Genomic DNA, 57671 nt, shown 5'->3' with positions numbered 1-57671 from the left:
TCCTATCAGAGACAAAAACAAACCTTTTATGATCCCATTTTCCGAGTGGGTAAAAAATTAAACCAATGGTTATTCAATTTTCGTTCCATGATTTCAGGCATGGTGGTTAAGGGCAAAAACCTGTTGTTGAACCCGCGTCGTTGGTTCAGTTGGGAAGGAGGGCTTGCTGTTTTTATTATTGCTGGTCTCTTATTTGGGCTGAAGTGGAGTTTACTGCTAATGATCAGATTCGTACGGTATTTATTCCACCCAAAGACAGGACAAAAGAAAGCGTTGAATTCGGTAGATATCGCCTTTTATGAAAAATTTCGATTGTTACTCGCCCAAAAAGGCCTGGTACGAAATCATTCGGAAACTCAGCAAGAGTTTTCAGATCATGTTCAAGTTGATTTGAACTCTGATCTGACGCAGGCCCAAATCATTGATTATCCGGACCGATTTACAAAACTGTTTTATCGGGTCAGATATGGCAACCACCCTCTCGCATCACAAGAATCTGATGAGGTTTCTCAAAAACTGAGCAAACTTGAGGCAGTCTTATCAGAAGAAAAAGATCTCCCACAAAAATAAGCTGTGATTCTCAATTGGCATCTCGTAATCGGGGATCAGATGCTTCCTGCAACCCTTCACCAATCAAATTATAAGCCAAGACAGCCAGAAAGATTGCCATTCCCGGAAAGAAAATCAACCACCACATCTGCAAATTTTGCCTTCCCAGGTTAAGTAGTGTTCCCCAACTCGGGTTTGGAGGCGGTGCCCCAAAACCCAGGAAACTGAGACCACTTTCAATCAAAATCGCTGCTGCGATTCCAAATGTAATGGGAACAAGTACCGGCGCGAGTGAGTTTGGCAAGATGTACCGAAATATAATGCGGAACTGTCCGACTCCCGTCGTTTTCGCTGCCAGGACAAAATCACTTTCACGAAGTTTCATAAACTCAGCACGTGCCAACCGTGCAATTCCAGTCCAGCCTGTACAACCAATGATCGCCATCATGTGCCAAATTGTGGGGGAATCAATAATCGCAATAATGGCGAGTATCAATATTAAAGTCGGGATGCACATCACGACTTCAATCAGGCGACTCAGGACCATATCGATCCATTTCCCATAAAAACCGGCTAAGGCCCCCACAATAATTCCAATAAAGCCGGCAATTCCCATAGATACAAAACCGACTAAAAGAGCGATTGTTGTCCCATGCACCATCTGAGTAAAGACATCGACGCCGCGCTGGTCAGTTCCAAACCAGTTTCTAAGGCTGGGAGCACCATTATCCTGGGTTGGATTACCAGGCAGACCTTTCCATTCATTGTCATATACGCGGCGATAAGGATCCTGATACACTAACGGCCAAATTGCCCAACTATTTGGATCTTTCTCAATGAGATTTTTCGGATAACGATTTCGAAATCGATCCTTTAGAAAAATCGGGTTCTCCCATTCACGTCGAAAATAACCCAATGCCGGAAAATAGATATGCCCTTTATATTTGCAAATAATCGGTTTTGTTCCTGCAATTGCAGGGGCAAATACGGCAACAAACCCTAAAAAACAGATATAAATTAAGGCCAGCATCGCCATTTTTCGGCCCTTGAAACGCTGCCAGGTCTCAGCCCAGAAACTGGGAGATTTTTTCACTGGCTTCGATTCTGAGGAAGCGTTTGTGTTATCTTCAGATTTCTCTTGCATAATGTTTTAATGATTCAAATCGTAAACATGACAAATATTAAAAAAAGATCGCGTCTTATCATTAATGGTCTGCAATTTTGACCCTTGGGTCTGCCAGTGCATAAAAGATGTCAGCCAGCAATTGACCTGCTAAAGTCAAAATCGAAAACATCAAAGTCAATCCCATGATAGTGGGATAGTCTCTTTCCAGGATCGACTCAAAATAAAGTTGTCCCATTCCAGGCCAGCTAAAAATGCGTTCAATGATCACAGAACCACCCAATAATGATGGCAGCGTTAAACCAATTAACGTGACTAACGGAATAAACGTATTACGGAAAGCATGTTTAACGAGCACATTGACAGGACCTAAGCCCTTCGCACGCGCGGTACGAATATAATCCTGCCTCAAAACTTCCTGCATATTTGCTCGAATGAAGCGACTATAATAAGCCAGACTGCCATACGTATAACAAATCACTGGCATCAAGGCATGCTTAAAGATATCCCACGCTTGTTGCGTCGATGTCATGGAAGAATATCCGTCACTCTTCATTCCATAGAGCGGTAGCCAACCTAATTTATTTGCCAGATAGATCTGTAAAAACAAAGCAGCGACAAAGCTGGGAAATGAATAGAGCATATAGAGAATTGTGCCCGTCGTTCTTTCATCCAGTCGTCCCTGGCGTGCGGAAGAATAGAGACCAATGGGAATCGCCAACAGATAGGTTAGCAGTAAAGAACTCACGGATAAAATCAATGTGGGGCCCATCCGCTCCATGATCAAGCGGGCAACGGGTTGCTTCCGGGAGATTGACCGTCCAAAATCAAACTGCACCACATTTTTTACCCATAACAGGTAAGCTTGTGGCCAGGGTTTATCCAGCCCATAAGCTTTTTTCATACGCTCAATATCTGCTGGGTTCAGTTCTTTTCCAGGATCAATCATTGCCATATTCACAGAAATAGGCGTACCTGGCATATTTCGAATCAAGCCGAAGATCATGAAGGTAATCAGGATGAGGGTAATGAACCCGATGAAGAGCCTTCGCACGAGATAGCTGAACATGCTTTTCAATCAATCCACAAACAGAATCACTACAAATAACAATACCACTCTGCGCTGTCTGTAAGCTCACTGCCATTCTTAGTGAACTCAGAATGACAGTGAAAATTAGAGACTATTTTGGGACGGGCTTCCAAAGGCTGCTGAAGCCAGGGCCATATCCATAGGGACCGCGTGGACTGAATACGTACCCTCGCAAATCCTTGTTAAATCCATAGAAAGAATTTCGAAAATAGAGCCATGTATAAGGCTGATCTTCGTAGAGGATTTTATGAATTTTTCCGTAAATCTTCGCTCGTTTGTCTTTATCAAACTCTCGACGCCCTTCTTCAAAGAGTTTGTCAATTTCTGGATTTGAGTATTCTCCGTAGTTTCTGCCTGCACCTGTTTTCCATAAGTTAATGGAAGTGTCGGGATCCGTGCCTGTTCCCCACCCGGCAAACATCGCCTGAAATTGATGTTTACGAGATTTTTCCTGCATCACAGTAAACTCAGTCGGTTTCACATCACAAATGATACCAATTTGCTCCAGGTTCTCTTTAAGCAGCGTACAGATCGAACGTGATAACGGTCTGTTGGACGTCATAATCGAAAACCGAAACGGAATTACTTTTCCATCAAATTCTTTGTCACGAATTCCATCACCGTCGTGATCGATCCAGCCCGCTTCATCGAGTAGATCCTCTGCTTTATCCAAATCTTGTTTGTACGGTTTTGTCATTGGCTTTGGCGACATCCAAGCCGTTTCGTGATAAATCCCGGTGCATGGTTGATAGAGGCCATAACAGAGTTCATTCAGCATTTCATCATGATCGAAGGCATAAGCCATTGCCTGTCGTACTTTTTTGTCTTGAAAGAATAACGTCTTTGTGTTCCAACCAAAGTAAAAATAGACCCACTCCAGACCATTTGCCTTTGTACAATTCTTATAAAAGTCCTCGCCTTTGGTTTGGGTTTTCCAGAGCTCGGGGTTCAATGCCATTTCATCAATTTCCCCTTTTTTCAAGGCCAATAGCGCCGTGTTCGGGTCTTGAATAATTCGCAAACGGACTCGCTCAAAATAAGGACGAGTGCGGACCTCTTTCCCATCATGCATATACCAGCTCTCACGACGTCGGAGCAATATTTCCTGGCCGCGCACTCTTTTCTCGTATTCATAAGGACCACCGGTAACAGGATTGTTTTCATATTTCACATGGTATTCACTATCCTGAAGAGTCGGATCGGTTTCTAATTCTTTCTCATAAATGTGCTTGGGAATAATGGGAAAATTAAGATTCCAGACGTTTGTTGGCAGGGATTCTTTGTGAAAGAAAACCAGAGTTTGATCATCGTAGGCTTGAATCCAACGAATCTGGTCCGTTCCAGACCGCACAGCAGGAACAGGGACTTTGGGGTTCATGATGGTCTTGAAGGTAAAGACAATATCATGCGCGGTAATCGGTACGCCATCTGACCAGGTGAGATCATCTCGCAGCACGACTTTGTCGTAAAGTTTATCTTCACTGGTATCCCACGAAACAACGGTGTCTGAGACAGCGAATGGAATGAAGTTCCAGTCGAAACTAAATAAGCCAAAACCGGTCAGAGAAGAGACTTCAAATTCAACCGAAGAGCTACCCATAATTGGATTGGTACTTTTGAGGTCCGCCAAGACATGACGATTGATAGTTGCCCCCCAATCGACGTCTTCCACACTTTCGGGAAGTCTGCCTAACGCGCTCAAGATTTTTTCATTGATTTCCTGATTGGTATTTTTGAGCTTAAGAGCCTCAGAAACACTAACCAGTGGTTTTTCTTTACTCTGACGTTCGCGTAACAGTTCCAAACTATCTAGTACAGGCTGTTTCTCCCATTTCGCTTTTGCGTCCAGCTCAGCAAGAGTAGGAGCATCGAATGGCTCCAATAACACTTCAGGAGGTTCTTCTGATTTTTTTTCATCAGAATTCGAATTTGAATCGGTATCCGATTTTGAAACCGCTTCTTCAGTCTTCTCCGTGGAAGGGCCGGGGCATCCTGTGAGAAATATTGTGAATGAGAGAGTCAACAGTAGCAGATTCAGGCGGGAAACTAGATACATGGACATTCCTTCAAATTACTCCGTTGCAAAGTCGGAAAAATCACTTAATAGCCAGGATTGAGGTCAACACGCAATCCAAGCCAAACTACATGAGTCACTAGAGCTAGATTGTGGCAGACTGGGTCAAATAGAACAAGGCTGATTTTGGTTTTAAACGCAAGAAGCGTTTAGACTTATCATCAACCAAAATCAGCCTTGTGATTATTAACTTAGTGGCAATTGCCTTCAGAGCATTTTTTCCTCGCTCTTATTGAAAGACCCCCACCCAGTAATATTGACCATTAATGACCATGTAGCCGAAACCAGCTTGCGTTCCGGTTAACATTATAGAGTGATGAGCCGGTGAAGCGATCCAACCATTGACGGCCGCTTCTGCTGTCGTAGGGCCTTGGAAGATGATTTCCGGCCAAGGTAGATTACTATGCTGATAGTAACCAGTTTCTGCCATCCAGGTGGCATGTTCTTGTGCTTTGAGGCACATCTTTGTGTTCAAAGTCAGTGCGGGCAACCCGTGCCGAGCCCGTTCTTTATTGTGCAGCTTTAAGAGTTTTTGAATTGTGGGGTGTTTGATCAACCAATCATGTTCCCCCTTCTTTTTCTTTGTTTCTTCTGCAGAAACAGGTTGAATGAGCAGCAGACACAACAGACTTGCTAAAACAACTCTCCATGATGATTTTATTGTCATGTTCTTTTCCTAATCTTTCCATACAGGATGTCAAAATGTTAAACCGGCATAAAGCTTGCCGGTTCCGCAGACTACGGGGAAAAGATTAGCAATGGCAATTCTGGTGGTCTACTGTACGGGAGGGAGAAATTGGAAATCTCAAAACATATCTACAAATTTACATATATATGATCATTCACGCTTCAATGCTCGATTTTTCCTATGTTCAACACGATCCTTGATTTGCATCAGATTATCCGTGGGAACCGAATCAATCAACTTTCTTGTATAGTCTTCATGAGGATTCTGATAAATCATTTCGGAAGGACCGATTTCGACCAGTTTTCCCGCATTCATGACTGCCATCATATCAGACATAAACTTGACGACACTCAAATCATGGCTGATGAAAATATAAGTCAGGTTGTGTTGTTCCTGTAAATCTTTGAGCAAATTCAGTACTTGTGCCTGTACGGAGACGTCCAGAGCTGAAACAGATTCATCACAAATAATGAATTCTGGTTCGACCGCCAAGGCACGTGCGATTGAGATTCTCTGACGCTGACCCCCAGAAAACTCATGAGGATAGCGATCCAGATAATCAGATTGTAATCCCACCTCCTCCAGTAGTGCAGCAGCTCGATCCCGACGATCCTGTTTTGACTTTCCCAGATTATGAGCGGTCATCGATTCAGTGATAATAGTCGAAATCATCATACGAGGATTCAATGAGCTATATGGATCCTGAAAGATAATTTGCACCTTACGACAAAATGGTTTTCTCCCTGCACGACTCATATGAGCAAGGTCGTTTCCTTCCAATAGAATTTTTCCATCAGTAACGGGGGCGAGGCCCACAATTGCCTTGCCTGTTGTTGTTTTTCCACAACCAGATTCCCCTACAAGACCCAATGTTTGTCCACGATAAATATTCAAGGAGATTCCATCGACCGCTTTGACATGATCAACGGTTCGTCTCAATATTCCACTTTTGATCGGGTAGTAAACCTGTAACTGATCCAGCCGCAAGATGGGTTCTTCACCATCGCTGACAAATTGAGTCTCAGGATGGTCTTTGACTTCATTCCATTCATACCCAACCTTTTCCAGTTCTGTGCGGGGATGTAATAATCGTTTACGCCCCAGCGAAGTCAGTTTTAAAAACTGACTCTCATCAAACTTCTTTTCACGGATTGTGCAATCTCCCGTATCAGATTCTTCAATATCCATGAAATCAGAAACCGTCGGGAGTCGCTTGTATGTTGTATCTAATGCAGGCCGACAAGCCAGCAAACCCTTTGTATAAGGATGCTCGGGATTTTCAAAAATATCGACAACTGGTTTATACTCAACTAATTTACCACGAAACATTACGGCGACATCATCGGCAATTTCAGCAATCACACCCAAATCGTGGGTGATAAATAAAACAGACATGCCACGCTCGTCGCGTAATTTTCGAATCAAATTGAGAATTTGCGCCTGGATTGTGACATCAAGCGCTGTGGTCGGTTCATCGGCAATCAAAAGTTCCGGATTACAGCTTAGCGCCATAGCGATCATCACACGCTGCTTCTGGCCTCCTGACATTTCATGAGGAAAACTTGAAAACCTGCGTTCGGGGTCTAAGATCCCCACCTCATGGAATAGGGCAATGGTTCTCTGTTTTGCTTCCACAGAACTGACCTGCTGATGTAGCATAATGGCCTCCATCACTTGCTTTCCCACGCGAAAAACAGGATTCAGAGAAGTGCCCGGTTCCTGAAAAATCATGCTGATTTCGCTGCCACGAATCCCGCGCATTTCTGGATCCGACAACTTGACAAGGTCTTTCCCCAGGAAGGAAATTGATCCGGCATCAATTTCTGCGGCGGCTTCGGGAAGCAGTTTCATAATGGAAAGCGAAGTGACTGATTTTCCAGAACCAGATTCACCGACCAAACCCAGGGTTTTTCCTTTTTCAATTTTGATCGTCAAATCTTCCACAGCCTTCACAATGCCACGGCTCGTGTGAAAGTAAGTTTTCAATCCCTGAATATCAAGTAATGCAGTTGTATCTGACATGGAATTACCTTTTGAAGTTTATTTCTAATACCCATAGCCTAAGGCGTATTGAAATTTCATTTGTTGTTCTTTGTATTTTTCAAAGTGACTTGCGTATAATAGCGAATCTCGTGCAAGATGGGAGAGGAAACTCTAGAAACCTGATGATTGGGAAAAAATGGCTAAGATTGTTCTGAAAGCATGTCCTGAGTTATTTCATCGTTGTTTGTTGCTACTCTCATTTATTTTGTGTGTAAGCAATACTGCTTCGGCTGAAGATCTTGTTTTTCCCAAAGTGCTCACCCATTTTGTTCCCTATCAAAACAATCCGATCTTCGAAGCAGAAGGCCCCGGACATTGGGACGTAAAAATACGTGAACGCGGTTGGATTCTCAAAGAGGGAAACTTCTATCATATGTGGTTCACAGGCTATGATGGCACCAGAGCAGGCTTGAAAATGCTAGGCTATGCCTATTCCTGTGACGGAATACACTGGACACGTTCTCCCTGCAATCCAATATACAAAGACCATTGGGTGGAAGATATGATGGTCGTCAAACAGGGAAACATTTATCACATGTTTGCAGAAGGCAAGCATGATATTGCACAACACCTCACCTCTACTGATGCGATCAACTGGAAACGAGTAGGCCCATTGGATGTCCGACTCGCAAACGGCTCACCTATACCAGCAGGTCCCTATGGAACCCCCACAGTCTGGTATGAAGACGGATATTGGTATCTCTTTTACGAAAGACGAGATGCAGGAATCTGGCTCGCTCGCTCACCTGATTTAAAAGTCTGGACGAATCTCAATGAAGATCGTCCGGTGCTGATCCCCGGACCCAATGCCTATGATCAGAAGATGATTGCCACAAATCAGATTCTGAAGTATCAGGGAGTTTATTATATGATTTACCATGGAACCGCTGCCGCTCAAAAGCCATCTTTATGGACCACAAATATAGCAGCATCAAAAGACCTCATTCACTGGGTCAAGTATTCAGGAAACCCGCTGACTCCCTCTTCAGCCAATCAATCAAGTGGGCTTCTGATTCCAGACGGGAAACGCTTTCGGCTTTATACCATGCATAATCAAGTCGATTTGCATTTACCTCAGAAACGCTAAGTCGAGAATGAGGTCATGGTATCCATTTCAAAACGCGAACCCTCTGCCCTCGATTCTGATCCTAAACTAATTTCGGACTTTGCTACGAAAGATTCAAGTCGCTCTCCTGCATTAAGCGTATTTGTTAGTTTTTCGCTGGGAATTCTGTTGGATTTCTATTTTCATCCAGACTTATTTGACTGGATGATTCTCGGTGGTCTAACCACGATTTCCTGGATTCTCAGTTACCGATTTCAGAGAAATTCTCTTTCTACAGTAATTCTTTTGCTACTGGTCGTCTGCCTGGGAGGAATGCGGCATCATGAGTTCTGGTTTTGTCATCCTCCACATCATATTACAGGCGTGCTGAAGAACGACACTCAACAAGACCCAAACTCAAAAATCATTCAAGTGATGGGAACGGTTTGTACAAAGCCACAAATCGAGATTCCGGCAGATGAAGAACAGTTTGACCCAGATCAGCCTACCCAACGAACTAATTTGATTCTCGATTGCAGAGAACTCATCGCCGATGCAGCAAAGGTTCCCGTAACTGGAAAAATTTATGTCACGATTTCTGATCCGGTTCATCAAGTAAAACAGGGACAACTTCCCCTTCTTTCTGTTGGTGATCTCATTGAACTGTCTGGCGAATTAAAACGGTTTTCCAGTCAGGAGAACCCACATGATTTCGACATTCAGACTTATTTTCGTCAACAGCAAATTGGTGCTGTGTTACGAGTCAAGTCGTCACATGCTGCCAATATTGTTTCGAAACGAGATTCGATTTCGTGGTTCTCTCTACGTCAATATTTTCGTAACAGATTTACACAACAAATCAAAAAACATACCAGCAAACAAACTCAAGCGATTGGACTCGCCCTTTTACTGGGAGATCGATCCGAACTCTCTGCGGCAACTCGAAAGAAATTCAGTCAAACAGGTTTGATTCACTTTTTAGCAATCTCAGGTCTACACATTGGTTTTTTTGCACTCTTTGTCTGGGGGATTTGCCATGTTCTGAATTTGCCGAGATCGATTTCTGTCAGCTTACTCATTTGCGCGATTCTGTTTTATCTTTCTATAATTGAAATTCGTCCGCCAATTCTGAGAGCTGCTTCATTTTGTGTCCTTGTTACTTTAGGACTCATAAACTGGAGAGCAATCACAACCTTAAATCTTGTCTGTCTTTCCGCACTCATCATTTTAGTCATCAACCCGACTGACTTATTTGATATCGGTGCACAACTATCGTTCCTTGCAGTCTCTGCGATCCTCTGGACGGTTCAGCAGGAATTTTATCAAAACCCTTTTCAGCAATCCTGGGTTCCCTTGCGATGGCGTTTTTTGGCCAGTAACCCCTCACTACAATCACCTCTGCAATGGTTTTCAATTCGATATTTCCGTTTACTGTATAGTATTTTTCTCGTGACCACTTTTATTTGGATCGTCACAGCCCCTTTAGTGCTCTATCACTTTAAGCTGATTGCGCCCATTGGGTTATTAATCAATGCTCTGATCTTCCCTTTTTTATTCCTTATTTTACTATTGGGCTACTTACTCATATTTGTGGGTTCACTCATTCCCTTTTCAGGCAATCTGTTTGGAGCCTGCTTTGACTACTGTGTGCAACTATTACTCTGGATTGTTGAGTATGCTTCTTCAATTCCTTTTTCCCACTTTGAATTACCGGCCCCCCCTCTATGGTGGCTGATAGTCTATTATTCATTGTTAGTGTTCATCATTTTGCCTATTCAAGCTAATCTGAAACTGGGTTGGAACTGGTTCTTCCATAAGCTTCGCGTGTCAATCATTCCTATCTGGATCATCGTTGGCTTACTTGTTTCTCTGTGTGTATCAGAATCAACTTCGTTTCGCTGTACTTTCATTGCTGTAAACCATGGAATTTCAATCCTGCTCGAACTACCAGATGGTAAGACGATACTCTACGATGCCGGCTCGATGTCCCCTGTTGAGCAAACGTATTCCAAAATCAAAAACACCTTACTGGCTCATCGAATTAAAAGAATCGATTTGCTCTTAATTTCACATGCTGATCGTGATCATTTTAATGCAGCCACAAAATTAATCTCGAATCAATACATCAGAGAATTAGCATTCCCGCAGGCATTTCTAAGCCAAAACCAAAAGGGTCCTCTTATCCTGTGTGATACGGCATTTCAGCATGATGTGCCTGTCAAGATTATCGGAAAAGGCGATCAGATTGCATTTGATTCTGGGGTTAAGCTTGAAGTGCTACATCCACGCTTCTCAGAAATATATGACGATGATAATCCAGCAAGCCTTACAATCCTGATTACCTTCAAGGGGCGTCAAATTCTGTTGACGGGAGATTTAGAAGGAGAAGGCTTAAATCAGTTACTGTCTGAACCAATCACGGCTCCTCTCGATGTCCTGCTTTCCCCACATCATGGCAGCCTATCAGCTAATACGACAGAATTAGCTCGCTGGGCAAATCCGAGATACCTGATAATCAGTGGTGGTAAAAATCAGACTGCGACTCACTTAGAAAAAGTTTATGCGTCGAATACGAACATCTTTTCCACTACATCTGAAGGTGCAATTACCTGCCTGATTGATAACGCAGGAAAGTTGAAGCTAACACCTTTTCGCTCAAGAGAATAATGAAACGAAATCGAGATACAGATTGAATAAGCATCTTTCATTAATCCACGTCAATGGCATTCACTATCTCTTCATGGGCACGCAGTTCAAGCATCTTGTGCTTAAGTAGTTTTCGGATGTTATGTAATGAATTTACATTTTTTTGGAACTGATCATTCGCCTCTTCCAGCTCTGAGTAGTGTTTTTCTCCCTGTGAGATACACCGATTTAAATTAAGTAGACTGGGAGTAAAACCTTTTTTTAAATCATCAACTACAGCATGCGCTGTATCTTGAATATCATTACATAGATCGTGAATTTCCTTCCGATCTTTCTCTCGTTCTTCTGGAGAAAGAGCTTTTGCCGCTGCAGAGATATTTTTTTTTCTCAGAGCAGATTCATCGACCAGCCTTCCGAAGGGATTAATTTTCTGCTTTTCTTTCGTTGTTTCAGTATCCAGATTTTTTAGAGCATTGGCTGCTTTTTTAAACTGGGGCGAAATTTCAAGTGTTCTCGTAAAACTTAAATGCGCCTGAGTATGATTTTTCATTTCCAGATAAACATTCCCCAGATTGAAATGTGCATCGACCATCTCAGGATCAAACACAATCGCCTGCTTGTAGGCAGTGACTGCCATGCTTAGCTGATTTAATCCTTTGTGGGCAATCCCCATGTTATAAAAGGCATCTGCAGATTTTTTATCTTTCTGGACTGCTTTACGCAGCACACTCAACGCCTGCTTATATTCCCCCATGCGATTATAAATTGCACCCATGTTAATATAAGAAGAGGCTTCAGCAGGTGCGAGTCGCGTTAGTTCTTCAAAATGTTTAATCGCATCTTCATACCGCTTTAACTGAAAATAAGCGGCTGCAATGCCTGAGTGTGCTTTTTTTTCAGCTGGTTTGAGACTGATGATTCTCTGATACGCCTCGATTGCATCGTCGATTTGCTGTTTTTTTAAATGCTGACGTGCTTGCTGAAACAGTTCTGTGACATTTGAGTCGGCTACCACCGAATTTCTCCCTCCAGGGCAATTCACAGACAAGTTAACCTAACTCTTTATTAGCAGAGAGGTGCCCGGCTCTCTGAAATGAAAGATCGGCTTTGACTTAAACTAATTCTATTCATTCACAAGCGATATGAGTTTACTCCGCGTGCCTTTATGGAATTGAATTTTTCCTTCTCTGCCAAGCCAGCCTACAGCTTGCATCACAAGATCGCGCGGTGCATCGATTTCGCGCGATAATTTACTTAATGTAACTGGTTCGTTTTCACTTAAATATTCCCAGACAACTCCTGCTACAACACCAATGCTTTCAACTTCATGGGATTCAATTTCCACAGACATTAGATGGCTCCTGAACTATAAACCCACAGATTCCAGAAATAGAAAGTGTTTTATTCCAAACCTAGCGAAATCCAATAATTAACTTAACATAACCGAGGCTTATAATGATCCCCATTATAGAACCGAATAACTTTGGGAAGCAATCATGGAATCCGAAAGTTTTAACTTACAGAGAAGAATTTACTTATACAATTTTTAAATAATCATCAAAATCACTGTCAAAACAGTCCAGACTTTCTGAGATTGCTTCGAGATCCTTTAAGGATCTCTGCAAGTCCTGGTCCGTTCCTTGATATAAAACAAACGCAGTAAATAACTCGGCTTCAAATGTACGTAAAAATGCACTGTTAATTAATTCAGAACACACAAATTCAATGTCACGCCCCAGACAGTCTTTGCCAGCCAACTTGACGTTTTTTTTGTAAATATCCAGTTCCTCGTATTCGTCCTGGAAGACTTCCAACGCACGATCAAGTAGTTCCTCCGCCGAGATTTCTGCTAGAAATAATGAAATCATCCAGAATGAGGAATCACCACCACTCACACTCACCTGGATTTCTCCTTTGGTTTCATTCACCTCTTTTGAAAGTTCCCAATCATCAGGATATTCGAAAGAGATTCCATATTCTTGAAATAGATTCATTGGTCACTCTGGTAGGATTACATTATTTTCAAACAGAATAATAAAGGATTGATTTCATTTTTGAAATTCTAACTTTTTCAAATTGATTCATTAACAACCATATGTATTGTAAAATCAGAAATCGACGTTCATGCGTGACTAGAATACCTTAACCGATTGCTAAAATCTACAAAGCACGATTTAGCATCCGGCCTGTCGGTCCTGCTTCTCGCAAGGCAATCTCCTCAGGAGTCCCTTCATCAATAATCTGCCCGCCTGCTTCTCCTCCTTCAGGGCCGAGATCAACAATCCAATCTGCTGCGAATATGACCTGTGGATGATGCTCAATCATCAAAACGGAATGATTTTGTTGGAGTAATCGTCGCAATAGATTCAATAATCGGTCAATATCTGCTGCATGTAGCCCTCGCGTTGGTTCATCCAGAACTAAAAGTGTATTCCCGGTACTCCCTATGGCTAATTCCGTTGCCAATTTCAGCCTTTGGGCTTCGCCTCCTGAGAGCATCGTCGAAGGTTGTCCTAATGCGAGGTAACCCAAACCAGTTTCTTTGAGAGTTCGTAAGACTTTACTGACTTTGGGAATTTGATCAAAAAAAGTGGTCGCTTCATCAATCGACATTTCCAATAGATCACTGACAGATTTTCCTCGGTACTTTACAGATAATGTCTGTCGATTAAATCGCTTCGTTTTACATTCGCGACAGGGTAAATAAATGTCGGGAAGGAATTGTAAATCGATGCGACGAAAACCTTGCCCCTGACAAATGGCACAACGCCCTTCTTTTGCATTAAAACTAAAGCGTCTGGCAGTATAGCCACGTATTCGAGCTATTTTTGTTTTTGCAAATAGTTTACGTATTTCGTCCCAGACACCACAAAAAGTGGCGGGATTTGATCGGCCGCTTCTTCCAATCGGAGATTGATCAATTTTTCTGACATGCTGGAGTTGATCCGCTCCTTCCAACGACAAATACTCCAAAGACTGATCGTGGCTTCCCTTTATTGCATTTTGTAAAGCGGGAACTAAAGTGTCCATTACAAGTGAGCTTTTCCCACAACCGCTGACCCCGGTAACACAAACCAGTTTCTGTAATGGAACTTTAAAAGTGACATCTTTTAAGTTATGAAATCGGGCACCAGTCAGAACGATCTCCTCATCAATGTCATCTTTATCTGGCGTATTGGAACGATTAAACTGAAATTTGGTATTTAAAGCGCGTGCTGTAAAGGATTTTGTGTTTTGAATAACCTGCTGATAAGTGCCGCTGGCAACGATTTCGCCTCCCTGCTCTCCTGCCTGTGGACCAAGATCAAGCAGAAAATCGCATGCGAGGACGACATCTAAATCGTGCTCGACAACTACAACCGTATTTCCAGATTGTTTCAGTCTGTTCAGAATCTGGAGCAGCTTCTCTGTTTCACTGGCATGTAAACCAACGGTCGGCTCATCGAGAATATAACAGGCCCCCGTCGAACCAGAACCGAGACAAGCTGCTAATCGGGCTCGTTGATGTTCGCCCCCCGATAAAGTGCGGGTAGAACGAGCTAATCCGATATATCCCAGGCCAATTTCGCAAAGATACTCTAATCGATTCTTAATCGCTGGTATCATCTGGCTGGCAATTTCCTGATCTTTCGTAGTATATGACTTCAATTCATTGTTTTCCCAAGTCTCTACCCATGTTAAAACTCCAGGAGCGGTTTGACTCATGATTTGATCAATTGAGCTCCCGCTTATTTTCACCGAACGGCTATAGGTATTGATTCGGGCTCCCTGACATTCGGGACAGGTTTGTTCCTTATCTGAGTCGTCTTCAATTACTCCGAGTCCCTGACAGAGTTGGCATGCGCCATAAGGGCTATTAAAACTAAAACTTCTCGGCTCGGGATCGGGAAAACTGAGGCTACATCTTCCACAAGCGAGTCTTGTACTCAAAAAACGGTCTGACCACCCACTCTCCATTTCCTGACTGACAATACAGGTACCATTACCATGTTTTAAAGCGAGATCAACAGACTCTTTAAGGCGCGCATTTATTCCTTCCTTGACAATGATCCGGTCAATAATGATTTCAATGTCATGGTAATCATTTTCCTGGAGCTCTGGTGGTTGGGCCACATCAATGACAACACCATCGACTCTGGCGCGAACGAATCCTTCTTTTGCTATTTTATTTAAAAGCGCGGTATGTTCTCCTTTTTTCGCTTTAATCAGCGGAGAAAGAATCATCACTTTCTGTCGTTGTTCTAACTTGAGAATCAAATCGACAATCTGTTCTGCAGACTGCTGGTGAAGTGGCTGTTCACACTGACTGCAATAGACGGTCCCCAGCTGCGCGTAAAGCAAACGAAAATAATCATACAGCTCGGTCATCGTCGCCAGAGTGCTTCGGCGGGATTGCGATCGTTGCACTTGATCAATACTAATGGTAGGCGGCAATCCACTAATTTGATCAACGTCAGCTGGTTGCATCTGGCTTAACAACTGGCGTGTACCAGGAGACATATTTTCGATAAAACGCCGTTGACCTTCGCTATGAATCGTATCAAATACCAGGCTACTTTTCCCACTCCCACTCACCCCAGTCACGACAGTCAGTTGATTATGGGGTAGATCCACATTGATATTTTTGAGGTTATGGCAGCGTGCGCCCCGAATTCGGATATAACTCTCATTTTGATTCGACATAGGGTAATTTCGCGCACTTCATGATTCTTGCAGTGAGTATTTAATTTCAAATAATGTGTTTGCCAAAATTATGTAAGCCGTTCGATGGTATCAAAGATTATCAATTGATATGATTCTGGAATAGTCTAAATTTTCAAAAAGTTTTTTCTCGACCGACTCTCTAGTTGAAGATGTCTATTATTCCTCATTCATTTTTGTTTCGTCACTCTATCGCTTTACCCGAGCTGACAGAGATTCCTCACAAACGAGGCAGATTACTAAACCTGCCGGAGTCCGCTTTACTTCCAAATTTGAGCCTTGAGAAAAAGTCAGATCAATGGGGTAAACTCAAACTTGCCTGGAATAAAGAGGGGCTGGGGATCGGTATAAAAGTCGATCAAAAACAACATCCCACCACAGCGACTGAGTATTTTCAGATATGGATCGATACTCGAGATACAAAGACAATCCATCGAGCCAATCGTTATTGTCACCTGTTTGAGTTCCATCCTGTCGGGAAAGCTGGCAAACAACAAAAGCCTGTTTGTTCTCAGCTTCCTATTAATCGGGCACAAAGTGATGCCCCCACCTGTGATCTTTCCGAAATCAAACTCTGGTCGAAAGTCAATTCAGCTGGATATGAATTAGATGCCTGGCTTCCTGCATCAGTGCTGTATGGATTTGACCCCGCAGCATATCCACAACTTGGCTTTTATTATGCCATTTCTGATTCAGAACTGGGCAAACAATTCATGACCGTTGGTCAGGAATTTCCCTATGGGCAAGACCCGAGTTTGTGGGCAACAATTCGTTTAGGTGACTAATATTAAAAACAGCAATCAATCCGTTCGGATTCATTGCTGTTTCGATATACGGTTATGAGGTTGTACGTTTAATTTCGTTTGGGTAAAGCCACAGCGTACAACATAGTCACAGCACCGACTGACATCAGGCTGAATGCAGCCCAGTCTGGAGGATTCAACTCTTCTTGTTTATCTTTATTCAAAGAGGTCATTCCTAAAAAACCGCGAAATTCGGGTTCCCGAACCTGTTGTGGTTCTTGAGTTGTTACTTTATGACTGAGTACCAGTTTGTCAACAAACAGGAATGAAGCGCCTGTAAGCATTACAAATAAGCCGGTAGCAAAAAACGTTGAGCGAAACATGCGATGTCCCTGTCCTGTAACATACATCGATTTCTATTCCGCTTGCCCCTCCTGAGCGCGAGCCCTTTTCCCGAAGTACCTTCCTGACCTTCAGAGCTTTAAATGCGAATCGACGACAAAATATAAGTTTAGCCCACTACTAACACAGTTTGAACATAGTAAGCTCCACTCTTTTTATCGGAATCATCGTCTGATCTCTTGATTTTGCAGAGCGAATAAAAATAGGCATCTTTTTTTACCGTCCGGTTGTATCGATATTTTGGATCATAGGAAATACTGAACACAACTGAAAAAAGTGTCTTTGTCGCTGCATTAAGTTTGCTCACAATTAGAAATGCAACATGGGGCCGGCTGGAGTTTTGGTAATTTAGTCGTTAAATTGGCCTTTCTGTAATTAAATGACCTGATTTACCAAGACATGAGAAATGAAGCGAGGAATGACTGTGGAAGCTCGGATTACATTATTACCCGGTGATGGAATTGGGCCTGAGATCGTAGCGGAAGCCAAACGCGTTCTGGATACAATTGCTGAAAAATACAGCCATCAATTTGAGACGCCCTCCTGTCCAATGGGTGGAAATGCCATTGATGAGTTTGGTGATCCCCTGCCTCCACAAACTTTAGAAACTTGTAAAGCATCACAGGCAATCCTCCTGGGAGCAGTCGGCGGTCCCAAATGGGATGACCCCTCTGCCAAAACCCGTCCTGAAGCCGGGTTACTACAAATTCGAAAAGAGTTAGGCCTTTTCGCAAATTTAAGACCCATTAAACCTTATAGCGAGTTACTCGATGCTTCTCCGCTAAAACGGGAAATCATTGAGGGGACAGACATCCTGTTTTTCCGCGAATTAACCGGGGGAATTTACTTTGGTGAGTCGGGAAGAATGGAGCACCCTGATGGAGAAAAAGCGTTTAGTGTGATGACTTACACTACCTCGGAAATTGCGCGCATTGTGCGTCTCGCGGCTGAGTCTGCACGAAACCGTGGTGGTAAATTGACATCCGTTGATAAAGCGAATGTTCTGGAAGTTTCCCGTCTCTGGCGTCAGGTAGCGGCAGACGTCGTCAAAAACGAGTTCCCCGATATTGAATATGAAGTTGTGCTCGTCGATGCGATGGCAATGCATTTAATCTCCCGCCCCTCCGATTTTGATGTCGTGGTTACCGGTAACATGTTTGGGGATATCCTGACTGACGAAGGATCGATGTTGCCAGGTTCGTTAGGACTTCTCCCCTCTGCCTCATTGGGAGAATCCGGCCCCGGTTTGTATGAGCCGATTCATGGTTCAGCGCCTGATATTGCGGGACAAGGCATCGCCAATCCATTAGCCACCATCCTGGCGACTGCCATGTTACTACGTCATTCATTGCAATTAGAAACAGAAGCAAAAGCTGTGGAAAGTGCCGTAGACCGAGTTCTCGCAGCGGGGCACCGAACCGCCGATATCGCCGCAGGCGGAAACCCGATCTCAACCAGTGAAATGGGAAGTTTTGTACTCCAGGAACTTTTAGCCTGAAATGGCTCGAGACAATAAAATTAAAGGCGGGTAAGAAACTGGTGTTTCTTTCCCGCCTTTCTTTTGTTAAAGAGAGTCGATCGAGTCAGGCTGTTTTCCGTTACACGTCACAAAGTTCAACAGCCTGCTTTAGTCCCTGATAGGGATCTCGTGTTGGGATAAACTCTTGACCGACAAAACCCTGGTATCCAATTTCTTGTAGAGCTTGCATGATCGGAGGATAGTTAATCTCTTGTTTCTGGTCTAATTCACCTCTCCCGGGATTTCCAGCAGTGTGAACGTGACCAATATAATCTTTATGTTGCCGTATTCGGCGAATAACGTCACCATCCATGATTTGAACGTGATAAATATCAAACAAAAGTTTCATCCGTGGAGAACCAATTTGCTTGATGATATCGATACAATATTCGGTCTTATCCCCCTGGTAACCAGGATGACCTTTCATGGGATGGCTATCATCACGTGAATTTAACATTTCCAAACAAACATTCACTTTTTTCTTCTCTGCATGCCCAATGATTTTCTTCAAACCGGCAACACAGTTTTTGGCTCCTTCTTCATCATTAATTTTACCATCTCGCATGCCAGTAAATGTGATCACACTCTTGACACCTCCCGCAGCACATTCATCAATTCGTTTCCGCAGAATTTCGATGCATTGATCCCAATGTTCGGGATTATTAAACCCTTTTTTGAACCCATGACTGGAAGCGATTGCACAAGTCAGACCATGTTTCTTAAGTGTTTTCCAATTTTCAGCCGGAGTTAATTCCACACTTTTCATTCCAAGTTGACTCGCAACCTGCGCTGTTTTTTCAAGATCCCAATATTTTTTGAAGCACCAGTGCACCACCGACTGGTTAATATTTCCTTTCAGAGGTTGCGGTTCTTTATTCTCACCGGCAATTGAACGCTGAGTACCCCATCCCAAAGCAGTGGCAGCAATGACACCTGAATTTTGTAAAAGCTTTCTACGACTGATTTCTGATCTCATAAGAACTTCTCTTCCTCGGAACTAATTTTGACAGTGACATTTATTTAGAGGCTAGTAGAACTAACCGTTCTTTAATTAAGAAATGGGAACCAACGATACAAGCGAGTAAACCGAGAGAAAAGAATAAAGACAGCACTTCAAACACTTCCTGCCTTATTCCTCCTCCTATGGAAAATATAGTCACCATTATAAAGAAAGTGGTATTCCCGACCCACATTAAAACGAAAGCCAGCGGCAAAGCACCCCATTTTATATATGTTGATAAAAATGCGGTTAAGTGCCAGAAAAAGAACACTTCTACGCACATCATCCAAAATGTTGGTTCTGGCAATATTTCATCGAGTGCTGAAAAGATTTCATCAATGATGAATAAGCTTCCAAACATAAGATAGCAACAGGCGGGAATAAGACTGAGCAGACATCCTGACAGTTTTGAATAAGCAATCCGTGCCATTGATTGTGGTAACATTGCCGTCGAAACCAAGGTATTCCACTGAATCTCAACTTGAAAGATGCGCGCTGAAATAAGACTGATTTCAATCAAGAGCACAAGGAACATTGACCAAAAGACGGTATATCCAATTAAATCCAAATCCCATTGATTTGAGGAAAATCCAATAAAAATACATAACGCCAATAGAGCGATGCCATAACAGACAAATTTAATCAATGTCATTCCAACACCGCCATTGAGAAAATAGAAGTCTTTCCACATTAACGCATTGTCCCAGGTACGGCTGGGGGAAAAAGTATGACTTTTCTTTTTTGAAATGACGCCGCGCCCTGGACTCAACCCCACATCAATCAATGCAAATCGGTTAAATAACATACATGAAAAAACAAACAAGATGAATCCAAAAACAATATGACCCCAGAATGGAATTCCCCAGGGAGAATCACTGAACCCAGTAGCAAGAATCGAGTTGATTTGGCTCAAAATAGAAATTTGACTCCGCCAGTCAAAGACTGTTTCTATGGAGTTCGCAAGCAGTGCTCCCTTCGTGATCCAGTTTTCAGATTGAATCACATTGAAAACCCACTCTAAAAATGGAAAACCTAAGAAAAAGAAAGCCAAAGCAATCACAACCAGAGTCGACGCAGAACGCGATCGAGCACACACAACAGAACAGAAAAGTCCCAGGTTAGCGAGACAAAACAAAAAGGCAGCTAGTGCGGAGTAGGCAGCAATGACTTGCGCTAAAGTCACACCGCCTAATGTAATTGAGAGCAATGTAAACGGGAATTGAACTGAGAGTAACAATAAAGCAGTCACCAACCGTGGCATCGACTTTCCCAACATAAGCGAGATCGGATTTACTCCCGCCATCAAAAGCAAGCCCATCGTCTGTTCTTCTTTTTCTTCCGTAATCGCAGTCGCAAAAATACTGATCCCCGCCATTAAAATAACAACAAAATTGAGATAAATAATTTGCGAAAATAAAACCAGACCACTGGCACCTATCGCCCGACTTGTTACATGAGCTGACATGAGAAAAAAAAGAATCATGACCGCAAAGAGAAATCGAAACAGATGCGTTCGCATTAAACGGAAGTCGACATTTAATGCGCGGTTGAACAATGCAAACGTTCCTTGAAACATTAACGAACTCCCTGCTCTGTTAAATCTAAAAATGCCTGATTCAAATGCTTTTTGTCCCTTTGGAAGCTTTCAATTTCTCCTTGTAATTCAATAATTTTTGATAATAGATTGCCTGTTGTGGTAAGGCTTGCATCAAACGAAATTCGCAGCTCGCGGGGGCGGTCTGTTTTTTCTACTTCCATCACACCTGGCTCGTTTTCTAAAGATTCGACTAAGCCTTCCACTTCAGATTCCAATGTCAGCTTATAGCAGGGATGCTCCTGCTCATGCGTTAGTAACCCATCCATCGTACCACTGTATTTCACTTTTCCACGATCAATAATAGTGACACTATCACAGAGCTCGGCCAACTCACTCAGGATATGAGAACTGATAAAAATCGTTTTTCCCATCCGTTTCAGTTCCTGTAAGATTTCCATCAGTTCAATACGCGCACGAGGATCGAGCCCTGAGGCTGGCTCATCCAGCAATAATAAATCGGGGTCATTCACTAAGACACGCGCTAAGCTGACGCGTTGCTGCATTCCCCGTGATAATCCGCTGATCAGCGAATCTTTCCGACCGTCCATATCTGTTAACGTCAATACATCATTGATTACCTGATCGCGCTGCTCCAAACTCAATCCATACGCCGCCCCAAAAAAGTCCAGGTATTCAAATACCGTCATCTGGCGATATGTACTAAAGTGGTCAGGCATAAAACCAATGCGTTTACGAATTTCTTTTACAGATGCGACCACATCATTTCCAAACACTTCCACTTTGCCAGCCTGAGGGCGTAATAAAGTACAGATAATTTTTAGCGTAGTCGTTTTTCCTGCACCGTTAGGCCCTACAAATCCATGTAAAGACTGGGGTTCGACTTGAAAACTCACTCCCTGCAAAGCGCGATGACCTTTAAAGGAATGTGATATATTTTTAATATCAATCACAGGTTGACTAAAAATCGGCTCAGTCATTTTTGCTGTTATCCTTTTTCTCAAGTAGCGCTAACTGGTTTGTAAACAGTACGCGCCCTTGTTGTGATCCTTGTACGTTCGTCTTCAGTTTAAATTCATCCGGAAGATCACAATAAATAAATAATTGTAAATGGGATAAGTCACCCTGGTATTGATTGAGTTGGCTGGGTTTCTCAATGTTCAGATTTTTCAATACAAGTCTTTCATACAAGCTGTCATAGATCTTTGAAGGATCTTGCTCTTCCTCCCCATAACCAAATTGACGACCATAAAGTTCATCAGAATCTAACTTTGAATTCCAGGCGGAAAGAGGAGTGCGTTGATTGCCAAGTACCAGGAACAGGCTGCCTGCTTCTTGACTCTGTTTCAGATCATACAATGCACGACCATACAATGCTTGAATTCGTTTTGTATTTTCTGGTAACGCAGAATTCACCCGAATTTTGATAATCTCAAGAATTGAATTTGTTCCAATCTTCTGGTCGATCAGTTCGAAATCTTGTAACTTATATTTTGATTTTATGCGATACATAAATCGTCGATCAGAAAATGGAGGAATATCTGCAATAAATTTTCCTTCCACCCCATTAATAATTCCTCCCTTTATTTTTTCCGTTTCTTGAGCGGTTGAATAGATGGGGCCATCACCGGTGAGCGAAAACTGATATTCAGCACCATCTGTTACAAACGAATTGACCCACCCCGTCAAGTCATATTGACCGTCTTGCAAAGGCTGAGCGATGATTAAACTGTTCATCGTAGTCGTTTCACCGTAACCACGTTTCCCAATCGTCCAAAAGATGGTGCTGAACAGCGCTACTGAGATGAGCAGAAACAGCAAAGAACTTCGATATCCTTTTTGTCTCTTATTGTAGAGATAACACCCAGGATAAATCATGAATATGTACAATATCGTCATTACGTAAATCAATTCCCAGTTGTGTTCAGGACGGGTAATATCAGAGAGCTTCTGAAGAAATCCTGCGTTGGTGTCGCCATACCGATAGTCATCATTCGTCTGATTATTTGTGTTCGGTTTTTTCTTTCTTTTCTGTAATGATTCGGGAATATCAATGCTCGATAATTGAGTCGCACGGACTTTTTCAATTTCTAATTTGATTTTTTCTTTATCAATCTGTTTCAGATCACCTTGATGACGAATGACAAGCCCCGAACCAATTCGGAAATGCTCAAATGGAGCATTCAACTCATTCATCGTATCTGAAAATACCAGATTATCTCCCGAAGAGTCCGGGAGCAAATGGAGAACGCCTCCCTGATAGAGCCAATCCATAAATGCCCCTCTCCGCGCAGCTTCCCAGCGTTTAGGAACATGATCCAAAATCACTTCATCCAAAGAATCTGCCGCAGTGACAAACGGAGGAAAGAGTTCTTCTGGAAATTGCTTGAAATGCCTTCCACTTCTTGAGAGTGCATCCATACCAGTTAAGATAATACGTGAAGAGTCACGGCCTCCATTCTCATCCATAGTTGAGGCGTTACTTCTACTGGATATTTTTCGGCTGTAAATAAAACGTGGTCCCCAGTTGAGAGACCAGTTATTCTGACCCTGGTCGATAATATAGGGATAAAACTGAACCCATTTTGAACTGAAGGGCGCCAGGTAGACTGCACGAAAAAGTGGTGCGCCAACTTTAGACCCATTGTATTGTTGCCGATTTAATTGCATCAACTCATCAAATACTTCGGGAGTATTATTGCTTAATAGCAAAGAAAGCGGAATACACTTCCCTTGAGTTGACTGGTTATTAAACCCCCAAATCACTTCTTCGATTTCAAGTGCAAAAGTGAATGATGGGAAGCATAGTAATAAACCAAGGCATCCAACGCTGAATAATTGGCGTTTGATTAGTCGATTCAGATTTTTTATGAATAGATGGGGAATCATTATTCTGAACTAAAAATAGGTTGATCACTGACTGGAATTTTCGCAGAACGATCAATATGGTAATCCTGGTCACTCAAGCGGCCTAAATTCTCATCGATGTGATTCAGACATTGAGATCGAAAAAGCATTAAGCAGCCAGCATAAATGATGGTGTTCACAAGTAGTGGAATCCAGGGAGTTCCAAACTCATGAAATTCGGCGATTTCATTGATCACCACAAATGAAGCCGGGCTGAGAAATAGACCATAGATGATCGAATCTTCGTCAAATGAGGGATTCAGCATAAAAATAGGAAACGCTAAAATAAATGGTAATATGCACCAGACGATGATCAAGCCTAATGCAGTCAAAATGGCTTTCGTTTGTGATTTCACCTTCATTCCGATCCAGCAGAAGAACCAAATCAGCATCGGCAAATAGATACTCAGTGTGATTAAGGATCCAACGAGATAGGCAAACCATTGAGTCTCATATCGATTTCGATATCCCGAGGTAATATAGGAATACTCCCATTTCCACCAGGCCTCAAAGAGCACAATCGTTAACAGAGGAATCAACAGCACCAGACACAATCGTTTTACACCCGCAATTTTCTGACGCATTAACTCTTTTCCCGAAATGGGTACCGTCAAGAGCACATCCAGTGTCTCATGTGAGCGTTCCCCGGAAATCAGACTCGTTGCTGATACCGCCAACAGCAAGACAGTCAAGCCCCATAGCAACCACAATAGAATGACTGCCCCATCAACCACGGGGTTGGGGCTACCAGTCGCAATAATAATACAGATGAAAAGTATCGGAACTTCAAGTGTGACGAGAATTCGAAACAGATAACGAAATGTACCCAGCGACTTCTTCGATGTTTCACGCCAGGCAATCGGGGCATATTCCGGTAATTTTATCTGTTCTTTTACGAGTACAATTCCGCGCGTGATGCGATTGTGATTAATTTTATTATACACTCGATCCAACGATTTGAACGCATTCAATAAATAATTTCGCGCGGGAAGAAAAGCACGACGGATCAGAAAATAATGTGCAAAAATCAGAAACATAAAAGTGCTGATGATGATGGGAATACTTAATATAAATGTACCGACTACAGAAGCAATTCCTCCGGTCCTGGAAAAACGATCAAACCAATAAGGTGCAAACATAATCGCACAAAGCTCTTCACCACCTCGACGAATATAATTGGATAATAATGGAGTGTTTTGGAGTGAGCGAGTGAACGATCGTATTACGTCACCCAGATAGAACAAATTGAGCTCGTATATGATAATCAGGCCAAACAGCATGATAAAACCAAGAATGTAAGTCGCAATAAAGGCAGATACCGTTGTGCGACAAAAACTGGAACACATGACTCCGAGTGCGGCCACTTGAAGCATGGTGATCAATAAGAGCCAGAGTGCGTTGATAAACATGGCCAGCGAAACGCCACCCAGTGAATAGGCAAATGCTAAAATCGGAAGCCCTAACATGAGAAACGTAATCATCGTGATTAAACGCCCCAGATATTTTTCCAGAATGATTGTGGAAGGGCTTAACCGGGTGATTAATAACAATCCCAGACTATTCCGTTCTTTTTCCTGAGTGATCACGCTACAAGTGATCGCGGGTAGAAAAAGGTAGATTGCCGTAAATTGCAAATAAATCATGGCTTCAAATATTTCGCGCCCTCGACCGAGAATGGCCATGGGATTATTTTGTAGACCGGAAATTGACTCGAGATAAATAAAACCGACAAATCCCAGAAATAAGAGCGCATAGATCGTCCTGACGATATAGGTTCGCCGACGATTCGCCATTTCGACTAATTCTTTAGACAACAGTGGAAGGCTGACCTGGAATTTCCTCAATTTCATGCGGTCTTCCCTTCCGTCAGCTTCATGAATACCGTCTCCATATCCATGGCTTCCGCCTGAAACATGCGAATTTTAGCACCAGTCTCAGCGATCTTGGCATGCAGTTCCTCAACCGCCAATTGGTCTTCCTGTAACTGAATCGCCAGACGATCTGCTTGCGCACTGACAGATTTCACACCATCGATTTCTTCAATGGTCTGGCAAATACCATTCATCTCACCCACAATCTGCACATGGATGATACGGCTCAATTCCAAACGTTTATATATATGATCTAGAGACCCTTGCGTCACAAATTGACCGGCTTCGATAATTCCGATACTGGTACAAAGCTGCGATAACTCATGGAGAATATGGCTCGAAATAATAATGGTCTTCCCCATTTCTTTTAACGCGACCAGAAGTTCCCGAACTTCAATACGGGCACGGGGATCCAGTCCACTAGCTGGTTCATCGAGCAACAACAAATCAGGATCATGAAGCAAGACTCGTGCTAAAGCGAGACGCTGTTTCATTCCACGTGACAAGGAATCAACGGGTGCGTCGATTTTTTCTGTTAAATCTGTCAATTCCAGCACATCGTTGACGATCGCTTTTCTTCTACTGCGAGCGATACGGTAGGCGGCTGCAAAAAAATGAAGATATTCCCTGGCAGTCAAATCTTCATAAACGCCAAAAAAATCGGGCATATAGCCGATCATCTCTCGAATTAAATGTGGTGCTTTTCCAACAGAAATTCCATTAATTTTGACTGACTGACAGTCATAATCACGTTGTAATGTGGCCAGGACTTTGATTGTCGATGACTTGCCGGCACCGTTAGGACCAATAAAACCAAAGACTTCTCCTTTCGGAATGGAAAAAGAGATACCTTTTACGGCTTCATACGTTCCGTAACGGACCCACAAATCTTTCACTTCCACCATGGGAGGTTGTATGCTCATTGGGATGTAAATTCTTCTTTAAATTAATCGTTAGAAGTGCTGTTTTATTTTTCTGCCACAATAAGTTGCCGATAAATCGTGTCCTGCTCATTACCGGGAACATAAACGACAACTAACCATTGACTGGGATCAGAAGGATCCAGAATACTCAAGTCTTCATAATTTTGACCACCTGAGGGTGATGTTTGTGAAACAATTTGAAAAAGACCGTTTTGACTTCGCACGCACAAATCATCCATGAAACTATTACGCCGTAGTCTATTATTTCCATAATAGTGTGGATAATTCTGGTAATACTCATTGAATAAGGCATAGTCTTGTTCGGACCGGTAATTATTTCGATTTCGTGGATTATTTGTTTGTGTAAAGAGTGGATGTTTTTTGACTTCTCCATTCTTCTGCCCTTGATAAACCATGACTTTAGCCCGATTCCCAAAAGCAGTTTTGATTTGTTTCCGTATCTTGACACGCCCTTGATTCGAACGAAGCTGATTCAATTGAATCGATGACCAGTCAAATTTTGTCTGCAATTCATCTGGATAATTCTTGATGATGCGATTCAGTTGAGGTGTCCATTGCGGCATCAACTGATAAACCGAGTATTGAGTGGGAATCGATCCTGCATAAAGCGGCGGCCCAACCAGTGATTGAACTCTGTTCCGAGCATACATGTTGTAATTCTGCGCCATCCCTAATTCTGTATGATTCAAGGGAGTGAAGAGTCCGGACTTGATGTTTGTTTCGATTTTTTGATAGGAACCTGTGAACAACAATTCGACTTGATTTTCTTTGACAGGCTTTCCCTGTCTGTCCAAATCATGAATTGTCAGTAATTTTCGTTCATAGGATGTCTGCATATAATGATCAGATACGATAAATGCGAGACAGGCAATACAAATGGAAATGATGGGGAATGTGATCCAGGTAAAGCGCCGCAACTGAAATTTTCCAAGAATAAAATATTCACCCGGACCAATAATGAGCACATACCCCAGGAGAATTGATGCAATCACCCAGGAGGGAACAATCCGTAATTCAGCCGGCATTAGGTCAGTGACAACCGCCCCTCCTGTAGAGATCGGTCGATAATTCAAATTAAATACCTGATTGGCAGAATACGCATTCATGTTGCGATAGTTTGTTCTCTTTTGTGTCTTTATGAACGCATCGACCAGTTCTTCATAATCCCATTTTTCCTGTTTATCAAAATAGTCTCGTTGTGATTCGCGCAACTTCCACAAGAAGAAGGGAATCTGTTTCAGCTCAGAAGCGGTAAGACGCTTTTCTTTCAGCGCTTCGGACAGCACAATCACACTCCTGCCCCATCCGGTTCGTTGCAACCAGACCTGCTCTGAATTTTCCATTACGAGCTTACCTTCTGAGTCAATCAGAAAGGGTGTCGCATTCTTAGTTTCGACAAGGCTATTCATAAACTGAACCTGTCGTTGTTCTAAAACAGGACCAGCAAGTAAACACAAGCTGCCTCCCGACCGCACCCACTGATGAATGGCTTTCAGATTTCTTGATTCCAGTTGCGCAAAACCACGTGCTGTAATCACCAGAATATCATACTGGTGGCAATCAATCGGTAGCTGAGGGTAATCAGGAGGAGGCAGATGAATGGAAACGGTTTTGACATTTAAAGACAACGGCTGATTTCTCAACATGCCCACATTAGGAATTGATCGCCTGAGCTTCTGAAAGTCTATCTTAATTGGTTCTTTAGGACTGATTGACTCAAAATCCAGTCGTTCCAAAAATTCCTTCAGGTCTTTCGACATGCTCATATCAAATGGATCACAGACTCCCACTGCAAACGTTCTTTGAAAACGCTGACCAACTCGCAATGAATATTCATCTTTAAAGTCATACTGTTGATTCGGAGTGACGAAGCTGAGCTTCAGTTTCACCTCCGAATAGGGATTATCCACTTTCATGGGAGGCAGCATCATCGGGATTTCATGGAAGCCCGCATGCATGGCAACATCATGTGATCTGAATGTTCCAAATTTTTCGACGCCGTCATGTACGGTAACCAGAAAATACCCCTCAAGAAGTCCTGTCGCTGACACTTGACATTGCCAGACAAACGAAACCGGGCCATTACCTTTGGGAAATTGTGATAATTGCCGAATATCGACCACTAATGGAAAGGACTGCGCAGGCAAAACCCCGGGCGTTAAAAAGAAAAACAACCATAAATAAAACAGACGTTTCTGAATCATAAAGGTAAGTTCTCTCTTTCCTTACGTTATCTATGCAGGAATCCCACCTGGTCGACGCTGAAAATACCACCACTCTAACAAAAGTAATACAAAGGCAATCAATGCAAATTCGCTCCAAAGTGGTTTATCGCTGTCGATTTGCGTTTGTGCTGCAGAAACCGGAACTTCACTAAACTGAATTTCGTCAACGGAAACGAGGGATGTCTCCATAGGGTTCAATAAACTTACACTAATTTCATCTGATTTTGCACCTTCACCACTGATTGTGTATTTCCCCACTTGCAAAGCGGCGACTCCGGAAACAATGCCATTCTTGTTACTTTCGGCAGTCAGCTGTTTCCCACCCGGCGTTTTAATGTTGTATTTTTGTTCTGGCACATACTCGACGGCAGGTAAGAGTGGGGTTGCTGAGGCCTGCACTTCTGCAATACCGGCTTCCTGTAATGTCAGCTGTATCAGATTCGAAACCATAATCGGGAAACCAACTCGGTAAGGCATAGTGGAACGATCTGTATTGAACAGAAAGTAAAACTCCAGCCCGTCCGAGTTACGTTTTTGTAATAAGAGTGGCCCTAATCGACCATGAATTAAGACTTCATAACCCAGTTCTTCCAGGTTTTCTACTTTGGCATTCTCTGCCCAAACGGGCTGCTCCGTAATTTGCACATCACCCAATTCCACATGCCGCAATAATGCCGAACTACGGTTCCAGTCAACAACATCTGTTAAATTTGTTTCGAGCAAAACATAATTTTTTAAATCCTCAGGCACAAAACCGACGCCCAGCTTGATCAATGCCTGTTTATCCATATTTTTTTCAGAAGAAGAAATGACCAGATCATATTCCGGAGGGCCCGCAGAGCCATCCTGCTCGGGATATAACACCAGATCTTTGTTCTCGTCTAACGCATAACGATAACTGGCGAGATCCGGATCAACGAACACTAATAATGAGCGTGATTGAGGAATATTGAGAAAGGCGCGATTATCAGCAGCTAAACTATCGTAGCTACCAGGAGTCAAAATCGCTTCCAGAGACGATTTTTTATCGGCATTCACGGAAAATTCCAGGCGTTGTGAATCCCCTTTCCCTAAGACGATCTCCTCTTTGGCAATGCTCTCTCCATCTTGCAATAACTCGACCGTGGCAGGACTATCATTTTTTTCTGAATTCTCAACCCGAATAAAAACATCCCAGTTTCCCGTCTGGTTTTTTCGTGCATTGAATGAAGTAATTCCCACATTGGATCCTGCTGAGGGAAGCAACTGGTAATTGAGATCAAAAGGTAGATCAAAATTGACTTCCTGAGGGAAATTTCCGTCTGAATAAAAAAGCACCGTATTAATAGGCACGGTCCTAGAGAGGGCTTGTGTCATCCGCAAGGCATCTTCCAGATTACTGGGGACATCATCAACGGTTAGTCCAGCCAGCGATTGTTTCAGTATGCGTTGATTATCCGTGAAGTCGGTCAATCGGCGTGCTGTCGAGCTAACAGCGACTAAGGAAACACGTTGATCTGGCAGTAAGTTATCGACAATTTCGCCAACACGTTCCTTCGTAAGTTCCAAGCGTGATTTTTTTGTTTCCGGATCTGTTGCCGCCATACTGGCAGAACAATCAATCAGAATTGGTAAATATTCCGCCCGCTCTGCTCCACTTTGAATATAGGGTTGCATCAGAGCCAGAACCAGAAACAGCAATAAAAGAATTTGCAGCAACAGTAAGATACTACGTTTGAATTTTTGAAATGGCGAATTGACGCGACGGTCGTTGATCACCTGGCTCCAAAGGGCCAACGAGGGAACACTTTTATGGGGGCGCTTTAATTTCAAAAAATAAAAGACCACCAATGGTATCAGCAATAACAGGTACCAGGCTCCTGGTAGTGAGTAAAAGCCAGGCCAAAAGTTCATCTGACCCACCCTTTCCGACGCAATACATCAAAGAGAACATGCTCCAAAGCATCACCGCTGTTGGTCGTCAAAAATCGTCCGGAACGTTGGCGACAGAGCATCGCCAGATGATCCTCTAACAAGGCACGATGTTCATGGTACAATCCCAACAAATCTCCGGCTGAAGAAATATCCAGAGTCTGCCCGGATTCGCTATCAACTAAACGTAAATCACCATTAATTTCGGGATCGATTTCAGAAGGTGCTAATATTTGCACCCCAAAGATTTCCAAACCCGCACTGAAAAGCATGTTAAAAGGCCGTTGTAAATCACCAAATGATTCATAATCAGAAAGCACGATGGCCACGCCACGCCCGCGATGTGAACGTAAAACATCTTCGACTGCTGCTTCAATCGGAGAATCACCACCGGCTTCAATCGAAGAGAGAAAATCAAATAAACGCTTCATACTGATGCGACCGGTGCAAGGCGACAAACTTACGGGGCGTCCTCCTTTGTGATTGCAGGAATAGGCACTGACCTTTTCAAAATTCATCAGCCCCATCACACCAAACGCAGCAGCCAGTTGCTTACAGCGCAAAAACTTATCTTCGTAGTCCATGGAAGAAGAGGCATCGAGAATCAGCACCACATGCATTTCTTCTTCATGCTGATATTGTTTCATGAAGGGACGATTCAGCCTGGAAAAGATATTCCAGTCAATATAGCGCACATCATCACCGGGAACGTAATTCCGATAATCCGAAAATTCTGTACTCGTTCCCCCTTTGCCGGAAAGATGCTCACCACGACTTCGATTTGTTAGGCGCCGCGTTGGATTTAAACGCAACCTCTCCAACTTTGATAATGTTTTATTATCAAACAAAGAAGTATATTGATTCGCTTGAGTTCCCTCCGACACTTCTGATTATTCCTTCTCTGGTAGTTCTTTACAGTTCTGCTCAATTAAGTCAGTCACATTGATATTTTCTGCCTGGCCATCGTAGTTCAAGAGCACCCGGTGCTGGAGTACTTCGTTGGCAAAATAACGAATGTCTTCAAAGGCGACATGTGCCCGCCCTTCACTGAGTGCACGAACGCGTGCAGATTTTATCAAAGATTGTGCAGCTCGCGGACTGGCTCCCCAATGAATAAAACGACGGACCTCTTCGGTGGCAAAGTCGGTTCCGGGATGTGTCGAGAGCACCAGCCGAATGGCATAGTCGCGAATTGGTTCGACAACAACGACTTTCTCCAGGAGATTTCTTAATTCAAGAATTTGCTTACTATCCAGTAATTTCTTCAACTCTACAGGCTGCCTCAGAATCGTTTGCTGCACAATTGTGTTCAACTCAGCCCGGTTGGGAAAAGGCACATTGACCTTAAACAAAAAGCGGTCCAATTGTGCTTCGGGTAGTGGATAGGTCCCCTCCTGCTCAATGGGATTCTGGGTTGCCAGCACAAAAAAGGGCTGGTCAAGCCGATATTGGGTTCCTGCGGCTGTGACAGTCCCCTCCTGCATTGTTTCCAATAAAGCAGACTGTGTTTTGGGAGACGCACGGTTAATTTCATCAGCCAGCAACAGTTGAGTGAAAATCGGACCTTTACGGAATTCAAACCGATAAGTTCCCGTCTCATCGGTGTTCATGATATTGGTACCGATAATGTCCGCCGGCATTAAGTCAGGTGTAAATTGAATCCGTTGAAATTCTAATTCCAATACCTTGGAAAGTGCTTTGACGAGTTCTGTTTTTCCCAGTCCGGGAACTCCTTCCAGTAAAACGTTCCCACCACAGAACAACGCATATAATGTTGATTCGACAACCCGTTCCTGGCCAATAATCATACGGCCGACTTCAGAACGAACTTCGGTAAAGACCTTTTTAAAATGGTCGGCTTCAGCCTGCAAAACTGTAGGCTCTTCAGTGACTTCTGGCTGATTCATATTGCTCTCTCCGCAGAATAATTTTTGTATTACTTTTCATCTTCCGATTGTCGTCTTCGTTTGAGATCCAGCAACCGACCAGTTGTGGTTGTTTTATCACCCGGATCAGTCGCGGGTTTCGTACCCGGAGGATTTGTCGTCTTCTCTGTCTTTTTCTTCTGACTAGTTTCCACTTGCGAATTTGGTCTGGTCGTTTTTTGCTTTTGTGCTTGCAATTGGGAAATCGTGGATTGCGAAGTCATCTGTTCTACTGCACCCGATGTCTTCCCTTTGCGTAAATCTAATTCTTCCACAACGCCTTGCTTACGTTGCAGTAACGCTCCCATCGTTACCGTACTTGCTTTTTGTTCTGAACCAAACCCAAACCAGCTTTTGATCACATACCAATCGAGTTGAACGCGTCTGATGCCAACATCCAATGGCACTAATATGGCCAAGGCAATCAGAAACCAATCGAATATAGGATTGGAACTTTGTTTGGGCGCGCGACGCCCATAGATCACTTCTGCTGCCTTGTCTGGATTCAGCCTTTGCCCGCCTGTCTTTTCTGCAATTTCTTCCAACACAATGGGATTCGAACGAAACCGCAGAAATTCCGGAGAATAAGGAACGATAAAACCACCATTGGCATGATCTTCACGGTCTCCTGATTTTCCAATCGCCATCACTTGATAACGCCCCTTGCCCCAAAGAGGAACTGAAGCCTGATATCGACGGGGGCTGACTTGCTTGAGCACTACCGTTTCTTTTTTATCATGAGGACCTGAAATGCGAGCCGCCACATTCAAAAACGATTCTTCAGGATGAAAATCTTCGACCATGATCGTCGCGTTGTTCCCATTGGTGTGGCTCCACATTTTGAGATGGGCTTGCTTTTGAACACGCGAGATTTTTATCATTAATTGCTTAATAAACGCACTGTAATGATCCCAATTCACCCAATCCGCTCCCCAGTTCGGGGATAAATCAGAAGTGAATGCGGCGGTTGTACCAAGTCCATAACGCCAGAACGCCAGGACGGGATCAATATCACCTTCTGCTTCTTTCTTTTCGGGTGCGTTCAAAACACCTTCTGCCCTGGGTTTGATTGTTGTTAACACATAACCGTGCAGAGGTGGAATCGCTTCAATTCCTTTGAGAACGGAGGAGATCATTCCGACTTCAGGTGTAATGGTTTCGTTTTGAATCATACTCCGTTTCAGCGTTTTTGATTCCTTGATGAAAATCGACGGCAGTTGATTGGGATCTGAAGGAAAGTAATATCGCCCCCCTGTCGCACTTGCGATTCCTCGCATGGTTGAGATATCACGGCCTCCATGCGGAAAGACCGCCACCATTGAGACGCTGACTTTATTTTTGATAAATCGGCCGATTAACTTGGGAGAGGGTGGTTGTGGATCGCCATCTGAAATAATAATCATGTGCTTTGTGGCCGCATCACTTTTGATGAGCCCTTCCAACCCTAACTCCATGGTGTTTACAAAGCTCGGCATATCGCCAATTTGAGCGCCATTGATTTTGGGCACCATTTTTTCGTAGTCACCGGCGGGCATCAGTTCAAAGAGCCACTTTTCGCCATTCATGTAATCATAGACCAACACGCCGACTTCATCTTGTGCTCCCAACACTTTAATGGCCTGTTTTGTGATCCGTTTTCCCCAGGTATTCCCTTCCGGGAATTCACAGGTATGTAAGATGATGGCAAGGGCGCCTTTGGGAAGCACTTTCTTTTTTGTGATGTCCATCGTTACTGGGAGCGCATCTTCGATGACCGTCCGATGATATCCCCCCGGACCATAACTATTCTCACCCCCCACCATCATGAATCCGATTCCCTGATTGAAGATGGAATCATGCACGGCTTTTAATTGAATCACATTAAAGGCATCGGCGGGGACATTGACAAACAGAATCGCATCGTAGGGCATTAAAGACAGCGAATCACCGGGAAATTCATAGGCGGAAATGGTCTCCACATTGCGTTCACCTTCACGAATCGCTTTGACTAAAGGTTCCCAGTCGCGATCATCTCCAGCGGGATCCGTCACAACCAGAACCTTGCCTTCTCCCTCTACAAAGAGGTAGTTGATCACTGTGTTGTTTTCGCGAATCTGATCTTCATCGCGTTTTGTTTCAATCGTTGCCGAATATTCATAGTAGCCGGCAGACCGTAAATAAATGGGAACTACAAAACGATTCTTACCTGCCTTGAAAGTCACATCCTCTTCATATATCGGCTCGCCATTTTCACGAAGCACGAGTTTGCCAGTGCCATCTTTCAAAGAAGACAGCACAACAGCGGCTTCATAATTTTCACCCAGTTTGACAAACCGCGGCAGTTCCAGATTTTCGAGCCAGACCTCTTTATCGTATTCATACTGGATGGGAAGGACATCAACGGCAACGCCGCGCGACTTCAGCTCATCCAGGATTTGTGAGATGGAACCTTCGGTTTCCGTTCCATCGCTGATTAAAACGATACGTCCGCGATTTTCTTCGGGTAACATCGCTGCTGCCAAGGAAAGCGTCTGCTGCAAATTTGTCGCGTCGCGGTCAATTCGCGAATTCAGTGCTTCAAACGGAAAAGAGACACGAGGTGGAAGCTCCACGGCAGAATTGCGCCCGAATACAACTAAACCTGCTTCATCGGTCTGTGGTTTTTCAGTAACTGTCTTTGTGACAAATTCTAAAGCAGAATCCACCGATGATTCACCAATCGAATCAGAAAGATCAACGGCATAGACGACAGAGATGACATCCCGCACACGAACCGAGCGAGGTTCGGCGATCAGCATCACAAAGAGGCCCAACATTACTAGCCGAGAGACTAGAGCAGCCAGCGCTCTACCTTTACTCAAGCCTCCATAACCGGCAACCGAAAGCCACCAGATCCAGATTGAAAACAGAATCAAACCAAAGGCCCAGGGGCGGGCAAATAATAAAACACCAGACAATTCGAGGCTGATGCAAAGAGCGGCATAAAAGACAAGAAAAAAGATCAAAGGTAGCGCACGCATCCAGGTCACGGCGATACGTGGTTTCGGAACCAATTGATGATAGAGTTCTTTGATCTTCATGGTATTAATTTTACGATTAAACGATTACCAGTGTCAGCCACGAACACCTGATCTTTTGAATTTACTGTAACTCCCCAAGGAGTGACGAATTCGCCTTGTTTACTGCCTGTCTTCCCGAATCTGCCTAAAACTCTGCCTTCTAAATCTGTTTTTGTAATACGGCCTGCTCCGTATTCCACGATGTAAAATTCCTCTTTGGAACGATCAATGGCAATGTCATATGGGTAATAGAGCGGAATTCCCCCAGTTTTCGTGCCTAAAACTTCTAAAAAGGCACCTTCATCTGAAAATACCTGTATGCAATTATTACTGGCATCTGCCACGTAGATTTTTCCCTGGTGCCAGACCATCCCGGAAGCCCGTTCAAACTGCCCCGGTTCAGTCCCATGTTCTCCAAATTCTAACAAAAACTCGCCCTCTTCTGAGAATTTCTGAACTCGATCATTGCCTCCATATTCGCCGACATAAATGTTACCAGAGGGGTCTTGAACAATGGAAACCGGGTAAATAAATTGCGAAGGCCCTTCTCCCTGTTCCCCCAGCATTTTTTGGACATTTCCCTGATCATCAAAAAACACAACCCGGTGATAATGGGTATCAGCGACTGCGATTTGACCATTCTTCAAGAAGCAAATTCCCTCCGGTTTGCCAACATCATAGTCAGGCATCATCCATTTCCTGACAAGTTCATTCTCAGGATTATAAACTAAGACACGTCCGGCGTTATCAAGTACATAAAGTTCTTCCTTCGGTCCGACATTCACACTGCGCGGCGCAGGAACCTTAGTTCCCTCAGAAGGAAGGGACCATTGAACAATCTTTGGAAAAGAGAGTTCGGGAGCAGAATCCGAATGACAACCAAAGCAGGTCAACAAACAAAAAAGGAGCAGTAACAAATGAATCGATATGCGATCCCCCGGTTTCAACGTTGCACGTGGAGGTCGATGGTAAAAGGTTTGATTTGATTGAGTTTGTCGATGAACCATTTCGACTTTCTCAAGCGCGCCACTGAATGTTGTCTGGCGCACTTCCCATTCACTGGACTCCTCTTTTATCAGCGTTAGCTGTTCCGGACGGACGAGTGTGATCGTTTCTGATTGATTTTGACTTGATTTTGCCTTCACATCAGAAAGATCGTTCACCGGTCCTAAATACATCCCGATTTGATACGATGGGGGCGCATAATAAAGATCATACACTGCCCCTGCATAGACCACGGCTCCTTCATCTAAACAGACAACATGCTGTGCTTCTTTCAATACTAACTCTGGCATGTGTGTTGAGAATACCAGCGAAGTTTTGTTTTTTTCACAATAGTGACGAATGGCATCCCAATATAAAGGCCAATGTGCCTGGTCCACATGCACTAAAGGTTCGTCCATGACTAATACCTTCGCCTGACTGGCCAATGCACGGGCCACCGATAAACGGGACGCTTCTCCTTGAGAGAGTTGACCCGGATATTTTTTCCTGACTGATGTCAGACGAAATGCATTCAACAATTCTTCTACGGTTTCATCAAGTGTCTCGGGGTCAGGATGAACCAGCGCCAGATGTTCTTGAACATCATATTGGGGCCATAAACCCAATGAATGCGGCACCCAAAAAGTTTCGACCGTAGAGTCTGACGGAAAAGAGTGGTCCCTACGTACTACACTTCCCTGATGGGGACACTCATACTCGACCAACAGGTTCAGCAAAGATGTTTTTCCTGCTCCCGAATACCCCATAATGGCAGTGATGCCCTGAGGGATCTCAAGATCAACATCAACTAAACGGTCACCGGATACCCCGCGCAGACTGACATTCTTCAGCGACCATATAGAAGATTCAGATTGTTGAGTTCTCATATTCATGAAGTTGACACAGTTTTAGTGACATGCTTTTGATCTAAAGTAAGCATCCACAGCTTTTTGACAATGGGTAACAGTAAAAGACTGACTAACACGGGGATGCAAAAACTCAGAAAGGTCATCGCCGACAGAATAGAATTCTGGCCATAATGCATTAAGTTATATAATCGAACAGAAGATGTCATTGCATTATTGGGGGCCAGAATAGAGCTAATCGTTACATCCCAATAGGCCCAGAATGCGAGCAACACCACCGCCCAATATTGCATCCGCCCACTCACAATCCATTGTAAACGCCCTCCGTTTTTCATCTGACTCTGATTTGGGGAGTGACTTAATACACGAGCTAAAAAAAGAGGTTCGCGCTGCCATTGCGATCGAAATATCAACTTCAAGAACGCAGCTCTGGGAAACAGAAACAATACGAGCGTGATAAAAAGTGGCGCTGGGGTATCGTATAACCAGTGGCCATAGTCTGTTAAAAAGAGTGACGCCATGATCAGTGCCAGTGTCAGTGAACCACACAACCCCGGCAGGCAGCATATCAAGCCGAGCATTTTTAATTGACGAGATCGATTTTCCGAAAAGAAAAATGAAGCAAGCCCCCAGGCTGCAATTCCAGCGGTGATTCCATACAGCAGCCCCCAACCACTCTCCTGCAGGATGCCCAGCAACTGCAATTGGTTTCGGAACAAACTACCGATCGCACGCAAGCCACCTCCCCCTGTCAAGCTGAAGGGAATCAGCACGATCACTGAGAATGCAATCAGCAAATAGATTAACGAACTCATTTGCGAAAAGACCGAATTGCTTCTGGAATCGGGGTGCTGCTTGAATTGCGGTTGTTTTTGCATACGACTTAATAAAAGTGCGACTCCGGTAACGAGCAATAGTTCAACACAGAGGGGAACCGTCAGAAAGGAAAGTGCTTCGTGAAGAGGAACGCCTCTTGCCTGTGCATCAAAGATCGATACAGTCCATGAATCCCGGTAAATAAGAGACGCCATTTCAAATTCTTGAAAGGCGAGGAGAAACAGGAGTGCCCAGATGGGAAAAGAACGTAACACATTTTTCCAGAAGAAGAAACTCCATTGCGCAGCGACTCCCGAAATCTGAGCAGAGGCGGACCGGACCGATTTCCGGATGAAGTCGGCCTCTGAAGTCACCAGAGGTGGAGCAGCAAAACAGAAACAAATAATTCCCACAGGAACCACTTTCAGGAACACAAGACTTGAATACACCAACTCGATTAAAAAAGGATACTGTGACAGTTTTAAAACCATCAACGACCAGACATAACCCACAATCAAATCAGGCACCAATAAGGGAGCCAATATTAAGGCAAACAACAAAAACGAACGTTTTGAATGCCTCGCTTCAACAAGTTTTGACAAATGCCTGGAGACGAAGACTGCTAGAATCGAAATCACCAGACTGCGTAACACGGTCACGCCACATATTGTGGCCAAGCTCATTTCAAATACTCCGATTCGAGCCAGGCCAATACTTTTTCTCGTTCTTTGACTAAATTCGCTAAAGGATAGGCATTCTTAACATAAGGTTGTAATTCTCTGACTTCAGCCGGAACTTGATCCCAATTCACATCTCCTAAAGGTATCTGTCGTGATTGTGACTGAGCTAATTTGAGTTCCACTTCTTCAGACAGAAGATAATTGACTAAAGTTTCCGCCTGCTTTCGTCTTTTTGTGCCTTTGATAATGGCCACGCTATTGGGAATGAGAATTGTATGTTCGTCGACCGTAATCGGTAATGAAGCGACTGGTTTTCCGTCATCGACGGCAACAAAAAAATCATCTGTATCGGTAAACCCCAAGGCACAAGAACCACTGGCCACCAGATTCTTTACACCGGCATTGCCCGAAGTCTCCTGAATGTTTCTTTCCTGAAGGGACTGATACCACGTTTTTAGTCGATCCAATCCCCACGCATCACAGAGAACAGTAAAGTGAGTTAATGTGGTGCCATAGAGTGGCTTGGCAATAGCAACGTCATTTAACGGACCAGAGAGTTTCTGCTCGATGCTCTCCCTGGTCGCTGTCAGCTTTTCAGTGTTGGTAATATACACTCGCAATCGTGCGGCAAAGCCTGTCCAGGTTCCATCAGGGTCTTTAAACTTTGCGGGAATTCTCTGATACCCATCGCCTTGATACGTTTCCAAAAGTCCCTGTTCTTTCAGAGTTGCTGTCCCCAATGTTTGATTATTCCAGAAGACATCACAGCGCGGATGATTTTGCTCCCGGATGATTAAATTTGTCAAACCCAATGATTTTGTCGCTTCGGTATCGAAGCGCGGTTCGACTTTGATTCCGGTTTTTTGTTCAAACGCATTGAGTATCTCTTCGGAGAATACGGCATCATGCGCGCAATAGACAACGAGAGCCTCGTCCTGCTGGCGATAAAAAAAGACCAATCCGATTGCTAATATGGCAACAAACTCGACGATTGCCAGAATGCGCCATCCGGAAACAGGTCGCCCCCCTACATTTTGATTCATTTCTTGGATGTTGTTTCTTTAGGTTGTTTCTCAAGTGAATTGAAGTATTTTTTGATTCCTTCATGATAACCAGGGGGAATCTGCTCCTGTATGATTGCTTCACTCATGCCCTGTTTAAGATCGGTCATCAATTTGTTATAGCTCTTTTTGGCCTCTCCCCGGTCGCTGAGCCCCTTAGTTTTGAATGAGAGCAGAACTTTACCAGCGGTGATAGCCGATTTCGATTTTTCAGTTTTGAATCCCTTGTCGCCAGTATCATCTTCATCAACTTTGGCTCCGCCTCCCTGGCCTTCGCCACCGGTTCCTTCCCCTTCGCCCGCCATTTCTCCCATCATCTCTGCGTACAGTTCTTCATAATCTTCAAGAGTCATGCAGTTTTCACATGCTTCCCCATCCAGACCAGATTTATCATTTGCCTTTTTGGCCATTTGTAACACTTTCAGTGCTTCTTCGAGCTTTTTCATATCTTTGGCAGACTGTGCGATTTCTTTCAGTTCCATTTTGGCCAGATCCATAGATTGCATTGCTTCTTTGAATGCTTCATCCGGATTCATTCCTTTGGATTGTGCCATTTGCATTTGTTTCATAGCGCGTTTCAATGCCGCGGCCATCGCTTTGGAGTTTGTTTGTTCGCGTGCGAAAGATTCCATTTCTTTTAGTTTTTTCTGGATTTCGTTTTTCAACTGCTCCCGTTTCACAGGATCAGTCTCTTTCATCAATCGCTTCAGCTGTTCTTTTAATTCATCCATTTCTTTTGTGAGAGATTGCGTCGAACCTTCCTGTAGTTCCTTATTCCACTTCTTCATGCCTTCATTTTTCGACATTCCCCCAAATTTCTGAGCCTGATCGCTTTTCATCATCAGACCTTTCATTTTCTCTTCAGCGATCTTCCGCCACTTACCACCCAGAGATTTCTGATGCCCGGCGAGAGTCTTCGAATTCTGTTGTTTTTTTCCAGGCTTCATTTTTCGAAAATCGGATTTCAAATTTTCCACAGCCATTTTGACATCTTTAGACTCTTCATCCCCTTCTCCGTTATCTTTATTCTTTAAGTCAGCCATCCTTGCTTTGGTTGCCTTTTTGGAGCTCACAAATTCTTTTACTTTTTCTTTTTCAATTTCCGCGGCTTCAACTTTGCCAAATGGATCAAACTGCGGTGCATATTGTAATACTAAAAACAGACAAACGGCTCCCGCGCATGAAACGGCTAAACGCTTGCCCCACTCAAAACTGACAATCTGAGCAGGCCTGATTTTTCCCGCTTTCTGTTCTGCGTCCTTCACAACCAGCGGCTTGTAGTTGCCGACGGCACTTTCCAACATTGTCATGGTCAAAAACAGATCTTTTGTTCCTTGGCTCTGATCAATGAGCCGTGCGGCCTGCTCTTTGCCTGGCTTGCGATAGAACAGACAGGCCAACAAGATTGTTCCGACTAAGACACTACCAGCCGACTCCAAAGTAAACCAGTCTCTGAGATAGCCCGAAAAACGACTATACAACAAGACTGCCAGGTAAGCAGATAAAGAGCAAACGAATGCAACAAACAGGCTGCGCCCCCAACTCGCGATGGCCAGACGTCGTTGCACCTGTTGAATGAGATGATTTGATTTATCCATAGATTCCATTTTCGCTTCCCCTCATCTGGTAGAAGGATGACCTGCTATCAATTAGTGGTGTCTTGTTGATTATCTTTTAGCGCCTCTGCTTCCGCAGGGCTGATCAGTGAATCGTGATTCGTATCGAGTTTTATAAATAAAGAAGGATCAAACAGAAATTCCCTGGGAGAAATATCACCATCGCGATTTCGATCCATACGTTGAAACCAGCGTGGTCCGCTTGATGTGCGCTGCACCGCTCTGCCCTGCCCCATAGCCATCGAATTCATTCGTGGATCAAATACAAATAACTCAGGTTTTCCTAACTCAAATGTTAATTTGAAATGCCCGCGGAGTTCAGACACATCCAGCGAACGATCACGATTTCCATCGTATTCTCGCACACGTTGTACACTTTTTTGTAATTCACGTGGACTTAAACGCCGATCCAGATCGGTATCCAGTATTTCAAATAACGATTTCCCATCATTTTGCACGGTCATGACAACCTGATTCTGTACAGCTGAGGTATCTTTGATGAGAGAATCTGTTAGCTCCTTCACGGTCAACATATCATCCTTATTCTGATCCACATTCTTATAATCCAGCTTTGGTATATTGAGCTGCATAAATTCAGATTGGTTCAAATATCCATTCTTGTCAGCATCGACGACACGAAATCGTGTCTGATAAAAACGGACGTTGTCCGCAAACATGTGACGCGAACTTTTCGCTCTCAGTTCCAAAAGAAGACCATCTACCCGTAATTTTAACTTAGAATTCGAGACGGGTTCAATCTCACTCATCCGATTCGACTGTTTTTTAAGTAATTTCAGTTGGGGACGAAATCTCTGCTTCCGTGGGAGTGTAATTTGTAACTGGACATCGATAACGGGATTTTGGAGGTAGACAAACAGTTCATCGTGACTTAAAAAACCATCACTGTCACGATCAAAACTTTGCACGCGCGCCATGGCATCAGGATCTCCCGATTTGAAACAATTCACTGAGAGTGCAGTTTTCTCAGCATTCGCGTGCTCAACATATTTCTTGAATAACTCAGAGATCGAATCTTTAATCGATTGATCATTGTCTAAGCGGCGAAATGGTGTTTCCACAACCTGACGGACAACCGGTTGCGCACCGACTCTATTGGGATCACTTCCAAACGGCTGTAGCTCGGCAACATTAAAGACTTCATCTTCATCGCGATCATACATGAAAAGTGTTTTCGAACTTGCCATGAATTCCGCATCGCTAATCGAACCATCGCCATTCTGATCTAACTTGCGAAACAATTCGATCGCTTGAGAAGTACGTGACGGAGTGCCTGTAATTCGAAACGCAGTTCCCTGGGCGCTGTGCAGGTACGAAGCAAATTCAGCCAGACTGAGTCGATTATCCATTGGCGGAAACTCAAGTTTTTTCATGCGCTGGGCAGGAGTCCCCTGGTCATATTGTTTAATGCCAAAGGCCGGAACGTTTTCCATTTCCTTGAGATCGATGTAATTGTTTTGATCACGATCCAGTGAGCGAAACAGTCTGTCAATGTAATCGGTCGTCGTTGTACGAAAAGTTTCTTTGTCAACCAGCACACTTAATTCAATGATAAAGGGTGCAGAAGGCGCAAGTAACACAATTCTTTGTGCTGCATGTTTATGCTGATCATCAACAACTTCAGGTCGTACTTCACCTGCCAGCATGTGGGAATTTCCAATCATTCCCCACAGACATACAACCAATGTCCAACAAATTTTTCTGGAAATGTGTTGCATTTTAATGGTTCAACAAAAACTCACTACTATTTAATAACGCCCAAAATAAATCTGCATAAGCGTGTGTTCTGTCCTCTTCCGAAGCCTGTGACTTCACATAATCTGCAAGACGCTGCGATTCCGCGTCCGTAGGCTTACGACTTAAAGCAGACAGGAAAAAAGCTTCAATTTTTTGTTCGACAGAAAGTCCTGGAAAATCAACAATGGCCGTAAATACGTCTGATTGTTCCAGACTGGTCGCATTCGTCACAAAGCTACCATTCATCAGTGCCAGTGCTTGTAAAATAGTTGCCCTGGGTTCCAGTCGACTCTCAGAGTCAGACTTAAATAACTCAAAGATTTCGGTCTGGGGGTCATTCATTCCAGGGCCAAACAGATTTCCATTCGCCTCTGTCGTTTGTTGAAAAAAGCCTGTCGCTTGAATCAGATTGGCAAAGATTTGTCCGGCCGTTAATCCGCGTGTTGGCATCTTTCCATACCATTCCGTACGAGACTGACTCGGATCCGTTTGGCGACTGGTCAGCTGGTACGTTTGGCTGTTTGTAATTTCACGAATCAGATATTTCAAATCGTAATCATGTTCCTGAAACTTCTTTGCCAATAGATCTAGCAGTTTGGGATGAGTGGCAAGATTCGATGCTGAAAAATCATCAACGGGATCAATCAGACCACGGCCAAAAAAGAGACTCCAAACGCGATTGACTGTTGCTTTCGCAAAATACGGATTTTCATGTGAGGTGACCCACTCGGAGAGTCGCAGACGTGGATTGAGTTGTTCTTGTTCCCAATCAGGCTGGACTCCATCAAGAAAACTGGCTTCAACGAGCCGATTTGTATCGGGAATTTTGATTTGCGGTTTTCCAACCACTTCTGTGACGTTCAAAACAGCGCCCACACCTCCCTGTTGCGCAGGGGTCACGTTTGAAAAGAAAGCCGCATATTGCCAGAACTGCTCTTGTTTCCATTTATCAAACGGATGATCGTGGCACTGCGCACATTCAATTCGCACGCCTAAAAACGCGCGTGAAGTGCTGGCCGCCAGACTTTCTGGCTTGAATTGTTTCGCAATATAATACGCCCGCGGCGTTAACCCCTGTGACGTGTCTGATTCTGCTTGATTACGATTAACAGCAAGAGGAGCATTGATAATTTGCCGAACGATCTCATCATAATGGGTATTCTCTCTCAACTGAGATCGCAACCAGGCTTCAAATTCGGGTATCTGTATCCGTGCCTGCAGGTCGGTTCCCGCTTCCGGCAAAAGGATGGAACGCCAGATATTAGTAAAGTGAACGACAAAACCGGGAGTGTCTAACAAGCGATTGATCAGTTTTTCGCGTTTCTTGGGATCCGGATCCGCGAGAAAAAGACGTAATTCGGAAACAGGCGGAATTTTCCCGGAAAGGTCGAGCGAGACCCGTCGCATAAATTCTGCATCGGTCGAGCGAGGTGCGGAAACGACTCCTTCACGTTGTTTCGCTTGATCGATGAGCTGGTCAATCTGGCCTGAGAGACTCTCACTGGGAACATTGGGTTTTGGTTCGGACGCAAAAATGGAGCCGTATGGGAAAATCGCCAACGCAAGCAGAACCAACAGGAGTACAAAGAGATGGGCAGTCGCTGTCCTGAAACGTCGCCTGTGATGATGTATTGAAACACTCAACACTTTAATACAGTCCTTTAGATTGGCCGCAAAATATGATCAGATCGATCAGAAAAGAGAAGACTGTGATCACTTACATTTGTTGTATATTCAATTGTACAATCAACTTGGAGCAATACAAGAGTGATCTCATTGATCCGCCCTCCAGCTCCCTAATACTAAAATCGCCAAGAAACCCTTAATCTTAGCTACTTTTGAGACTGACCTCCCATTTTCTGTCAAAAAACTATCAGTTTAGATGATCTACTTCCTTGTTTTTGCTTAGCAACTTTCAAATTATTCATAAATTAACCATAGTGAGGGACTTCCCTTGTTAAAATCAGAAAGCGTACATGAAAAAGTATAAGGATGATCTGTTTGCAATCGTGGCCGGTGGCAGCTTTCTCTACTTTTCGACTTTGGACAAAGAATGGGCCCTGTTCTGGAAAATTACAGGGTTTTTGTTACTCATCTGGGGAATCCTGACGGTCTGTATCCACCTCAAATCCGGTAAAAAACCATAAACAACGGCTCTGAAAAAGTTGCTCGCGTAAATAGACTCATAGGAAGAATTGATGCGAAATTCATTAAATACCATCCGAGTCCTCAGTCTCCTGATGTTGACACTCTCGTTGTTACCGACATCAGCAGTAGCCGGTAACTGGCCGATGTGGCGTTACGACGCGGGGCACACCGCTGCATCCCCAGATGGTTTACCCGATCAATTAACACCACTGTGGACGCGTTCTTTCGGTCAACGTGAGCAGGTCTGGGATGATCCCCTCAATAACGATTTGATGACCTACGACAAAGTGTTCGAACCCGTCGTCTATGGCAAACGCATGTTTGTTGGCTTCAATGATTCCGATAAGTTAATCGCCATTAATACCGAAGATGGCAACACACTCTGGACATTTTACGCCGATGGCCCCATTCGATTTTCCCCTGTTGCCACAAAAGACCGCGTTTATACGGTCAGTGATGATGGCTATTTATATTGTCTGAACTCAAAGACGGGAAAATTGGTCTGGAAATTCCGTGGTGCTCCGGCTGCGCAAAAGGCATTGGGGAATAAACGTGTGATTTCTGCATGGCCTGCCCGAGGTGGTCCCGTACTGTATGATGATACGATTTATTTTGCCGCCAGCATCTGGCCATTCATGGGCACTTTCATCTATGCCCTTGATGCGGAAACAGGGAATGTCGTCTGGGTCAATGACTCGACCAGTGCCAGCTATATCAAACAGCCACACAGTGCCCCTTCGTTTGCGGGTGTTGCACCACAGGGAACTTTAGTTGCAACAGAAGCGCTTTTGTTAGTTCCCGGTGGTCGATCTGTTCCCGCGGCACTTGATCGTAAAACGGGGAAACTCAAATATTTTCACCTCGGTGGTAAAGGAAATGGTGGCTCTTTTGTCATTAGTAACGATAGTGAGTTCTTTGTCCACACTCGTTATCGCGGTGTGCGAACCTACAATCTCAAAACGGGACTACCCAGTCTGTATGTGCATAATGAGCCGGTGCTTGATGACAAAATGCTCTACTCTGCCATTCTGAAAAACAAACAACCTTTAATTCAGGCCTACAAGAAGAACCATCAACCATTATGGTCTCTCGCCGCTGATGGTCAGGGCGATCTGATTCGCGCAGGAAATCGACTGTATGCGGCAGGGGAAAAAACACTTTCCGCGATTACTCTCCCGACCACACCAGAACAAAAGCCACACATCGCCTGGCAACTCCCTTTAAAGAGTCAGGTTTTACGGTTGCTGGCAGCCGATGAGAAATTGTTTGCCGTGACATTAAATGGAGACATCAAAGCATTTGGTAAACCAGCGAAACTGTCGCCACAAACGCAACCAAAACCAGAATCATTACTCTCTGATCCTCAATCTATTGAAACGGCAAACACCCTGCTGGAAAAAGCGAGAACAAAAAAAGGTTACGCAATTTGCTATGGCGCAGATCAAGAATCGCTACTCGATGCCTTTCTGGATCAGTCTCAATTACGTTTCATCGTCATCGGACAGGATCCAGCCAAAGTCCAGAGGTTACGAACCAAATATAATTCACTCGGATTGTACGGCTCCCGAATTACCGTTCACGAAGGAACCCCTGAATCATTCCAGGCACCACAACATATCGCACGGCTGACATTATTGAGCGAGGCGTTCATGGAATCCCTCAATGCCAGACTACTCAAACAAATCTACCGCTCCGTTCGACCTTATGGCGGCTTGATCTGGATGCCGCAGAATGAGAAAAGGTCCACGCGTGAAACCGTCGCAATCTTTCACAAGGCTGCACTGCCGAAGGCAATTTATACCGGACGTGCAGAACAGTTTCTCATCGAGCGCAAGGGAGCGTTACCTGACTCAGCCGACTGGACCCACCAATATGGTGATATCGCCAACACCGTCAAGTCAAACGACAAACGAGTGAAGCTTCCCCTGGGAGTTCTCTGGTTTGGCGGAAACACACACGATGATATTCTGCCCCGGCATGGACATGGCCCTCCCGAGCAGGTTGTCGGCGGTCGGACGTTTCTGGAAGGGATGAACAGTCTCAGCGCACGCGATGTTTATACGGGAGAAGTTCTCTGGCGAAGAGAATTTGACGATCTGGGAACGTTCGGAATTTATTTTAATACGACCTATGCAGATACTCCACTCAGCACACAATATAATCAGAAACATATTCCAGGTGCCAATGCCCGCGGCACTAATTATATTGCGACATCCAATGAAGTCTATCTGGCGATTGGATCGGAATGCCATGTGTTGAACGCAACGGATGGAAAAACGTGGCGGATCATCAAACTACCAAATCCCAAAAATGACTGGGCCTTCATCGCCGTCTATGAAGACATTTTATTCGCCGGTAATGGATTTGCACATTTTGGCAAGAAAATCGATGAGAAACCAGGGAAAGATGGACCTGCGGCAGCCGATCTTTCCGCCAGCAACGGGCTCATTGCCTATGACCGTCATTCTGGCAAGAAACTTTGGGAAACCGACGCGATCCATTCTTTTTTACATAATGGAATCGTCGTGGGAAGTGATCGAGTTTATTGCCTGGATAAGCTCCCTGCCAGTGCTGAGAAAAAACTTTCGCGTCGCGGAATGGCAGATCCCACAAAATATCGCATTGTCTGTTTTGATATCCACACTGGAAGAGAACTGTGGTCGACCAATAAAAGTATCTTCGGTTCGTGGTTGGGCTATTCGAAAAAACATGACCTGCTACTTCAGGCGGGCGCGCGTGCCAAAGACCGTTTGAGTGATGAAGTCGGACAAGGCATGACAGCCTACCAGGGTAAAGACGGATCAATCATCTGGCAGAATAAAGACCAACGTTATACAGGACCTTGTGTATTGCATAACGACCTCATCATTACCTCAGCTAATTCTTACGAAGTCTCAGGCGGGGCGTTCAATATTCTAGATGGAACGCCATATTCGATTATCAATCCGATTACGAAGCAAAAGGAGTCGCTTAAGTTTTCACGAACCTATGGTTGTAATTACGTCATTGCCAGCGAAAACCTGCTCACGTTTCGCTCGGGAGCCGCCGGATTTTATGATCTGGAATCAAAAAGCGGCACCGGAAATTTTGGTGGTTTCAAATCCAGCTGCACGTCCAATCTGGTCGTCGCCAATGGAGTCTTAAACGCGCCGGACTACACCCGCACTTGTAGCTGCTCTTACCAGAACCAGACTTCTCTGGCGTTGATTCACATGCCGGAAATTGAAATCTGGACTAATAGTGAATTAGGCACCGGTTCCAATTCTACTTCATTGGTCAAACAGGCAGGCATTAACTTTGGTGCTCCCGGTGATCGTCGGGCAAAAAATGGTACCCTTTGGCTCGATTATCCAAGCGTGGGTGGACAATCTCCAGACCTTAAAGTCAGCATTTCCAATAAAAAGTATGTCCCATTTCGGCACCATACTCTCAAAATGAGAGAACCGGCTCCCTCTGGCAGTTTGAACTGGGTCGCTGCTTCTGGTATTGAAAACCCCCAAAAAATCACCATCGCCATCAATCAGAACAAGGACACGATGACACCTGAGGGAATCCCAATCGCCGGTGTCGAAGATGATGCAGAAGAGGATTCGAAAGGGGAAGTCAAACTGCATAGTAGCGATTTGGAACTCGGTCTCGATGCCGGGGACCCGCAAGTGGTCGCACTCCGTTTTACAGACATTCCACTGTTATCGGCTGACGATTTAGAATCTGCCTACATCCAGTTTACCGTTGATGAAAGAGGCGATTCGCGCTGTCAACTAAAAATTCAAACAGAAGATGTTGCCAATTCCAAAGCGTACGTGGAAACGAAACGGAATCTTTCCTCTCGAAAACGATCCAGAGCTTATGTGGAATGGACTCCCCCTGCATGGTCAAAAGTCGGCGCCGTGGGCACAGCACAAGCCACACCTGATTTGACTTCCATTATCAAAAGTGTCCTGTCAAATAAAAACTGGAAACCAGGAAATGCGATTTCGTTTCTCTTTACGGGAACGGGCACACGCATCGCCAAATCGTACAAGGGGGCGAAATCAGGCTCCGCACGGCTTGTTCTCAAAACCAAAATGACAAGTCAGCAGCAAAAAACAGTCGCAAAAACGAAAGCCACTCCTCCAGCAAATCGTTATACTGTCCGACTGACGTTTACCGAGCCTGATGAGAACATGAAACCGGGAAACCGACAATTCCAGGTTCGCTTACAGGGAATACCTGCCATTGAAAATTTGGATATTCTCAGAGAAACCGGTCAGGCAATGCACAGTCTGGTCAAAGAGTTTAAAAATATTCCCGCATCAGACAAAATTGAGATTGAATTGATTCCAGTAAATGATTCAGCACATCCACCTGTTATCTCGGGAATTGAGTTGATCAGTGAAATTTAATTCCTCGATGCATCAACTCACTGAAACGTTCTGAATCATTTCACTCAGTGACATTCGTTATACAATTTTTGTGCTTGGAATTGTATCGTACCCTGCAAGTAACCGAAAGGATGCCCTCATGCAGAAAACATCTGTGCTTTTAGTCGGCCTAAAATCATCGGTCGTAAATTTCGAGAAATGGCCAGAATTATCAGTGGAAAAATTAGAAGCCGCCTTTTCTGATGTTCACACAAATCTAATCGAACTCGGCTATGAGGCGAAATGGTGTTTGACGGATACCGGAGAAACCGCAGAGCAACAACTGACCACAGATCTCAAAGAGTTTACCCCTGATATTGTATTAGTCGGTGCCGGCGTACGCACTGATCCCGATCACTTCCTGCTCTTTGAGAAGATCATTAATACGATACATGCAGAAGCTCCGAATGCGAAGATCGCATTCAACAGCAATCCTTTTGATTCTGTCGAAGCTGTCAAAAGGTGGGTCTAAGATGCCGACTTCATGGAATGTTTCCAACTAACATACAATCGCAAAGGATGAAAAAGCTACTATGATAACCACAGTCGAAATCAGCATGTATCCCTTTCAAGAAGGCTATCGGGAATTGATTCAAGCCTTTATCCAAAAATTGAAGGAGTATGATGACCTGCGCGTCATGCCCGGCCCCACATCAACTGTAGTCGTTGGCGAATATGAACGTGTGATGGAATGTATTCAAGAAATGTTTGCCTGGAGCTATGATGAGCATGGGCGATCTGTTTTCGTAACCAAATTCATACTCGACTATAATCCTGAGTAGCCCTGCATCTTCACGGACGACTCGACATAACAACATGAAAAAAGTGCTTTTATCTATTTTTGGTTACATGTTCAGTGCCGTGATCATTCTGATGGTCTGCGCTGTCCCCGTTTTTGGCATTTATGAACTGGGAAAAACAACCTGGTACCTGACTCAATTCGAACATGACACTGGGACCGTGGTGGGATGTACGGGAAAACGGTTCAAACACAAATCGAAGTATGCTTATGTGGTCGAAACAAAAAAGGGCGCACGTATTACCGGACGCTGGTATGGCAGCAAATCCCATTGTGAGCAGCAAAAGGGGAAAACGGTTGCCGTCCTGATCAATCCTGAAAACAAACAGAAAGGAGTCGTCAATTCGTTTATGGATCGCTGGTTCCTGCCGCTTACCCTCTTAAGTCTGCCCGGATTGTTTTTGTATGGTTATCTCAAAAAGAGAAAGGAAAAGAGCAACAACTCTTACATGAACTGATTAAGAGGCACCATTCTCAATCAGTGACTGCTGGAACTTGCTCCAAAACGATTTTTGACGCTCATATTGTTCAGCGGGCAGTTCGTTTTTCATATATTCGAGCGCTGCTAATTGATCTTTTGCCGCTGCTATATATGAATAATCAGAGGCTGCCATCGGATTTTTGAACCCGGCATCTCCAGGTTCATACCGGTGCAAAAATGAGCCATTCTCATCGAGTACTATATTTGAGGTAAGCTTTGGTAACATCACCTGTAGCTGAGCGAAAGCAAGCTCGCGAAAACTCATATCCTCAGTTGCATCTTCCCAGGCGTTGACAACTGCAGCAGGAGTGTTGCTATCGGGAAACTTCATTCCGTATGCCAAACCACTGCGTGTCAATCCATCTTGGTTCAAGTCGACTTGCGCTGCCGGTGGCAAAAGCAAATTCAATGCACCTTCTTCCGTTAAAGACTCAACCTTGATTCCACTGGCTAACGCTTGAACTTTTTGAATCACCGCCAATTCGTCGTGAGACAGACTTTGCAAGAACCCTTTGGGATCAACGTATCCCCCCTCGTTGTGTGCCCGCACAAGGATTTCGCCATAGGTGTGCTTCAGTTCGTCAGGATTTTGAACCTGCGTGTAACGACCCCCCAATTCCCCTGTAAACCAACTGTCCCAGGTTTTTTGAATATTTTTCGTGAGCGTCTGCTGGTTATCTACAGGCTCAGCCGAGGCATATCCTTTACGTCCTGCTTCGGTCAGCAGCGCACTAAAGAGATTTTGAATTTGATGATCCTGCTCTCGTTTTTGTGATTGAGTCAATAAACTACTAGAGTTAATTGAGTCAATATTCATAGCAATCCCCCCCAGATCACAAAAACCACCAGTTTGCATCACCAACTTTTAACACAGGTACACGTCTGTTAATTTATCGATGATGAGGATTACTCAACTTGAATTTATTTTTTAGTTTCAACGCTCTAACAAACATGATTGGAGGGAGTTATCTGAAGGAGTCGTTGGTTTCGTCGCGCTATATATGCAGGCACCTGCTGACTGAGTATTTGATTGACGTCAAAGAGTTATTGTACTGGATTGGTATTCGGCATGATTAATTCCCAGTAACCCACATCAATCCATCGATTCATTTTCCAGCCAACTTCTTTGAAATGTGCCACTTTTTCAAATCCCATTTTCTCATGCAACGCAATGCTGGCTGGATTGGGGAGTGCAATTCCTGCGATCAGACTATGAAAAGAAAGATTTCGTAAACGATCTATTAACGCCTGGTAAAGTAAACTACCTATACCGTTTCCAACTGAATCATGGGCCAGATAGACCGTAATTTCTGCCGAGTATTGATAAGCGCAGCGGCTCTTCCATTGACTGGCATAAGCATAGCCCTGAATCCTTTGCTGATTTTCATGGATGAGCCAGGGCAAGGTTGCAGTGATATCCCGAATGCGTCGTTCCATTTCGGCAGCAGTCACCACGTTCTCTTCAAATGTGATTATGGAATTTGTGACATAGTGATTATAGATTTCACAAATCCCTGCCGCATCTTCTTCCTTCACTTCGCGTATCAGTTGGATGTCCCCCGACTCAAAATCCCTGATCATACAGAATACGAGTGCATAATACTGCCTCAGTTTCACAGGCTGCAAGATGCAGTAGATCAAACTTTCTGAAACTCCGTTTATAGCTGTAAAAGGCAGCGAAGAAAACGGAATTCTTACGATTCGCGAAGCAGAAGCCAGAATATCAGGCTGAAGAGGCCAGCCGCTGCCAGCCCGATATGAAGCGTGCCGACGCTGAGCATCCCAGCCAATCCATTTCCATCCGCAATTGGCCAAAACGGATTCATCTCTTCATGCATCAGACTGTCCAGAAAAATATGAGTCACCCCACCGATGAGACCGGCAATTAGCGATTGCCAAAGCAGTTGTAATTTTGGTGCCTGTATTACTCTTGCTCTCCAGCGCGAATGTGCTGGTAAAACCCGACATGCTATCTGAATGACACCAAACATCAGCAGACCGGCGAATACCCCCATGAAAATGCCACCAAGATAGGTGTGCAGGTATCGATGAATTGGTGGATCATTTTTGCTGAGATAGTAAAGAACTTCTAAATCAATGAGGACATTTGCCAACACAAACGATGTGAGCCAGAAATAACGAGGGCTAAACGCTTTGGCGAGCAATCCCGGACAAAAGTGAAATGGTGTAAACGGAATTGGTCGTCCTCCCTGATCAACTCATTTGTTACTTGAAATGAAATCAACTTCATTCTTTCAGTCCAGGATTATAACGACTTTTGTGTGTGACGGCATCTTAAAGCGAAATCATCTCTTCATGTCCGCTCAACAGTTCATCGCCTGTGATCTGGAGGATAATTTTCTTGACGGCTCATCTATAATCAGATAGCGTAAATTGAAGAACGAAAGCATGCGTTTTATTTCATTTGCGTGTAGTCGTCGGTCAATATTCTAACAGGGATCATGATTTTGTATCCAAACCGCTTCATATCACTGTCTGTCATCGTTTGCCTCATATCGACCTCAGTCCCCCTGTTGGCAGAGGAACCGATAAAAAAATCGAAGGCTTCGCCTGTGGAAGCCAGATTAATCGTGAATCAATCGAAATACATCCTGCCCCCAAAACGCCGCGGAAAAGCCTTTCGTAAGCGAATCAAAGCCGAAACCGACAGCGACAAGCTACCCGCTGCACCGCAAGTCGATCTTGTTTTGGAACTCAAGAATATCAGTAAAAAGAACGTAATGATCTGGCCCAAAGGGGCGATTAGCTACCCTGACTTGAGCGTTAAGGGACCGGGAGTCATGCAACCGGATAATTTGAAATCAATATCAGGAGCGTCTTCAGGCAGCAGCATCCAGCCGACTATCGCGCCGGGTAAAAGTTATCGTCTCTCAATTGACTCACTCAACCCAAACGGCGGCACACCCTGGTTCTATTGGAGTGAATCGGGAGAATACACGATCACCGCCACGTACACGGTTTACACAGGGTTACCGGCGTTTCCCTTTCCGAATGACAAAAAGCAGAAAAGCAAGCCACAGAAATACGAAGTCAAGACGCCTCCCGTCAAAGTCAAGGTTGTGCTGGAAGAAAATGAAGGCGGTTCATGACACTTTTTTATTCTGGTATTAATAGATATGAGCGTAATTAAATGTTGGCCAAAATATTCGCTAAATTGTTTATGCGAAAAAATGACGTAATAGATTATGTTGTGGTTGATTCAGGTGTTTTTTGTAAAAAAAGAGACGGAACGGTTGTAGAAGGCTTTCACTGGTCTGATGTAGATCAAATCGAAGTCTATAAAGTAGATTTGATGATCTATGATGAGGTTGCTCTCCTTTTTAAAACCGAAAATGCAAAACATGAAATTTTAGAAGGTCATTCTGCGTTCCAAGAATTAATAAGTGAACTGCATCACTATTTTGATGTTAGAGAATCATGGTATCTCGATGCGATTGAAAAACCCTTCGAAACAAATTGGAAGACGCTGTATAAAAAATCAAGCTAACAACCAGTTCATCGGATCTATGCCTTAAGAGATCTTTGATTGGCTTCAACCAATCTGGTAAAAATAAAAGAGACTGAAAAAGAAAAGTAAAAGTGATTTTTAGTTTCTAAAAAATGGCAGCTTAAGCGTCACAAGCGGTTGCATGGAACTAGTGTCATGTATGTAGAATTTATGTCAACAATCAGCCAGTACTTGATTGACACGGGCATTTCTACGGCCGACAACATACGAGGATGCACTGAATCAGAAATCGATCATTTCCAACGTCGCATATCACAAAACCTTCCGCTGGCTTTTATCGCGTGTTTACATGAATTCGGTCATAAATGTGGACATCTGATGGATGGTGATGCATTTGGCATTGCAGGATTTGACGTTGCACGAGAAGTCGCACTTGAACTGACCAAAAAACAAGATTCACCTTGGCAACTACCGGAGAATGTCATTCCCTTTCAAGAACATCAGGGATATCAATTCCTGTTCTTCTATACCGATGACGGCAATGATCCAAGCGTTTGGCATTACCTTGAGGAAGATTCAGAACCAACTCATTCTGTCCCATCCTTTACAGCATGGTTACGTGAATCGGCAATAAATGTCATCGAAAGCAAACCCTGGAATGATGAAATTTGCCGTGAAATCAGATTACATCGCGACAACTGGATAGATCGTAAGAAAATGCTCGATGAGTATCATCAAGAAGCTTCTCAGATTCGCCGGTCGCTAATCGCACGTCTTGTTCAAAGCGACATAGAACGCGATCGTATTACGGGACCGTTAGAAATGCAACAAATCTGGAACCAGGAATTCCCTGAAACGGAATTGTATCAAAAACTTGTGGCCGAACAGAAACGAATTCCCTGGGGTTGGACTGATCACAGGGACGCTTAATAAGCCAGTAAAAAATATACAATGCGGCTAGCGTTTACTACCAGGACATTACCATGATTCAAAATGGCATGACTAATTATTTTTTGATTGACTCTTGATCAAAATCGCTTTGACAATCATTAATAAAGTCTAAGCAAAGCAACGAACCATCTTCATCAAGTTGCTTCTGTACGAAACTCAAAGGAAACTCTTTCTATGCCTACCGTATTCATTCTCATGCCCGGAATTTTAGAAGTGATTACCATCGGAATCATTTTGATTTTCCTAGTGACTCCTTTTTGGATGATCTGTTCCAAAGCGGGGTTCCCCGGCTGGATCAGCCTCGGTATCTTAATCCCAATAGTAAATGTAATACTATTGTACTTCCTGGCTTTTGCGGAATGGCCTGTTCTGCAACACTTACCACATGAAGATTAATCAGAAACCGTTAGTTCTTCTTTGTTTGACCTGTTCATGAATTTGTGATTTCAAAAGAAATGCAATTGGCTAATTTTACCTTTCTACTCCCGGGAATGATCAATCACGAACTAGTTTGAGTATCGAGCTTATCAGAAAAGAGATTGAAACACGGCTTTAATTTGGTACGATCTTGAGAATTGGCTGTCTACGAATTTCCTGCAGCAACCTCTGTAAACATTGCTGGATCATCACAAATTTGCCAACATAGATACGATTCGGGAGGAGATATGACTGCACCCTACGATTTACCCGAACTCTCCAAGATTGCTGAATCGCAATCTGAGGCGCTCGTAAAAACTGATAACTACGCTGAATCTTCATGGACTCATCCAACCATGGGGCCGCTATTGCATGTGTATGCGCTGTTAACACATCGTCCTCAAGACGCGTTGGGCGAAAATCCATCACCAGAACGAATCGCGGAATGCCGAGTTTACGCGTACGTTTTCCTCTCAGCAGTACATAACAAATTAAGCGGTCACGATCCGGAACCATTTAACGACGGTTTCGTGGACCTCATGACTGAGTATGATCCACTTACGACTGTCGATTTCGTTACAATTCACGACACCGCGATTGAAGATGCAGTAGCTTACGCAGATCAGATTCCCCCCAAAGACCGTAATAAGTCATTGACACAAAACGGTTCTGTTCGACGCATAAAATAACGCTAGCATTTGAAAGAATCACCAGAAACACATACAGCGAGTCAAGTGCGTATTACGAATCTCGTTCAACTCGGACGTGTTGCCTGAAATGTCAGATGTGCTTTCACCGTAGGCCATTCGCCGGCGATAATGGAATAAACACACGTGTCACGCAGTGTGCCGTTCGGTGAGATCTGATGGTTTCGCAAGATTCCGTCGAGCTTCGCTCCCAGACGTTCGATACCAGCGCGACTCTGTCGATTAAAAAAATGCGTTCGGAGCTCGACGGCAATACAATCCAACACTTCAAACGCATGTGTCAGTAAGAGCAGCTTGCATTGCGTGTTAAGTCCTGTCCTCTGCACCGATTTGCGGAGCCACGTTGATCCAATCTCAACCCGCCGATTCGCTGCATCGACATTCATGAAAGTGGTCATACCGACGGCCTTGTTCGATGATTCTGCAATGATTGCAAAGGGCAGCATTTGCTGCTGTTCGAACAAATCAAGTCGTCTTTGAATTTCTGCTGCCACACCATCGGGTCCAGGCACGGAGGTA

The 57671-nt window shown here is 44.0% G+C and carries 46 protein-coding genes (2 of these 46 running past the window's edge); 15 read left to right on the top strand and 31 right to left on the bottom strand.

The genetic code is table 11. From position 1 onward, the window contains the following. Positions 1 to 570 carry the end of a DUF3488 and DUF4129 domain-containing transglutaminase family protein gene (locus V202x_RS21765; RefSeq protein WP_145178949.1) on the top strand. It extends 1743 nt beyond the left edge of the window, so only the last 570 of its 2313 coding nucleotides appear in the window; its start codon lies beyond the left edge, outside the window; it ends in the stop codon at positions 568 to 570. A 10-nt stretch (positions 571 to 580) separates the two neighbouring features. Here the strand turns inward: V202x_RS21765 and V202x_RS21760 are convergent, their stop codons facing one another. The 5 genes from V202x_RS21760 to V202x_RS21740 all read right to left on the bottom strand — a co-directional run bounded on the left by V202x_RS21760 (position 581) and on the right by V202x_RS21740 (position 7546). Next, positions 581 to 1642 carry an ABC transporter permease gene (locus V202x_RS21760; protein WP_232098624.1) on the bottom strand — a complete coding sequence of 354 codons (1062 nt, stop codon included), beginning with the start codon at positions 1640 to 1642 and terminating at the stop codon, positions 581 to 583. 112 nt (positions 1643 to 1754) lie between these two features. Next, positions 1755 to 2741, bottom strand: a complete 987-nt coding sequence (locus tag V202x_RS21755) for an ABC transporter permease (RefSeq protein ID WP_145178947.1) — start codon at positions 2739 to 2741, stop codon at positions 1755 to 1757. A 112-nt stretch (positions 2742 to 2853) separates the two neighbouring features. Next, positions 2854 to 4818, bottom strand: a complete 1965-nt coding sequence (locus tag V202x_RS21750) for a peptide-binding protein (protein ID WP_145178946.1) — start codon at positions 4816 to 4818, stop codon at positions 2854 to 2856. A gap of 247 nt (positions 4819 to 5065) precedes the next feature. Then, a complete protein-coding gene (locus V202x_RS21745) occupies positions 5066 to 5503 on the bottom strand; it encodes a CAP domain-containing protein (protein WP_145178945.1) in 438 nt (145 codons plus the stop codon). Between the two features lie 171 nt (positions 5504 to 5674). After that, the gene (locus V202x_RS21740; protein WP_145178944.1) at positions 5675 to 7546 is read right to left on the bottom strand and encodes an ABC transporter ATP-binding protein; all 1872 of its coding nucleotides are present in this window, start codon (positions 7544 to 7546) and stop codon (positions 5675 to 5677) included. Positions 7547 to 7703: 157 nt separating this feature from the next. Between V202x_RS21740 and V202x_RS21735 the strand changes: the two genes are divergently transcribed. Continuing rightward, complete coding sequence (locus V202x_RS21735; protein WP_145178943.1) at positions 7704 to 8654, top strand: glycosylase; 951 nt, start codon at positions 7704 to 7706, stop codon at positions 8652 to 8654. A 15-nt stretch (positions 8655 to 8669) separates the two neighbouring features. Beyond that, entirely contained in the window at positions 8670 to 11279 is a 2610-nt protein-coding gene (locus V202x_RS21730; RefSeq protein ID WP_145178942.1) for a ComEC/Rec2 family competence protein, read from the top strand. Between the two features lie 40 nt (positions 11280 to 11319). Here the strand turns inward: V202x_RS21730 and V202x_RS21725 are convergent, their stop codons facing one another. The 4 genes from V202x_RS21725 to V202x_RS21710 all read right to left on the bottom strand — a co-directional run bounded on the left by V202x_RS21725 (position 11320) and on the right by V202x_RS21710 (position 15941). Further along, a complete protein-coding gene (locus tag V202x_RS21725) occupies positions 11320 to 12273 on the bottom strand; it encodes a tetratricopeptide repeat protein (RefSeq protein WP_197993034.1) in 954 nt (317 codons plus the stop codon). A 108-nt stretch (positions 12274 to 12381) separates the two neighbouring features. Further along, on the bottom strand, positions 12382 to 12609 hold the full coding sequence (locus tag V202x_RS21720; protein WP_145178940.1) for a winged helix-turn-helix domain-containing protein: 228 nt from the start codon (positions 12607 to 12609) through the stop codon (positions 12382 to 12384). Between the two features lie 184 nt (positions 12610 to 12793). Next, the gene (locus tag V202x_RS21715; protein WP_145178939.1) at positions 12794 to 13252 is read right to left on the bottom strand and encodes a hypothetical protein; all 459 of its coding nucleotides are present in this window, start codon (positions 13250 to 13252) and stop codon (positions 12794 to 12796) included. A gap of 166 nt (positions 13253 to 13418) precedes the next feature. Then, positions 13419 to 15941, bottom strand: coding sequence for an excinuclease ABC subunit UvrA (locus V202x_RS21710; RefSeq protein ID WP_145178938.1), 2523 nt, complete (start codon positions 15939 to 15941; stop codon positions 13419 to 13421). A gap of 170 nt (positions 15942 to 16111) precedes the next feature. Between V202x_RS21710 and V202x_RS21705 the strand changes: the two genes are divergently transcribed. Then, positions 16112 to 16744, top strand: a complete 633-nt coding sequence (locus tag V202x_RS21705) for a hypothetical protein (RefSeq protein ID WP_145178937.1) — start codon at positions 16112 to 16114, stop codon at positions 16742 to 16744. Between the two features lie 68 nt (positions 16745 to 16812). Here V202x_RS21705 and V202x_RS21700 read toward each other — a convergent pair whose 3' ends face one another. Continuing rightward, positions 16813 to 17112, bottom strand: coding sequence for a hypothetical protein (locus tag V202x_RS21700; protein ID WP_144985795.1), 300 nt, complete (start codon positions 17110 to 17112; stop codon positions 16813 to 16815). Positions 17113 to 17528: 416 nt separating this feature from the next. On the opposite strand from V202x_RS21700, the gene leuB reads away from it, so the two are divergent. Then, entirely contained in the window at positions 17529 to 18602 is a 1074-nt protein-coding gene (leuB, locus tag V202x_RS21695; RefSeq protein WP_145180727.1) for a 3-isopropylmalate dehydrogenase, read from the top strand. A 100-nt stretch (positions 18603 to 18702) separates the two neighbouring features. Here leuB and V202x_RS21690 read toward each other — a convergent pair whose 3' ends face one another. The 17 genes from V202x_RS21690 to V202x_RS21610 all read right to left on the bottom strand — a co-directional run bounded on the left by V202x_RS21690 (position 18703) and on the right by V202x_RS21610 (position 45424). Continuing rightward, positions 18703 to 19599: a hydroxypyruvate isomerase family protein gene (locus tag V202x_RS21690; RefSeq protein WP_145178936.1), complete on the bottom strand. Its 897-nt coding sequence runs from the start codon at positions 19597 to 19599 to the stop codon at positions 18703 to 18705. A 40-nt stretch (positions 19600 to 19639) separates the two neighbouring features. Further along, positions 19640 to 21199, bottom strand: coding sequence for a hypothetical protein (locus tag V202x_RS21685; RefSeq protein WP_145178935.1), 1560 nt, complete (start codon positions 21197 to 21199; stop codon positions 19640 to 19642). Further along, positions 21199 to 22158, bottom strand: a complete 960-nt coding sequence (locus V202x_RS21680) for an ABC transporter ATP-binding protein (protein WP_145178934.1) — start codon at positions 22156 to 22158, stop codon at positions 21199 to 21201. The genes V202x_RS21685 and V202x_RS21680 overlap by 1 nt, the downstream gene beginning before the upstream one ends. Further along, entirely contained in the window at positions 22151 to 23944 is a 1794-nt protein-coding gene (locus V202x_RS21675) for a hypothetical protein (protein ID WP_145178933.1), read from the bottom strand. The genes V202x_RS21680 and V202x_RS21675 overlap by 8 nt, the downstream gene beginning before the upstream one ends. A gap of 122 nt (positions 23945 to 24066) precedes the next feature. Then, positions 24067 to 25935 carry an ABC transporter permease gene (locus tag V202x_RS21670; RefSeq protein ID WP_145178932.1) on the bottom strand — a complete coding sequence of 623 codons (1869 nt, stop codon included), beginning with the start codon at positions 25933 to 25935 and terminating at the stop codon, positions 24067 to 24069. After that, the gene (locus V202x_RS21665; protein WP_145178931.1) at positions 25932 to 26879 is read right to left on the bottom strand and encodes an ABC transporter ATP-binding protein; all 948 of its coding nucleotides are present in this window, start codon (positions 26877 to 26879) and stop codon (positions 25932 to 25934) included. Before V202x_RS21665 ends, V202x_RS21670 begins: the two co-directional genes overlap by 4 nt. A gap of 44 nt (positions 26880 to 26923) precedes the next feature. Then, positions 26924 to 29104 (bottom strand): hypothetical protein, encoded by a 2181-nt coding sequence (locus V202x_RS21660; protein ID WP_145178930.1) that lies wholly within the window; start codon positions 29102 to 29104, stop codon positions 26924 to 26926. Positions 29105 to 29134: 30 nt separating this feature from the next. After that, complete coding sequence (locus tag V202x_RS21655) at positions 29135 to 31018, bottom strand: vWA domain-containing protein (protein ID WP_145178929.1); 1884 nt, start codon at positions 31016 to 31018, stop codon at positions 29135 to 29137. Next, on the bottom strand, positions 31015 to 31920 hold the full coding sequence (locus tag V202x_RS21650) for a DUF58 domain-containing protein (protein ID WP_145178928.1): 906 nt from the start codon (positions 31918 to 31920) through the stop codon (positions 31015 to 31017). The genes V202x_RS21655 and V202x_RS21650 overlap by 4 nt, the downstream gene beginning before the upstream one ends. A gap of 6 nt (positions 31921 to 31926) precedes the next feature. Beyond that, positions 31927 to 32943, bottom strand: coding sequence for an AAA family ATPase (locus V202x_RS21645; RefSeq protein ID WP_145178927.1), 1017 nt, complete (start codon positions 32941 to 32943; stop codon positions 31927 to 31929). A 29-nt stretch (positions 32944 to 32972) separates the two neighbouring features. Further along, the gene (locus V202x_RS21640; protein ID WP_145178926.1) at positions 32973 to 36020 is read right to left on the bottom strand and encodes a VWA domain-containing protein; all 3048 of its coding nucleotides are present in this window, start codon (positions 36018 to 36020) and stop codon (positions 32973 to 32975) included. Continuing rightward, positions 36017 to 37876 carry an ATP-binding cassette domain-containing protein gene (locus V202x_RS21635; RefSeq protein WP_145178925.1) on the bottom strand — a complete coding sequence of 620 codons (1860 nt, stop codon included), beginning with the start codon at positions 37874 to 37876 and terminating at the stop codon, positions 36017 to 36019. The genes V202x_RS21640 and V202x_RS21635 overlap by 4 nt, the downstream gene beginning before the upstream one ends. Beyond that, positions 37873 to 39348, bottom strand: a complete 1476-nt coding sequence (locus V202x_RS21630) for a hypothetical protein (RefSeq protein WP_145178924.1) — start codon at positions 39346 to 39348, stop codon at positions 37873 to 37875. The genes V202x_RS21635 and V202x_RS21630 overlap by 4 nt, the downstream gene beginning before the upstream one ends. Further along, complete coding sequence (locus tag V202x_RS21625) at positions 39345 to 40388, bottom strand: extracellular solute-binding protein (RefSeq protein WP_145178923.1); 1044 nt, start codon at positions 40386 to 40388, stop codon at positions 39345 to 39347. The genes V202x_RS21630 and V202x_RS21625 overlap by 4 nt, the downstream gene beginning before the upstream one ends. Continuing rightward, on the bottom strand, positions 40385 to 42013 hold the full coding sequence (locus tag V202x_RS21620; protein WP_145178922.1) for a hypothetical protein: 1629 nt from the start codon (positions 42011 to 42013) through the stop codon (positions 40385 to 40387). The genes V202x_RS21625 and V202x_RS21620 overlap by 4 nt, the downstream gene beginning before the upstream one ends. Before the next feature lie 38 nt (positions 42014 to 42051). Beyond that, a complete protein-coding gene (locus tag V202x_RS21615) occupies positions 42052 to 43686 on the bottom strand; it encodes an EF-hand domain-containing protein (protein WP_197993032.1) in 1635 nt (544 codons plus the stop codon). 73 nt (positions 43687 to 43759) lie between these two features. Beyond that, positions 43760 to 45424, bottom strand: coding sequence for a DUF1549 and DUF1553 domain-containing protein (locus tag V202x_RS21610; RefSeq protein ID WP_145178920.1), 1665 nt, complete (start codon positions 45422 to 45424; stop codon positions 43760 to 43762). Positions 45425 to 45753: 329 nt separating this feature from the next. Between V202x_RS21610 and V202x_RS27610 the strand changes: the two genes are divergently transcribed. The 5 genes from V202x_RS27610 (at position 45754) to V202x_RS21590 (ending at position 51585) form a co-directional block, all read left to right on the top strand. Continuing rightward, positions 45754 to 45924 (top strand): hypothetical protein, encoded by a 171-nt coding sequence (locus V202x_RS27610; RefSeq protein ID WP_197993031.1) that lies wholly within the window; start codon positions 45754 to 45756, stop codon positions 45922 to 45924. Positions 45925 to 45975: 51 nt separating this feature from the next. Then, entirely contained in the window at positions 45976 to 50310 is a 4335-nt protein-coding gene (locus tag V202x_RS21605) for a PQQ-binding-like beta-propeller repeat protein (protein ID WP_145178919.1), read from the top strand. A 118-nt stretch (positions 50311 to 50428) separates the two neighbouring features. Beyond that, a complete protein-coding gene (locus V202x_RS21600; RefSeq protein WP_145178918.1) occupies positions 50429 to 50800 on the top strand; it encodes an SGNH/GDSL hydrolase family protein in 372 nt (123 codons plus the stop codon). Between the two features lie 61 nt (positions 50801 to 50861). Continuing rightward, on the top strand, positions 50862 to 51110 hold the full coding sequence (locus V202x_RS21595) for a thiamine-binding protein (protein ID WP_145178917.1): 249 nt from the start codon (positions 50862 to 50864) through the stop codon (positions 51108 to 51110). 34 nt (positions 51111 to 51144) lie between these two features. Next, positions 51145 to 51585 carry a DUF3592 domain-containing protein gene (locus V202x_RS21590; protein WP_145178916.1) on the top strand — a complete coding sequence of 147 codons (441 nt, stop codon included), beginning with the start codon at positions 51145 to 51147 and terminating at the stop codon, positions 51583 to 51585. Here the strand turns inward: V202x_RS21590 and V202x_RS21585 are convergent, their stop codons facing one another. The 3 genes from V202x_RS21585 to V202x_RS21575 all read right to left on the bottom strand — a co-directional run bounded on the left by V202x_RS21585 (position 51586) and on the right by V202x_RS21575 (position 53806). After that, positions 51586 to 52425, bottom strand: a complete 840-nt coding sequence (locus tag V202x_RS21585; RefSeq protein ID WP_145178915.1) for a hypothetical protein — start codon at positions 52423 to 52425, stop codon at positions 51586 to 51588. 227 nt (positions 52426 to 52652) lie between these two features. Next, complete coding sequence (locus V202x_RS21580; protein ID WP_197993030.1) at positions 52653 to 53249, bottom strand: arsinothricin resistance N-acetyltransferase ArsN1 family B; 597 nt, start codon at positions 53247 to 53249, stop codon at positions 52653 to 52655. Positions 53250 to 53302: 53 nt separating this feature from the next. After that, positions 53303 to 53806: a DUF4184 family protein gene (locus tag V202x_RS21575; protein ID WP_145178914.1), complete on the bottom strand. Its 504-nt coding sequence runs from the start codon at positions 53804 to 53806 to the stop codon at positions 53303 to 53305. A gap of 375 nt (positions 53807 to 54181) precedes the next feature. On the opposite strand from V202x_RS21575, the gene V202x_RS21570 reads away from it, so the two are divergent. The 5 genes from V202x_RS21570 (at position 54182) to V202x_RS21550 (ending at position 57134) form a co-directional block, all read left to right on the top strand. Then, a complete protein-coding gene (locus tag V202x_RS21570) occupies positions 54182 to 54718 on the top strand; it encodes a hypothetical protein (RefSeq protein ID WP_145178913.1) in 537 nt (178 codons plus the stop codon). A gap of 41 nt (positions 54719 to 54759) precedes the next feature. Beyond that, positions 54760 to 55116 (top strand): hypothetical protein, encoded by a 357-nt coding sequence (locus V202x_RS21565; RefSeq protein WP_145178912.1) that lies wholly within the window; start codon positions 54760 to 54762, stop codon positions 55114 to 55116. Between the two features lie 156 nt (positions 55117 to 55272). Continuing rightward, complete coding sequence (locus tag V202x_RS21560; protein ID WP_145178911.1) at positions 55273 to 56007, top strand: SMI1/KNR4 family protein; 735 nt, start codon at positions 55273 to 55275, stop codon at positions 56005 to 56007. Between the two features lie 195 nt (positions 56008 to 56202). Beyond that, positions 56203 to 56424: a hypothetical protein gene (locus V202x_RS21555; protein ID WP_145178910.1), complete on the top strand. Its 222-nt coding sequence runs from the start codon at positions 56203 to 56205 to the stop codon at positions 56422 to 56424. Between the two features lie 269 nt (positions 56425 to 56693). Further along, positions 56694 to 57134: a hypothetical protein gene (locus V202x_RS21550; protein ID WP_145178909.1), complete on the top strand. Its 441-nt coding sequence runs from the start codon at positions 56694 to 56696 to the stop codon at positions 57132 to 57134. 65 nt (positions 57135 to 57199) lie between these two features. Here V202x_RS21550 and V202x_RS21545 read toward each other — a convergent pair whose 3' ends face one another. Next, positions 57200 to 57671, bottom strand: partial view of a GNAT family N-acetyltransferase gene (locus V202x_RS21545; RefSeq protein WP_145180723.1) — the 3' portion only. Its footprint extends 122 nt past the window's final position; only the last 472 of its 594 coding nucleotides appear in the window; the start codon falls outside the window, past its right edge; the stop codon is at positions 57200 to 57202.

It is taken from the genome of Gimesia aquarii (genome assembly GCF_007748175.1).
Taxonomy (GTDB): domain Bacteria; phylum Planctomycetota; class Planctomycetia; order Planctomycetales; family Planctomycetaceae; genus Gimesia; species Gimesia aquarii_A.
Note: the sequence above shows the minus strand (reverse complement) of the source record. Positions and strands in the feature narration are given on the sequence as shown.

Coding starts and splice junctions, on each gene's coding strand:
- V202x_RS21755 (WP_145178947.1), bottom strand. CDS start 2,741: ATGTTCAGCTATCTCGTGCGAAGGCTCTTCATCGGGTTCATTACCCTC.
- V202x_RS21750 (WP_145178946.1), bottom strand. CDS start 4,818: ATGTATCTAGTTTCCCGCCTGAATCTGCTACTGTTGACTCTCTCATTC.
- V202x_RS21745 (WP_145178945.1), bottom strand. CDS start 5,503: ATGACAATAAAATCATCATGGAGAGTTGTTTTAGCAAGTCTGTTGTGT.
- V202x_RS21740 (WP_145178944.1), bottom strand. CDS start 7,546: ATGTCAGATACAACTGCATTACTTGATATTCAGGGATTGAAAACTTAC.
- V202x_RS21735 (WP_145178943.1), top strand. CDS start 7,704: ATGGCTAAGATTGTTCTGAAAGCATGTCCTGAGTTATTTCATCGTTGT.
- V202x_RS21730 (WP_145178942.1), top strand. CDS start 8,670: ATGGTATCCATTTCAAAACGCGAACCCTCTGCCCTCGATTCTGATCCT.
- V202x_RS21720 (WP_145178940.1), bottom strand. CDS start 12,609: ATGTCTGTGGAAATTGAATCCCATGAAGTTGAAAGCATTGGTGTTGTA.
- V202x_RS21715 (WP_145178939.1), bottom strand. CDS start 13,252: ATGAATCTATTTCAAGAATATGGAATCTCTTTCGAATATCCTGATGAT.
- V202x_RS21710 (WP_145178938.1), bottom strand. CDS start 15,941: ATGTCGAATCAAAATGAGAGTTATATCCGAATTCGGGGCGCACGCTGC.
- V202x_RS21705 (WP_145178937.1), top strand. CDS start 16,112: ATGTCTATTATTCCTCATTCATTTTTGTTTCGTCACTCTATCGCTTTA.
- V202x_RS21700 (WP_144985795.1), bottom strand. CDS start 17,112: ATGTATGTTACAGGACAGGGACATCGCATGTTTCGCTCAACGTTTTTT.
- V202x_RS21690 (WP_145178936.1), bottom strand. CDS start 19,599: ATGAGATCAGAAATCAGTCGTAGAAAGCTTTTACAAAATTCAGGTGTC.
- V202x_RS21685 (WP_145178935.1), bottom strand. CDS start 21,199: ATGTTTCAAGGAACGTTTGCATTGTTCAACCGCGCATTAAATGTCGAC.
- V202x_RS21680 (WP_145178934.1), bottom strand. CDS start 22,158: ATGACTGAGCCGATTTTTAGTCAACCTGTGATTGATATTAAAAATATA.
- V202x_RS21670 (WP_145178932.1), bottom strand. CDS start 25,935: ATGAAATTGAGGAAATTCCAGGTCAGCCTTCCACTGTTGTCTAAAGAA.
- V202x_RS21665 (WP_145178931.1), bottom strand. CDS start 26,879: ATGAGCATACAACCTCCCATGGTGGAAGTGAAAGATTTGTGGGTCCGT.
- V202x_RS21660 (WP_145178930.1), bottom strand. CDS start 29,104: ATGATTCAGAAACGTCTGTTTTATTTATGGTTGTTTTTCTTTTTAACG.
- V202x_RS21655 (WP_145178929.1), bottom strand. CDS start 31,018: ATGAACTTTTGGCCTGGCTTTTACTCACTACCAGGAGCCTGGTACCTG.
- V202x_RS21645 (WP_145178927.1), bottom strand. CDS start 32,943: ATGAATCAGCCAGAAGTCACTGAAGAGCCTACAGTTTTGCAGGCTGAA.
- V202x_RS21640 (WP_145178926.1), bottom strand. CDS start 36,020: ATGAAGATCAAAGAACTCTATCATCAATTGGTTCCGAAACCACGTATC.
- V202x_RS21635 (WP_145178925.1), bottom strand. CDS start 37,876: ATGAATATGAGAACTCAACAATCTGAATCTTCTATATGGTCGCTGAAG.
- V202x_RS21630 (WP_145178924.1), bottom strand. CDS start 39,348: ATGAGCTTGGCCACAATATGTGGCGTGACCGTGTTACGCAGTCTGGTG.
- V202x_RS21625 (WP_145178923.1), bottom strand. CDS start 40,388: ATGAATCAAAATGTAGGGGGGCGACCTGTTTCCGGATGGCGCATTCTG.
- V202x_RS21620 (WP_145178922.1), bottom strand. CDS start 42,013: ATGGAATCTATGGATAAATCAAATCATCTCATTCAACAGGTGCAACGA.
- V202x_RS21615 (WP_197993032.1), bottom strand. CDS start 43,686: ATGCTGGCAGGTGAAGTACGACCTGAAGTTGTTGATGATCAGCATAAA.
- V202x_RS27610 (WP_197993031.1), top strand. CDS start 45,754: ATGAAAAAGTATAAGGATGATCTGTTTGCAATCGTGGCCGGTGGCAGC.
- V202x_RS21605 (WP_145178919.1), top strand. CDS start 45,976: ATGCGAAATTCATTAAATACCATCCGAGTCCTCAGTCTCCTGATGTTG.
- V202x_RS21600 (WP_145178918.1), top strand. CDS start 50,429: ATGCAGAAAACATCTGTGCTTTTAGTCGGCCTAAAATCATCGGTCGTA.
- V202x_RS21595 (WP_145178917.1), top strand. CDS start 50,862: ATGATAACCACAGTCGAAATCAGCATGTATCCCTTTCAAGAAGGCTAT.
- V202x_RS21590 (WP_145178916.1), top strand. CDS start 51,145: ATGAAAAAAGTGCTTTTATCTATTTTTGGTTACATGTTCAGTGCCGTG.
- V202x_RS21585 (WP_145178915.1), bottom strand. CDS start 52,425: ATGAATATTGACTCAATTAACTCTAGTAGTTTATTGACTCAATCACAA.
- V202x_RS21565 (WP_145178912.1), top strand. CDS start 54,760: ATGTTGGCCAAAATATTCGCTAAATTGTTTATGCGAAAAAATGACGTA.
- V202x_RS21560 (WP_145178911.1), top strand. CDS start 55,273: ATGTATGTAGAATTTATGTCAACAATCAGCCAGTACTTGATTGACACG.
- V202x_RS21555 (WP_145178910.1), top strand. CDS start 56,203: ATGCCTACCGTATTCATTCTCATGCCCGGAATTTTAGAAGTGATTACC.
- V202x_RS21550 (WP_145178909.1), top strand. CDS start 56,694: ATGACTGCACCCTACGATTTACCCGAACTCTCCAAGATTGCTGAATCG.